Origin of the sequence: Roseobacter sp. OBYS 0001, assembly GCF_019654895.1 — a bacterium.
GTDB lineage: Bacteria > Pseudomonadota > Alphaproteobacteria > Rhodobacterales > Rhodobacteraceae > Roseobacter > Roseobacter litoralis.
The window spans coordinates 115,343-172,727 of the sequence record NZ_BPES01000001.1 but is presented as its reverse complement, the minus strand read 5'-3'; the positions used below and the strand labels follow the sequence as shown (position 1 = coordinate 172,727).

General features: G+C 58.3%; 53 protein-coding genes and 1 pseudogene (2 of these 54 cut by a window edge). 22 read left to right on the top strand and 32 right to left on the bottom strand.

Annotated elements, in window-relative coordinates:
- The 4 genes from K5Q35_RS00820 to K5Q35_RS00805 all read left to right on the top strand — a co-directional run.
- Window positions 1-525, top strand: the 3' portion of a protein-coding gene (locus K5Q35_RS00820) for a DUF484 family protein (protein ID WP_220798089.1). The gene continues 183 nt to the left of window position 1, outside the view; only the last 525 of its 708 coding nucleotides appear in the window; the start codon falls outside the window, past its left edge; it ends in the stop codon at window positions 523-525.
- A complete protein-coding gene (locus K5Q35_RS00815) occupies window positions 522-1,442 on the top strand; it encodes a tyrosine recombinase XerC (RefSeq protein WP_220798088.1) in 921 nt (306 codons plus the stop codon). The genes K5Q35_RS00820 and K5Q35_RS00815 overlap by 4 nt, the downstream gene beginning before the upstream one ends.
- Before the next feature lie 73 nt (window positions 1,443-1,515).
- Complete coding sequence (locus K5Q35_RS00810) at window positions 1,516-2,214, top strand: phosphatidylcholine/phosphatidylserine synthase (RefSeq protein WP_220798736.1); 699 nt, start codon at window positions 1,516-1,518, stop codon at window positions 2,212-2,214.
- 106 nt (window positions 2,215-2,320) lie between these two features.
- Window positions 2,321-3,091 (top strand): hypothetical protein, encoded by a 771-nt coding sequence (locus tag K5Q35_RS00805; protein ID WP_220798087.1) that lies wholly within the window; start codon window positions 2,321-2,323, stop codon window positions 3,089-3,091.
- 4 nt (window positions 3,092-3,095) lie between these two features.
- Here K5Q35_RS00805 and K5Q35_RS00800 read toward each other — a convergent pair.
- From K5Q35_RS00800 to K5Q35_RS00780, 5 genes and pseudogenes are all read right to left on the bottom strand, one after another.
- Window positions 3,096-3,551, bottom strand: a pseudogene (locus tag K5Q35_RS00800) (methylated-DNA--[protein]-cysteine S-methyltransferase).
- Between the two features lie 170 nt (window positions 3,552-3,721).
- Window positions 3,722-6,736 (bottom strand): isoleucine--tRNA ligase, encoded by a 3,015-nt coding sequence (ileS, locus tag K5Q35_RS00795; protein ID WP_220798086.1) that lies wholly within the window; start codon window positions 6,734-6,736, stop codon window positions 3,722-3,724.
- A 205-nt stretch (window positions 6,737-6,941) separates the two neighbouring features.
- Window positions 6,942-7,937 carry a YcjF family protein gene (locus K5Q35_RS00790; RefSeq protein WP_220798735.1) on the bottom strand — a complete coding sequence of 332 codons (996 nt, stop codon included), beginning with the start codon at window positions 7,935-7,937 and terminating at the stop codon, window positions 6,942-6,944.
- Window positions 7,937-8,422: a GNAT family N-acetyltransferase gene (locus tag K5Q35_RS00785; protein WP_220798085.1), complete on the bottom strand. Its 486-nt coding sequence runs from the start codon at window positions 8,420-8,422 to the stop codon at window positions 7,937-7,939. The genes K5Q35_RS00790 and K5Q35_RS00785 overlap by 1 nt, the downstream gene beginning before the upstream one ends.
- The gene (locus tag K5Q35_RS00780; protein ID WP_220798084.1) at window positions 8,419-9,834 is read right to left on the bottom strand and encodes a YcjX family protein; all 1,416 of its coding nucleotides are present in this window, start codon (window positions 9,832-9,834) and stop codon (window positions 8,419-8,421) included. Before K5Q35_RS00780 ends, K5Q35_RS00785 begins: the two co-directional genes overlap by 4 nt.
- 113 nt (window positions 9,835-9,947) lie before the next feature.
- Between K5Q35_RS00780 and truA the strand changes: the two genes are divergently transcribed.
- Window positions 9,948-10,718, top strand: coding sequence for a tRNA pseudouridine(38-40) synthase TruA (gene truA / locus K5Q35_RS00775; protein ID WP_220798083.1), 771 nt, complete (start codon window positions 9,948-9,950; stop codon window positions 10,716-10,718).
- Between the two features lie 8 nt (window positions 10,719-10,726).
- Here the strand turns inward: truA and K5Q35_RS00770 are convergent, their stop codons facing one another.
- From K5Q35_RS00770 to K5Q35_RS00755, 4 genes are all read right to left on the bottom strand, one after another.
- The gene (locus K5Q35_RS00770; protein ID WP_220798082.1) at window positions 10,727-11,248 is read right to left on the bottom strand and encodes a hypothetical protein; all 522 of its coding nucleotides are present in this window, start codon (window positions 11,246-11,248) and stop codon (window positions 10,727-10,729) included.
- Window positions 11,224-12,882 carry a hypothetical protein gene (locus tag K5Q35_RS00765; protein WP_220798081.1) on the bottom strand — a complete coding sequence of 553 codons (1,659 nt, stop codon included), beginning with the start codon at window positions 12,880-12,882 and terminating at the stop codon, window positions 11,224-11,226. The genes K5Q35_RS00770 and K5Q35_RS00765 overlap by 25 nt, the downstream gene beginning before the upstream one ends.
- On the bottom strand, window positions 12,879-13,859 hold the full coding sequence (locus tag K5Q35_RS00760) for a membrane dipeptidase (RefSeq protein ID WP_220798080.1): 981 nt from the start codon (window positions 13,857-13,859) through the stop codon (window positions 12,879-12,881). The genes K5Q35_RS00765 and K5Q35_RS00760 overlap by 4 nt, the downstream gene beginning before the upstream one ends.
- A 238-nt stretch (window positions 13,860-14,097) precedes the next feature.
- Window positions 14,098-15,333, bottom strand: a complete 1,236-nt coding sequence (locus K5Q35_RS00755; protein ID WP_220798734.1) for an acyl-CoA dehydrogenase family protein — start codon at window positions 15,331-15,333, stop codon at window positions 14,098-14,100.
- Window positions 15,334-15,431: 98 nt separating this feature from the next.
- Here K5Q35_RS00755 and K5Q35_RS00750 point away from each other — a divergent pair, with 98 nt between their 5' ends.
- The 4 genes from K5Q35_RS00750 (at window position 15,432) to K5Q35_RS00735 (ending at window position 19,471) form a co-directional block, all read left to right on the top strand.
- Window positions 15,432-16,451, top strand: a complete 1,020-nt coding sequence (locus tag K5Q35_RS00750) for a phosphotransferase family protein (RefSeq protein WP_220798079.1) — start codon at window positions 15,432-15,434, stop codon at window positions 16,449-16,451.
- An 83-nt stretch (window positions 16,452-16,534) separates the two neighbouring features.
- Window positions 16,535-17,728, top strand: a complete 1,194-nt coding sequence (locus K5Q35_RS00745) for an FAD-binding oxidoreductase (RefSeq protein ID WP_220798078.1) — start codon at window positions 16,535-16,537, stop codon at window positions 17,726-17,728.
- 16 nt (window positions 17,729-17,744) lie between these two features.
- The gene (locus K5Q35_RS00740; RefSeq protein ID WP_220798077.1) at window positions 17,745-18,581 is read left to right on the top strand and encodes an NAD(P)-dependent oxidoreductase; all 837 of its coding nucleotides are present in this window, start codon (window positions 17,745-17,747) and stop codon (window positions 18,579-18,581) included.
- A gap of 113 nt (window positions 18,582-18,694) precedes the next feature.
- The gene (locus K5Q35_RS00735) at window positions 18,695-19,471 is read left to right on the top strand and encodes an N-formylglutamate amidohydrolase (protein WP_259650424.1); all 777 of its coding nucleotides are present in this window, start codon (window positions 18,695-18,697) and stop codon (window positions 19,469-19,471) included.
- A gap of 78 nt (window positions 19,472-19,549) precedes the next feature.
- Here the strand turns inward: K5Q35_RS00735 and K5Q35_RS00730 are convergent, their stop codons facing one another.
- Window positions 19,550-20,914 carry an MATE family efflux transporter gene (locus K5Q35_RS00730; RefSeq protein ID WP_220798075.1) on the bottom strand — a complete coding sequence of 455 codons (1,365 nt, stop codon included), beginning with the start codon at window positions 20,912-20,914 and terminating at the stop codon, window positions 19,550-19,552.
- Between the two features lie 235 nt (window positions 20,915-21,149).
- Here K5Q35_RS00730 and K5Q35_RS00725 point away from each other — a divergent pair, with 235 nt between their 5' ends.
- The 3 genes from K5Q35_RS00725 to K5Q35_RS00715 all read left to right on the top strand — a co-directional run bounded on the left by K5Q35_RS00725 (window position 21,150) and on the right by K5Q35_RS00715 (window position 25,782).
- Window positions 21,150-22,433 (top strand): alpha/beta fold hydrolase, encoded by a 1,284-nt coding sequence (locus K5Q35_RS00725; protein WP_220798074.1) that lies wholly within the window; start codon window positions 21,150-21,152, stop codon window positions 22,431-22,433.
- 339 nt (window positions 22,434-22,772) lie between these two features.
- The gene (gene parE / locus K5Q35_RS00720) at window positions 22,773-24,731 is read left to right on the top strand and encodes a DNA topoisomerase IV subunit B (protein WP_220798073.1); all 1,959 of its coding nucleotides are present in this window, start codon (window positions 22,773-22,775) and stop codon (window positions 24,729-24,731) included.
- 253 nt (window positions 24,732-24,984) lie between these two features.
- Entirely contained in the window at window positions 24,985-25,782 is a 798-nt protein-coding gene (locus K5Q35_RS00715; protein ID WP_220798072.1) for a DUF1194 domain-containing protein, read from the top strand.
- A gap of 233 nt (window positions 25,783-26,015) precedes the next feature.
- Here K5Q35_RS00715 and K5Q35_RS00710 read toward each other — a convergent pair whose 3' ends face one another.
- Entirely contained in the window at window positions 26,016-26,411 is a 396-nt protein-coding gene (locus K5Q35_RS00710; protein ID WP_220798071.1) for a cytochrome c, read from the bottom strand.
- 200 nt (window positions 26,412-26,611) lie between these two features.
- Between K5Q35_RS00710 and K5Q35_RS00705 the strand changes: the two genes are divergently transcribed.
- On the top strand, window positions 26,612-27,238 hold the full coding sequence (locus tag K5Q35_RS00705; RefSeq protein ID WP_148264314.1) for a hypothetical protein: 627 nt from the start codon (window positions 26,612-26,614) through the stop codon (window positions 27,236-27,238).
- Here the strand turns inward: K5Q35_RS00705 and K5Q35_RS00700 are convergent, their stop codons facing one another.
- Window positions 27,239-27,643, bottom strand: coding sequence for a c-type cytochrome (locus K5Q35_RS00700; RefSeq protein ID WP_220798070.1), 405 nt, complete (start codon window positions 27,641-27,643; stop codon window positions 27,239-27,241).
- 110 nt (window positions 27,644-27,753) lie between these two features.
- On the opposite strand from K5Q35_RS00700, the gene K5Q35_RS00695 reads away from it, so the two are divergent.
- Window positions 27,754-28,188, top strand: coding sequence for a DMT family transporter (locus K5Q35_RS00695; RefSeq protein WP_013961138.1), 435 nt, complete (start codon window positions 27,754-27,756; stop codon window positions 28,186-28,188).
- Here the strand turns inward: K5Q35_RS00695 and K5Q35_RS00690 are convergent.
- The 5 genes from K5Q35_RS00690 to proS form a co-directional block, all read right to left on the bottom strand.
- Window positions 28,172-29,167, bottom strand: coding sequence for an Ldh family oxidoreductase (locus tag K5Q35_RS00690; RefSeq protein WP_220798069.1), 996 nt, complete (start codon window positions 29,165-29,167; stop codon window positions 28,172-28,174). The two genes, K5Q35_RS00695 and K5Q35_RS00690, sit on opposite strands and share 17 nt — an antisense overlap.
- A gap of 46 nt (window positions 29,168-29,213) precedes the next feature.
- Window positions 29,214-29,897, bottom strand: coding sequence for an ABC transporter ATP-binding protein (locus tag K5Q35_RS00685; RefSeq protein WP_220798068.1), 684 nt, complete (start codon window positions 29,895-29,897; stop codon window positions 29,214-29,216).
- Window positions 29,890-31,176: a lipoprotein-releasing ABC transporter permease subunit gene (locus K5Q35_RS00680; RefSeq protein WP_220798067.1), complete on the bottom strand. Its 1,287-nt coding sequence runs from the start codon at window positions 31,174-31,176 to the stop codon at window positions 29,890-29,892. The genes K5Q35_RS00685 and K5Q35_RS00680 overlap by 8 nt, the downstream gene beginning before the upstream one ends.
- 52 nt (window positions 31,177-31,228) lie before the next feature.
- Window positions 31,229-31,726 (bottom strand): DUF2937 family protein, encoded by a 498-nt coding sequence (locus K5Q35_RS00675; RefSeq protein WP_220798066.1) that lies wholly within the window; start codon window positions 31,724-31,726, stop codon window positions 31,229-31,231.
- 88 nt (window positions 31,727-31,814) lie between these two features.
- Entirely contained in the window at window positions 31,815-33,170 is a 1,356-nt protein-coding gene (gene proS / locus K5Q35_RS00670) for a proline--tRNA ligase (protein WP_220798065.1), read from the bottom strand.
- Between the two features lie 204 nt (window positions 33,171-33,374).
- Here proS and K5Q35_RS00665 point away from each other — a divergent pair, with 204 nt between their 5' ends.
- From K5Q35_RS00665 to ppx, 4 genes are all read left to right on the top strand, one after another.
- Window positions 33,375-34,442 (top strand): AI-2E family transporter, encoded by a 1,068-nt coding sequence (locus K5Q35_RS00665; RefSeq protein WP_013961132.1) that lies wholly within the window; start codon window positions 33,375-33,377, stop codon window positions 34,440-34,442.
- 1 nt (window position 34,443) lies between these two features.
- Window positions 34,444-35,127 carry a chromosomal replication initiator DnaA gene (locus K5Q35_RS00660; RefSeq protein ID WP_220798064.1) on the top strand — a complete coding sequence of 228 codons (684 nt, stop codon included), beginning with the start codon at window positions 34,444-34,446 and terminating at the stop codon, window positions 35,125-35,127.
- Between the two features lie 40 nt (window positions 35,128-35,167).
- A complete protein-coding gene (locus K5Q35_RS00655; RefSeq protein WP_013961130.1) occupies window positions 35,168-37,342 on the top strand; it encodes an RNA degradosome polyphosphate kinase in 2,175 nt (724 codons plus the stop codon).
- 106 nt (window positions 37,343-37,448) lie between these two features.
- Window positions 37,449-39,011 (top strand): exopolyphosphatase, encoded by a 1,563-nt coding sequence (gene ppx / locus K5Q35_RS00650; RefSeq protein ID WP_013961129.1) that lies wholly within the window; start codon window positions 37,449-37,451, stop codon window positions 39,009-39,011.
- Here ppx and K5Q35_RS00645 read toward each other — a convergent pair.
- The 6 genes from K5Q35_RS00645 to K5Q35_RS00620 form a co-directional block, all read right to left on the bottom strand.
- Complete coding sequence (locus tag K5Q35_RS00645; RefSeq protein WP_220798063.1) at window positions 39,008-39,337, bottom strand: hypothetical protein; 330 nt, start codon at window positions 39,335-39,337, stop codon at window positions 39,008-39,010. The genes ppx and K5Q35_RS00645 overlap by 4 nt on opposite strands.
- 109 nt (window positions 39,338-39,446) lie before the next feature.
- Window positions 39,447-40,127 (bottom strand): molecular chaperone DjiA, encoded by a 681-nt coding sequence (locus K5Q35_RS00640; protein ID WP_013961127.1) that lies wholly within the window; start codon window positions 40,125-40,127, stop codon window positions 39,447-39,449.
- 51 nt (window positions 40,128-40,178) lie between these two features.
- Window positions 40,179-40,655, bottom strand: coding sequence for a GNAT family N-acetyltransferase (locus K5Q35_RS00635; RefSeq protein ID WP_220798062.1), 477 nt, complete (start codon window positions 40,653-40,655; stop codon window positions 40,179-40,181).
- Window positions 40,652-41,269, bottom strand: coding sequence for a VOC family protein (locus K5Q35_RS00630; RefSeq protein ID WP_220798061.1), 618 nt, complete (start codon window positions 41,267-41,269; stop codon window positions 40,652-40,654). The genes K5Q35_RS00635 and K5Q35_RS00630 overlap by 4 nt, the downstream gene beginning before the upstream one ends.
- Window positions 41,266-43,395, bottom strand: coding sequence for a methylmalonyl-CoA mutase (scpA, locus tag K5Q35_RS00625; protein WP_220798060.1), 2,130 nt, complete (start codon window positions 43,393-43,395; stop codon window positions 41,266-41,268). The genes K5Q35_RS00630 and scpA overlap by 4 nt, the downstream gene beginning before the upstream one ends.
- The gene (locus K5Q35_RS00620; RefSeq protein ID WP_259650423.1) at window positions 43,358-44,347 is read right to left on the bottom strand and encodes a hypothetical protein; all 990 of its coding nucleotides are present in this window, start codon (window positions 44,345-44,347) and stop codon (window positions 43,358-43,360) included. Before K5Q35_RS00620 ends, scpA begins: the two co-directional genes overlap by 38 nt.
- Window positions 44,348-44,446: 99 nt before the next feature.
- Here K5Q35_RS00620 and K5Q35_RS00615 point away from each other — a divergent pair, with 99 nt between their 5' ends.
- Window positions 44,447-44,902 (top strand): DUF4174 domain-containing protein, encoded by a 456-nt coding sequence (locus tag K5Q35_RS00615; RefSeq protein ID WP_220798059.1) that lies wholly within the window; start codon window positions 44,447-44,449, stop codon window positions 44,900-44,902.
- A gap of 52 nt (window positions 44,903-44,954) precedes the next feature.
- Here K5Q35_RS00615 and K5Q35_RS00610 read toward each other — a convergent pair whose 3' ends face one another.
- From K5Q35_RS00610 to K5Q35_RS00590, 5 genes are all read right to left on the bottom strand, one after another.
- Window positions 44,955-47,000, bottom strand: coding sequence for an acetyl/propionyl/methylcrotonyl-CoA carboxylase subunit alpha (locus K5Q35_RS00610; RefSeq protein WP_220798058.1), 2,046 nt, complete (start codon window positions 46,998-47,000; stop codon window positions 44,955-44,957).
- Window positions 47,001-47,110: 110 nt separating this feature from the next.
- Window positions 47,111-47,317: a hypothetical protein gene (locus tag K5Q35_RS00605; protein WP_013961120.1), complete on the bottom strand. Its 207-nt coding sequence runs from the start codon at window positions 47,315-47,317 to the stop codon at window positions 47,111-47,113.
- Between the two features lie 313 nt (window positions 47,318-47,630).
- Window positions 47,631-47,978, bottom strand: a complete 348-nt coding sequence (locus K5Q35_RS00600; protein ID WP_013961119.1) for a hypothetical protein — start codon at window positions 47,976-47,978, stop codon at window positions 47,631-47,633.
- Window positions 47,979-48,057: 79 nt separating this feature from the next.
- Entirely contained in the window at window positions 48,058-48,450 is a 393-nt protein-coding gene (locus K5Q35_RS00595) for a DUF6497 family protein (RefSeq protein WP_220798057.1), read from the bottom strand.
- 108 nt (window positions 48,451-48,558) lie between these two features.
- Window positions 48,559-50,091 carry an acyl-CoA carboxylase subunit beta gene (locus K5Q35_RS00590; protein WP_013961117.1) on the bottom strand — a complete coding sequence of 511 codons (1,533 nt, stop codon included), beginning with the start codon at window positions 50,089-50,091 and terminating at the stop codon, window positions 48,559-48,561.
- A gap of 694 nt (window positions 50,092-50,785) precedes the next feature.
- On the opposite strand from K5Q35_RS00590, the gene K5Q35_RS00585 reads away from it, so the two are divergent.
- From K5Q35_RS00585 to K5Q35_RS00575, 3 genes are all read left to right on the top strand, one after another.
- Entirely contained in the window at window positions 50,786-51,007 is a 222-nt protein-coding gene (locus tag K5Q35_RS00585; RefSeq protein WP_013961116.1) for a hypothetical protein, read from the top strand.
- Window positions 51,008-51,288: 281 nt separating this feature from the next.
- Window positions 51,289-52,518 (top strand): multidrug effflux MFS transporter, encoded by a 1,230-nt coding sequence (locus K5Q35_RS00580; RefSeq protein ID WP_220798732.1) that lies wholly within the window; start codon window positions 51,289-51,291, stop codon window positions 52,516-52,518.
- A 111-nt stretch (window positions 52,519-52,629) separates the two neighbouring features.
- The gene (locus K5Q35_RS00575; RefSeq protein WP_220798056.1) at window positions 52,630-54,030 is read left to right on the top strand and encodes a short-chain fatty acyl-CoA regulator family protein; all 1,401 of its coding nucleotides are present in this window, start codon (window positions 52,630-52,632) and stop codon (window positions 54,028-54,030) included.
- A gap of 2 nt (window positions 54,031-54,032) precedes the next feature.
- Here K5Q35_RS00575 and K5Q35_RS00570 read toward each other — a convergent pair whose 3' ends face one another.
- The 4 genes from K5Q35_RS00570 to betB all read right to left on the bottom strand — a co-directional run.
- Window positions 54,033-54,677: a thermonuclease family protein gene (locus K5Q35_RS00570; RefSeq protein ID WP_220798055.1), complete on the bottom strand. Its 645-nt coding sequence runs from the start codon at window positions 54,675-54,677 to the stop codon at window positions 54,033-54,035.
- Between the two features lie 86 nt (window positions 54,678-54,763).
- Window positions 54,764-56,422 carry a choline dehydrogenase gene (betA, locus tag K5Q35_RS00565; RefSeq protein WP_220798054.1) on the bottom strand — a complete coding sequence of 553 codons (1,659 nt, stop codon included), beginning with the start codon at window positions 56,420-56,422 and terminating at the stop codon, window positions 54,764-54,766.
- Between the two features lie 10 nt (window positions 56,423-56,432).
- A complete protein-coding gene (locus K5Q35_RS00560; RefSeq protein ID WP_220798053.1) occupies window positions 56,433-56,678 on the bottom strand; it encodes a DUF6552 family protein in 246 nt (81 codons plus the stop codon).
- Window positions 56,678-57,385 carry the end of a betaine-aldehyde dehydrogenase gene (gene betB, locus K5Q35_RS00555; protein ID WP_220798052.1) on the bottom strand. Its footprint extends 750 nt past the window's final position, so 708 of the gene's 1,458 nt are visible here — the last part of the coding sequence; its start codon lies beyond the right edge, outside the window; it ends in the stop codon at window positions 56,678-56,680. The genes K5Q35_RS00560 and betB overlap by 1 nt, the downstream gene beginning before the upstream one ends.

Genomic DNA, 57,385 nt, shown 5'->3' with positions numbered 1-57,385 from the left:
TTGGAAGACACCCATCGTTCCGTGATCGCGGCGGCCTATGAAAACGTTGCGGGAACCAACCAGATACACCGCGCGATCCTGCGGATTCTCGAGGCCGACAGCCTGACGGACCTGCTTGCACATCTGCAAAGCGATGTTGCCGAAACGCTGCGGGTTGATGCGATCCGGCTGGTTCTGGAAAGCGATCAGAACGACGACCCCCTGTCCCCTATGGCCACTGAAAACGGCAAGATGCACAAGGCTCCGGGCTATATGGATGCCTATGTCACCCAAGGGCGCGGCGGCATTTCACGGCAGGTGACGTTGCGCCGCGTGGATCATGGCGATGCTGATGTTTTTGGACAGGACGCAGAGCAGATCCGCTCGGAGGCCTGTCTCAAACTTGATTTGGGCGCAGACAGACTGCCCGGTCTGCTGGTTCTGGGCTCAAAGGACGCCGAGATGTTCGGACCGCAGCAAGGCACGGATTTACTTGTGTTTTTCACGGGCGTGATGGAAAGGGTCCTGCGCCGCTGGATCACGTGAGCTTTATCAGCCCTGCCGCCACTGATGCGCTGCAAAGCTGGCTGGCGCATCAACGCGCGATCAAGGGTGCCGCGGAAAACACACTGATCGCCTATCAGGGCGATGTGATCGATTTTCTGTCCTTCATCACCGCACACAAGGGCGCACCGCAAGGTTTGGGCGCGCTGGCGGATATATCCGTAACCGACATGCGGGCATGGATGGCGCAGACGCGCGAGACCGGCGTCGCTGCGCGCTCGCTGGCGCGAAAACTCTCGGCGGTGAAGGCGTTTTACAAATGGCTGGCCCTGCGCGAGGGCTTTGAACCCACGGCGGTTTTATCCACGCGCGCACCCAAGTTTCAAAAGAAACTGCCCCGCCCGCTGGCCCCGGATGCGGCGCGAAATCTGATCGACGCCATCCAAATCCAGTCCCAGCACCCTTGGGTCTGCGCGCGCGACGTGGCGGTCGTGACCCTGTTGTGGGGCTGCGGGTTGCGTATTTCCGAAGCGCTCTCGCTCAGCTCAGCAGACGCGCCCCTGCCCGCCACGCTGCGCATTACCGGCAAAGGCGGCAAGGAACGTATTGTGCCCGTATTACCCGCCGCGCGCGACGCGGTGGACGCATATGTCAGGATGTGCCCACACCCGCAGACCGCTGAAGCCCCGCTGTTTCGGGCGGTGCGCGGCGGGCCCTTGCGCCCCGGTGCGATCCAAAAGGTCATGGCCGCTGCGCGGATGCAACTGGGTTTGCCCGCCACCGCGACACCGCATGCGATGCGCCACTCTTTTGCAACCCACCTGTTGAACGCCGGCGGTGATCTGCGCGCCATTCAGGAACTGTTGGGCCATGCCTCCCTGTCCACAACGCAAGCCTACACAGCCGTCGATACCGTGCGCCTGATGGAGGTTTATGACCGCACCCACCCCAAAGCATGATCTCTTTGCAATTGATCCGGCCAAGCGCGACATTTCTTTTGCATCCCAAGGCCGTATGGGTCAAAAAGCCTTCATGACTAATCGAATGGCTGCGCTTGCGGTCCACCTTCTGACCGCAACAGGCGCGGTATTTGCAATGCTGGCGATGCTGGCCGCCGTAGACGAAAAATGGGATCTGATGTTCCTGTGGCTTGTGGTCGCTTTTTTTGTCGATGGTATCGACGGACCGCTTGCCCGGAAATACCACGTCAAGGTCAACGCGCCGGAATTTGACGGTGTATTGCTCGACCTGATCATTGATTACCTGACCTATGTTTTCATTCCCGCCTTTGCGCTGTTCAAATCTGGGCTGATGGATGGCTGGACGGGTTGGGTCGCGATCATTGTCATCACCTTTACATCTGCGATGTATTTCGCTGATACGCGCATGAAAACCAAAGATAATTCCTTTTCCGGCTTCCCCGGTTGCTGGAATATGCTGGTGCTGGTTATCTTTGCGCTCGAGCCCAATTTCTGGGTAAGCCTGACCTTGGTGACGACACTTGCAATTGCGATGTTCCTGCCGCTCAAATTCGTGCATCCGGTGCGCACGAGGCGGTGGCGGTGGCTGACACTGCCCATTGCCCTGGCCTGGACCGGTTTTGCCGGCTGGGCCGCCTGGGTGGATTTCCACCCCGAAAGCTGGGCGCATTGGGGGCTGGTCGTGACCTCGGTCTATCTGCTTTTTGCCGGTGTCGCGCAGCAGATTTTTCCAGACAGCAAGACCACCTGACGAGGGCGGGCAGGCCTTGGGCTGGCGATCGATAAATATTTGATGGAAATGGCCATGTTCGTGTTAGGGTAGCGTGTATTCTTCTCATTGATGAAGGACATGCCCTGTGAAAACACTACTTTTCAAGCCTGTCGGCGCGCCGCCACGCGCAGGGCTACGCGCGTCACGAAGCGGTGACAGCGCGCGCACCACTAGAATGACAACCCTGCAAGCGCTGGCAAAGACAAGCAAAAGCACGGCGTACATCGACAGCCTGCAACAAAAAGCGGACCAGGTGCGGCCCGCCCAAAGCGTTCACAGTTTAGAGGCGGTTCAACGCATAGCCGCAGCCGGGCCCGTCGCACCCTCAGGCAGAACCGCATATCCTGCGCACCAGCCCGTTTTACAAAGGACAGTCGCTGACGCCGCGCAAGAGCTCTTTGACGCCGGTATAAAAATCATAAAGACCAAGGAATGGAAACGTAAGTTCTGGGAAACGCATGGCCTCACCAATGCAGATAAGGCCGCAGTCCAAACCGCGCTTGACGCGTTGAGGGTCGGTGCACCCGTTGCAGCAGCACCTGTCGCGCCGGACATGCGCGTCAATACAAACTGGCCGACCGAGGGCGGCATGAGCGAAGGCGATGGAGAGATTGTCGCAGGAGTGCTGCATTGCACAGAAGTCAAAAGCGACAAGTTCACCTGTTCAGACCCCAGCCATACCCCCAAGGGAAAAGTCTATCAAAAGGGTGGTACGTACTATGGCGCAGACAAGGATGGCCATGTTGGGTGGGGCTTTAAAGTCTGGGTAAAAAAGAAGGGTAACATGCTTGATTACAAGGGGAATATCACTTGGGATGGGACAGATTGGACGCATGATGCACGCGGCACCAAATAGCCGCTCAGATCAACAACCCCGCCGCTCCTTCGTGGCGCAACAGCGCCACTTTGGTCTCAACCCCGCCTGCGCCGGAAAACCCGGTGAGCCCTTTGGCCCCCATCACACGGTGGCAAGGTATGATGATCGGGATCGGATTTGCCCCGCAGGCCTGTCCGACCGCCTGCGCAGGCACGCCGAGCGCTTTGGCGATATCCCCGTAGGTGCAGGTATCGCCAAACGGAATGGCGTAAATGGCGTCACAAACCGCCTTTTGAAACGCGCTGCCCCCGATGCGCAAAGGCAGATCAAACTGCTGTCGCGTCCCGTGATCATATTCTGATATCTACAAGGAGGCGCGTTGCAAGAGCTCAGATGCGTCCTCGCGAACAGCATTGCCCCAGTTGACGGACACAAGTGCGCCGTCCTCTTCAGTCAGGATCAGGCGACCAAATTGCGTTTTCACCGTACATATCAACATGCGCCAAAGGTCGCGCATCATCCTTCTCGGAACAACCCGAAAGATGCGCCTTGAACCATGGGGGAATGGTGCGACAGACTTAAAACCATGCGTCGATACCGAAACCTGCCAGCGCCAGAGCGACGGGCGGTCGGAACGTCGGGGCGACCGCTACGGCCGCCCGTTGCACGTCAACTCATTGCACTATCGCAGCGCCCGCAAACATCTGCGTGGCTGTGACTGCCTACATCCGGCAGAATTTTCCAGCAGCGCGCACATTTTCCACCATCCGCCTTTTGGAACACAACCGCTACGCCGTCGGTTTCCGGCAAGCGAAAAGCCCCCTCTGGTGGCGTATCCCCCGTCAGAGTGATTTGCGACGTGATGCAGATGTCTTCAAAAGGCAGGCTTTCCAGCTCGGCGCGCGCGTCGGCGTCACTGATGTAGACGGTCGGGGCCGCTTCCAGCGATGCGCCGATCACCTTATTGGTGCGCTCGACTTCCAGCGCAGCCGTGACGACGCGGCGCGCACTGCGCACCCCGGACCATTTCGCGGCAAGGTCAGGATCCAGCCAATCACCCGGCGTGTCCGGGAAGTCCTGCAAGTGCACCGAACTGTCCTCATCCCCGAAGCGTTGCAGCCAGACCTCCTCCATGGTGAAGACAAGCACCGGTGCGAGCCATGTGGTCAGACGATGGAACAGGATATCCAGCACTGTCCGCGCCGCACGCCGTTGCAATGTGTCACCGTCGCAATACAGCGCATCCTTGCGGATATCGAAATAAAACGCCGACAAATCGACCGTCGCAAAGGTAAAGACCGCCTGAAAAACACCCTGAAAATCATAGGCCGCATACCCATCCCGGACAGTTTTATCCAGCTCAGCAAGACGGTGCAGCACCCAACGCTCCAACTCGGGCATATCTTCGGGGGCGGTGCGGTCATTTTCGCTGAAATCTGACAGAGATCCGAGCATATAGCGCATGGTATTGCGCAACCGCCGATAGCTGTCCGCCACGCCTTTCAGAATTTCCGGCCCGATACGCAGATCGACGGTATAATCCGCCTGTGCCACCCAAAGTCGCAGGATATCCGCACCGTATTGCTGGATGATCTTTTCTGGGGCCACCGTATTGCCCAGCGATTTGGACATCTTCATGCCTTTTTCGTCCAGCGTGAACCCATGCGTCAGCACCGCGCGATAAGGCGCGCGCCCCATCGTGCCGCAGGCCTGCAACATTGATGAATGGAACCAGCCGCGGTGCTGGTCGGTCCCTTCGAGGTAAAGATCGGCGAGACCATCCTCAGAGCCATCCGCGCGGTCGCGCAGCGTAAAGGCGTGAGTGGAGCCGGAATCGAACCACACATCCAGAATATCCATGACCTGATCGTAGTCATCCGGGTTCACGCTATCCCCGAGGAAGCGTTCCTTGGCCCCGTCTTTATACCACGCATCCGCGCCTTCCGCCTCGAAGGCTTCAAGGATGCGGGCGTTTACAGCGTCATTGCGCAGCAGGAAATCAGGGTCATCATGTTTGGCCCCCTTTTTCACAAAACAGGTCAGCGGTACGCCCCAGGCGCGCTGGCGTGACAGCACCCAATCGGGCCGTGCTTCGATCATGGAATAAAGCCGGTTGCGCCCGGTTTGCGGCGTCCAGGTGACGAGTTCGTCGATGGAGGTCAGCGCGCGCTTGCGGATCGTGTCGCCATATTGGTCGTTGCCATCACCCACCGTGCGGTCGATTGCAGCAAACCACTGGGGCCGGTTCAGACGGATCACCGGCGCCTTGGAACGCCACGAATGCGCGTCCGAGATCGTGATGCGTTTGGTGGCGATCAGGGCGCTGACCTCCTTGAGTTTTTCGATCACGGCTTTACTGGCCCCACCCGGCTTGCCATTCGGTTTGACGACCTGCTGACCTGCGAAAAACGGCAGATCAGCGCGGAACGAACTGTCATCCATGATATTATAGGTCATCGGCAGGTTATTCTTGACCCCGATGGCATAGTCGTCATCGCCGTGACTGGGGGCCGTATGCACAAAGCCCGTCCCAGTGTCGTCGGTGACATGATCGCCCGGCAACATCGGCACATCGAAATCCCATTCGCCTGCCGCGCCGTCGAGGCCGCGCAACGGGTGGACACAGACGATCGTATTTAACTCTTCAGGGGCAACATCACGAAGGCGGCGTACCATGCCGGATTCTCCAAGACGCGCTTGTTCAAAAATTTGCTCTGCCAAAGCATCAGCGACGATCAAACGCTCACCAATTGTTGCCCAGCATTCCTCGGGCCGTTCAGTCACTTCATAGACACCGTACGAAATCCGGGGTCCAAAACAGATCGCCCGGTTCTGTGGGATCGTCCACGGCGTTGTGGTCCAGATCAAAACCGATGCCGATTTCAGCAATTGTACGACTTCGCCCGCGAATTCGCCAACGCCACTGGGATGCCCTGCCATTACTTCCGGGATATTCGTCTTAACTTCTGCAACCGGAAACCGCACCCAGATCGCATCGGTCTGTCGGTCGTGGTACTCAACCTCGGCCTCGGCCAATGCGGTTTTCTCGACAGGCGACCACATCACGGGTTTGGAGCCTTGATAGAGCGTGCCGTTCATCAGGAACTTCTGGAATTCCTCGGCGATCACCCGTTCTGCGTGGAAGTCCATCGTCAGGTAGGGGTTTTCCCATTTACCCGTGATGCCGAGGCGTTTGAATTCCTCGCGTTGGATGCCCACCCAGCCTTCGGCAAACTTGCGGCATTCCTGACGGAAGTCGACGATATCCACGTCGTCCTTGTCGCGGCCCTTGGCGCGGTATTGCTCTTCGATCTTCCACTCGATGGGCAGACCGTGGCAATCCCAGCCGGGGATATAGCGCGCGTCATGGCCCATCATTTGCTGGCTGCGCACCACCATATCCTTGAGCGTCTTGTTCAGCGCGTGCCCGATGTGCAGATGGCCGTTGGCATAGGGCGGCCCGTCGTGCAGCGTAAAGGGCGTGCGCGTGGGTTTTCCTTTTTCGCCCGTCCCGGCGAGGGCTTTTTCGCGCAGCCGGTCGTAAATCCCGATCCGTTCCCAGCGGGCCAGCCATTCGGGTTCGCGCTTGGGCAGACCTGCGCGCATCGGAAAATCCGTCTTGGGCAGGTTCAGGGTGGTTTTATAGTCAGGGGCGGCTGTCGTGTCAGTCGTGTCGGCGCACATTGCGGGCGTCCTCTCGGATGGTCTTTGAAATGGGGTAAGCTGTCGGTGCGAAAAGCTCAAACACCTTGGCCCGGCGTCTCATATGATCAGAGCGCCGGGGATATAATTCGGACTATGATCGCAAAAAATCCAGTCATGCGCGCGTGTATAAGCCCGGCGTTGCGGCATCACAAGACCTCATGCAATGGACCTGCGCCTTGCGCCTTCAGGTTCTGCCAGATTTGAAAAGGCCACCGAGGCTGTTTGCGATGATATCGCGCACCTTCGGGCGTTTTTGCGTGGTGAAGGCCATGGGTCGGCATACTTCCATCGCCGCAACGCCCACGCGTGCGGTCAGTGCGCCGTTGACGAGACCCTCGCCAAACCGCCGCGACAGCTTGCCCACGATGGAGCCGCCGAGGATCGGCTCAAGCATATCGTCACCCACGGCAACCGCGCCCGTGGCCACCATATGCGTGAGCACAGCGCGGGTCAGCCGCCAGCTGCCCAGCGTCCCGGCGCGCCCGCCATAAACTTCGGCGATGCGACGAATCATGCGGATGTTGGCGGTCAATGCAGCGGCCACATCCGCCAAAGCCAGCGGCACCAGCGCAGTTACCGTGGCGACTTGCCTCGCAGCCACCTCAATTTCGCGCGCCGCCATCCGGTCCAGCGGGGCGAGCAGTTCGTTTTCACACAAGCCCAGTAAGCCAGCCGCATCCAGTTGATCGGGGGCCAGATCGGCGAACCGCCCGCGCGCCCAGCGGGTTTCCTCGCGGGTTTTATAAAGCGCAACCAGACGATCCGACACTTTGCGCGCCGCTGCCAGATCTGCCCCCAGCAAGGCGGCATCTGTGTCGCGGCGCAGGCTATCAACCTTTGCCAAACGGCTGAGCGCGGCCAGTTCACGCAAGACAATCAGCGCCAGCACCAAAAGAAAAGCGGCAAGCAGCGCCGTCACCGCCCAGCCCAGCACCGGATTGCGCATCACGAGGCCAGTGACAAAATCCCAAGCCGCAACCGAGACGATGGCGCCCATCAGCCCTGCGCCAAGGCCAAAAAACCACCGCGCAAGCCGTGACGGGCGACGCGCGGCCAGCACCGCAGCGCTTTGCATCGCCTGCCCCTGCGGGGGCGGTGTCAGATCGGGGACCGGCGGCGCTTCGGCGACGGATTTGGTTTCTTGCGCCTCAAGATCGATCAGCACAGGACCCTTGGCCATCAGCCCGTTTTCCTCGCGCCGCGCGCGGGTTTGAATTCGGGCGCTTTGCGTGTCCATTCAAAGCGAATGTCCGGCAGCCCGGCTTCATTCCCGCTCCCGTTCGTGCGATCCACGCTCACGAAACCGCGCAATTCATAGAAAACCGCGGCAACGCCATTCGCCTCATAGCTCCACAACCCGAGTTTATCGCATTCGCCCTTTGCATCCTCAAGCAGCGCGGTGCCAATGCCTTTGTCCTGCGCTTCGGGCAGGACATAAAGCGCATAAACCTCGCTCTCGTGGCGGGCGATGAAACCGACGACCTTGTTGTCTATTTTGGCGACCTTGACCCAACCGGCCTCAATCATGTCACCGGCATATTTGATTTCTTCGGCGGCGGAATGCACGCGCGGCAGCCACGGCATCAAATCATTTGACACCGACAGAATGTTTCCAACAGCACCGGCATCCAGCGACCGTGCGGGAGAAATAGTGAATTCGATCATAGCCTATCCCCTAAAAGGAATTGGGCCGCCTTATCAAGTCGGATATGCGGCGGACCATCGCCGGGGCGCAAACTCAACAGCGATGGTGCGAAATTCATCACACGGTAATCGTCATCCAGCCAGCTTTCAGCCCCCTCCCGCGCGGGGGTCAGCAATCTGGCCGGATCGCTCGGCAGATCACCGGGATAGAACGCCGCCTGTTTGCCGGTTTCAAGCAGTTGACCGCGCACCACATCTAGGTCCTGACCCGCGTGGGTGACGGTCTCTTCGGTGGTGGCGCGCAAAGAGGCAATCGCCAACGCTTGCGTCTGCGCCCCTGCAAACTGCGCCTTGTTACGCGCATCACGTACCAGCGCGTCAATGATCGCGGTGAGTTTATCGTGTTGCTTGTGGTGCAAGTGATCCGCCTTGGTTGCGGCGAAGAGTATTTTTTCCACCCGTTTGCCCGCAAATAACTGAGTCAGAAAGGCGTTGCGTCCGGGTCGGAAAGCGCCAAGGATATCGACCATGGCCCCGCGCATATCCTCAACCGCACGCGGTCCTTTATGGATCGCGCCCAAGGCATCGACCAGCACGACCTGACGATCGATCCGCGCAAAATGATCCCGGAAAAACGGGCGCACGACTGCGCGTTTATAGGCCTCAAAACGCCGTGCCATCTCGCGGCGCAGCGATCCGCGCGCATCTGTGCCATCACCTGTCAATGGGGCAAACGTCAGCACCGGCGACCCCTCCAGATCACCGGGCAGCAAAAAACGCCCCGGTGAGCAGTCGTAAAATCCCGCGACGCGCGCGGCATTGAGGTAGTCGGTAAAGCCCGCCGCCAGCGTCTTGGCCAGCGGTTCGTCCAGTTTTGCGTCCGCTGCGACCGCCGCGCTTTGTGCAAGATAGGCTTGCGCCTGTGGACGCTCAGCCGCGCGCGCCAGTGTTTCCTGCGACCATGTGGCGTAATCCTTGTCCAAGAGCGCCAGATCGAGCAGCCACTCACCGGGATAATCAATGATATCCAGATGGATCGTGCGCGGCCCCTGCAGCCCCGCCAAAAGCCCCGCGCGGCGCACCCGCAACGACAACCGCAACTCGGAAACCGCGCGTGTGCTGTCGGGCCAGCGCGGTTTGGGGCCGGTCAGATCGCTCAGATGCGCCTCGAAATCAAAGCGCGGCACCGTATCATCCGGCTGCGGTTGCAGGAATGCGGCCTCAATGCGCCCTTCAGCGGCGGCGGCCAGATGCGGCATCCGCCCCCGGTTCATCAGATTCGCAACTAAAGAGGTGATGAAAACCGTCTTGCCCGACCGGGCAAGACCCGTGACGCCGATCCGTATAACCGGTTCAAACAATGTCTCATTGACCGTGTTCTGTACCGTTTCAATCTGGCGCAGCACCGTGTCGGCGAGTGTTGATATAACCAAAACGTGTCTGCCTTTGAACTTCTCGATTGGCCCTACATAAGCGCGCATCCCCAGCCATGCCAGAGCAAGAAAGCCATTTGACGCTGGCGAGCGAGTTGGCTAGGCCCACGCCCATGCACAGATACGCCCTCAAAGTCGAATATCACGGCGCGCCCTTTGTCGGATGGCAGCGTCAGAAAGAACATTCCACCGTTCAGGGTGCGATTGAGCAGGCTTTGGGAAAAATCGCGCCGGGGCCCCATACGATTGCGGCTGCAGGGCGTACGGACGCAGGTGTGCATGCGATCGCGCAGGTGGCACATTGTGATCTGGTCCGCGACTGGGATCCGTTTCGTTTGTCAGAAGCGTTGAATTACCATCTCAAGCCCGCGCCCATCGCCATTACCGCCTGCACCGTTGTGGACGCCGACTGGCACGCAAGGTTCTCTGCGCGTCAACGTCAGTATCTGTTCCGCATCTTATGCCGCCGCGCCCCTGCAACGCATCAGAGGGGGCTGGTTTGGCAAGTCAAACAAAATCTGGATGTGGCGGCCATGCGGGAAGCGGCCGCGCTGCTGATCGGCCAGCATGACTTCACGACATTCCGCTCCACCATTTGTCAGGCAGAAAGCCCGGTCAAAACGCTTGATCGTCTTGATGTGAGCGAGGTCGAAACGCCCTACGGCCGTGAGATTCATTTCGACGTGCGCGCCAGATCCTTCCTGCACAATCAGGTCCGCAGTTTTGTCGGCACGCTGGAACGGGTTGGGGCCGGTTCGTCCACACCGCAGGATGTGGCAAGGGCGCTGGCCCTGCGGGATCGCGCCGCCTGCGGGCCGGTTTGCCCGCCCTATGGCCTGTATCTGGCACATGTGGTTTACGACCGCCCACCCTTTGAGGCGTAGCAATTGGTCTAATCGTTATCCGTCAGCCCTGCGCCGGCACCGGCACTGCGTGAGGCGGCACTTTCGGGTACAAAGGTGCGCGCCGCCAGATCGTTCATCTGCTTTAACAGCGTGTCGCACCCGCTGATCCGCAGCGGATGATTGCGCGGGCGGGGTTTTGCGAAATCCACGACCAGCCTAATCGCACCGTCCTGCGCGCATTCGGTGCGCGCCATGAAAGGCAATGCCGCCACATAGCTGTCCAGCAGGGTATCCTGTGTGACGCTGGCGACAACAGCGCACCCGTCGCTACGCGCGGTGCTCAAAGCTGCATCCAGCGCCAGAGGATAGTCCAGAATAGGCCCCGCTGGCAGGAAATCCAAAGCCTGCGCCAGCACATCCGGGGGCCGTGCAGCGGTCAGATGCACAGCCGCCGCCTGTCCAAAGCGTGCAGCCTGCAGCGGCGGTGCCCCTGCCCCGCGCGCGGCCTTGCTCGCCAGTGCCGTGATTTCAGTGGCCGACCAGTTCACGCAGCATAGACCGGCAACCACCAGTCATCCGCATTGTCCTGCAATTCATCGGCCAAAGGCGCACCCTGACACAGGGTGATCCGGGTCCAGCGGTCTGATTTCGGATCGAACTTGGACGCGCCAAAGAACGAAAGCTTGCAGCGCAGCATGTCAATCGGCAGGCAGGTTTGCGCGATCAGGTTGTCACGGATTTCGCCGTAAGGATACTGGGCCGCCGCCGCAACGCGCGATGCGGCCAGCGCATGATCCGGGTGATCAGCCAGAAAATCGGCCATGGGTTGCGCCGTTTCGGGCAAATCCTGATAGAGCGCCTTGATCCGCCGCCCGATGTCCAGCGGCGATTCCAGATCGGCCCCCGGCTCTTCGAAACGGTTGCCCAGACGCGGTTCCTGTTTTGCCGCACTCACATACCAGAACTGGTGACATTCTGGTTTGGCACCATAATCAGGCGCGAGCGCCCAAGACGCCGCCTCTTCGATCTGCGCCTTGACGGCATCCGTGTCAGGCAGCGGCAGAACCATCGCGCCAAAGGGGTCGGACATGCACTCGGCCAGCCCATCAATCACATCGCCAAAAGGTTCCAGCAACAATGCGACCACCAGTTCCTGCACATCCAACGACGCGGTTTCCGACCACGCGAGCAACGCTTCGATCGCGCCCATTTTGACCAGCGCGCCTTGGGCAAAGCGACCCTCGGCACGCGCCGCTGCCCAGTCGCGCGACAACCGGTCGATCCGGTCCTGATGTGCGGTATCGGGGACTTGCCATTCGCTCAGGTGCTGCGCGGCACGCAACGCCAGCGACTCCAGCCGCGCCGCTTGCCCCTTGGGCACCAGTTGGATCGCGCGCACCTGCGCCAGCGCCGTTTCACGCGCCAACATCCAATTGTTCAGCAAAACCGGGTGGTTGACCAGAAACGGCGCCATGCCAAGGCCCGTTGAATTCCCGATACCCAAATGGCGTTTGATGCGCCGATCCAGCGGAGCACCACCGACAAATTCCACAAGATCGTGGGTGAAATGCCGGATCAGCCAGACCGTCAGCATTTCGGCCATGAAAGGCCCGCCAAACCCCGGGCGCGCCTCAATACGCGCGCGGTCCGCGATCCCGAATTTACCGTTGCCATAGACGGCTGTGGTGCGCATCAGATACCCGGTTTGGCGCGCCAACGCTTCATCGGGTTGCTGCCCGGCTTTAAGCCGCTCAACCACATGGGCAAAGAGGCGCACGGATTTATTGGCCCGGCTCAACACCAGATCACGCTCCGTGAAGCGGGCAGCTTCCTGCTTGGGGGCGGAGGCGCAGATCCGCGCGATTTCATCCGCGTCAGGCACCCCGTCATAAAGCACATAGGCCGTGTCCCAGGCGGTCGCGATCACGCGATCCGTGCGCTGATCCGCAGGAAGATCGCTGGAGACGGCAACGAGCGCATAATCATGCCCGCCGAACCGCAGTGTATAGACCGCATGGCCAAACCCCCGCGTGTCAATCTGCCAGACGGGCCGCGTCACCTGCACGTTTTCAGCAGCAAGCGCGCGCATCAGGGTACGCAGAAAAGACAAGCGCGTGGGAAACATGGACCCCATCCGGGCCAGCCGCATGACCTTGTCCGGGCTGCGCAGCGGCGCTTGGGGCGGGTTTGGAAAATCCTTCATAGCGGCGCGAAACTCTCTTCGTAAAACCTCAGCCAGTTGCCGCCCATGATCCCGTCCACGTCAGCTTCGGACAGGGAGGTCTGCAACAGGCCTGCGCGGATGTTACCAAAATCGCGGTTGTCTTGGAACCATGTCGGCATCGGCGGAAAGCCTGCATTGCTGGCGGAACCTTCGCCGTAATCCATGACCTTGGACCACCGCCCCACCCGCATCCATTCCACAACGCTGTCGGGCTGGTCCTGACAAAGGTCCGTGCCGATACCCAGATGGGACGCGCCGTAGCGGCGGGCGGCCTCTTCGACCATCGCGCAAAAACCATCGAGCGTGCAGGCCGAGCCACCCTTGAGGTGGTGAGGATAGACCGAGAACCCCAACATCCCCCCCGCGCGCGTCAAGGCCTGCAGCACCTCGTCTTTCTTGTTGCGCAGCGCGGCGTGCCACCAATGCGGATTGGCATGGGTGATGGCGATGGGCCGGGTCGAGTGTTCGATCGCCTCCAGCGTCGAGCGGTCGGCGGAATGGGACATATCCACCACCATCCCTACGCGGTTCATCTCGCGCACCACCTGTTTGCCCATGCGCGTGAGGCCCGTGTCATCGTTTTCGTAACACCCCGTGGCGAGCAGGGATTGATTGTTGTAGGTCAGTTGCATGAATCGGATGCCAAGCTGATGGCAAATCTCAACCAGGCCGATGTCGTCCTCAATGGGGCTCGGGTTCTGGAACCCAAAAAATATCGCGGTGCGGTTTGTTTCCTGAGCGCGGCGCACGTCAGCAGCACAGGTGCCTTTAAAGATCAGATCAGGATGCGCCTCGAACCAGCGGTTCCACTGCTCAAGGTTCAGCACCATCTCACGAAAGCTCTCGTGATAGGCGATGGTGACATGCACCGCATCCACCCCACCCGCGCGCATCTGCGCAAATATCTCAGGCGAAAAATTGGCGTACTGCAGGTTGTCTATCAGCGGTGTTTTCATAAGCGCATCTTGCGAAATCCGGCGCAATACTCAATTCCAAAAGCGGCATGCGCCCGGTCGTTTAAGTCAGCATCAGACCCAAAGGCGCTGGAAATCCGGCAGTTTCGGCGCCCTTGACTTATTATTTATCGACATTACTGACCAATAAACGTCTTAAATATGCAGAATAACATACATTTTACGATATTTCGCCACATTTGCGGCCCCGCGCCCTGCATGGCATCGAAAACCAAATGTCTCAGATTTTTTGCTGCGTGTGTTTGCGCAATTCCGTGCGCGCAACCTGACGGCGGTGCACCGCATCCGGACCATCGGCGAAACGCAAGGCGCGCTGCCATGTCCAGGCCATGGCCAGCGGCGTGTCTTGACTGATCCCTTGCCCGCCATGCATCTGCATCGCCTCATCAATTACCTTGAGAGCCATGCGCGGGGCCACGACCTTGATCTGGCTGATCCACGGGGCGGCCGCGCGCGCATCGCCCTGATCCATCATCCACGCCGCCTTGAGGCACAACAGACGGGCCATCTCGATTTCCATCCGGCATTCCGCGATGATGTCGAAATTCGCCCCCAGCATCGCCAGCGGTTTGCCAAAGGCTTCCTTTTGCAGCGACCTTTTACACATCAACTCCAGCGCCGCTTCGGCCTGCCCAACCGAGCGCATGCAGTGATGAATACGCCCCGGCCCCAGACGCCCCTGCGCGATCTCAAAGCCACGACCTTCGCCCAGCAACAGGTTTTCGGCAGGCACGCGCACATCCGAAAAACGGATATGCATATGCCCATGCGGCGCATCATCATGGCCAAAGACCTTCATCGGGCGCAGGATTTCGATCCCCGGTGTCGCCGCATCCACCACGATCATCGAATGGCGCTGGTGTTTTGAGACCTCATCACCACCCGTGCGCACCATGACGATATAGACCTTGCAGCGCGGATCACCGGCACCGCTGGCCCAGTATTTTTCGCCATTGAGCACATAATCATCGCCGTGCCGCACACAGGACATGGCGATATTTGTCGCATCGGACGAGGCCACCTCCGGCTCCGTCATCAGATAGGCAGAGCGAATCTGCCCCTCAAGAAGTGGCGCCAGCCATTGTTCCTTCATCGCGGGCGTGCCGTAGCGTTCAAAGACTTCCATGTTGCCCGTGTCAGGTGCCGAGCAGTTGAACACCTCCGCCCCGAGGGGGGTTTTGCCCATCTCTTCGGCAAAATATGCATATTCCACGGTGCTGAGGCCGAACCCCTTTTCACTGTCGGTCAGCCAGAAATTCCACAACCCGGCGGCTTTCGCCTGCGCCTTGAGCCCTTCGAGGATTTCCGCCTGCCGGTCGGTATAGTGCCAGCGGTCCCCCTGCCCGATTTCGCCGTGGTATTCTTCTTCCAGCGGCATGACGACGTCCCGGATCATATCGGCGACACGCTGCAACAACGCGCGGTTCTCTTCGCGCATGCCGAAATTCATATCCATCACCGTCTCCTTCAGTCCGCCCATCGGGGCTTTCCCCCGCGGCACAGGTTTGCTTAGATCACCCGCGGTGTCCATAAGACAAATCAAAGGGGATGCGCATGCATAGCTATGATCACAAAACGCTGGAGGCCTATCTGGCCACCCATGTGCCGGGTTTCGGGTCGCTGGATGGCATCGAAAAATTCTCGGATGGGCAATCCAACCCGACCTACCGGCTCACCAGTGGGGACATGGAATTCGTGCTGCGCGCCAAACCCCCCGGTGTCCTGCTGAAATCCGCCCATGCGGTGGATCGCGAATTCCGCGTGATGCAGGCGCTGGCATCCACAGATGTGCCGGTGCCCCATGTGCTGCATCTGAGCGGTGAAGACACCCCGCTGGGCGCGCAGTTCATGGTGATGGAGATGGTCAGGGGGCGCATCTTTTGGGATCCGGCCCTGCCCGGCATGCCCCCATCCGAACGGGCCGCAATCTATGACGCCATGAACGAAACGCTCGCTGAATTGCACAGCGTTGTGCCCGACAGCATCGGGTTGGGCGATTACGGCAAGCCGGGCAATTACTTCGAACGGCAAGTGACCCGCTGGTCTGGTCAATACCAGCAAGCTGCGCGCGCACCACTTCCTGATGCGCTCTGGCTGATGGAGTGGCTGGGCGCGCATATGGCCCGCGATGATGGCGCGAGCAGTATCGTGCATGGCGATTACCGCATCGACAATATGATCTTTGCGCCCGACGCGCCGCGCGTTCTGGCCGTTTTGGATTGGGAGTTGTCCACCCTCGGCCACCCGCTGGCCGACCTTGCCTATCAGTGCATGCATTGGCGGCTGCCCCATGCCGGTCATTTTCGCGGCTTGGGGGGTGTGGATCGTGCCGCCCTTGGGTTGCCGGATGAGGCCGCCTATGTGGCCGCCTATTGCGCGCGGCGACGGATTTCGGTGCCGGACAACTGGACATTCTATCTGGTTTTTTCCTATTTCCGCCTGCTCGCGATCCTGCAAGGGGTGCGCCGCCGCGGGCTGGAGGGCAACGCCTCAAACCCCAAGGATACAGAGCGGCTGCGCGATGTGATTGTCCTTTTGGCCCGCGATGCGCGCCACCTTGCACAAACGGCATGACCCGCTTTGACCGGCTGAAGGCTTGACGCCATGGGCTGTCCTGTGATCCTGATTTCGCAACACCGAGACTTTCGAGGATAACGATGAACCCCAAACACGCCAGTTATGATGTTGTGATCGTCGGCGGCGGCATCTACGGCTCCAGCATTGCGTGGTGGCTGACGCAGATGGCCGGCTTTGACGGCCGCATCCTCGTGATTGAGAAAGACCCGACTTATGCGCAGGCCGCCACCAGCCTGACCAACAGCTGTATCCGGCAGCAGTTCTCAAACCCGACCAACATTGCGATCTCGCAATTTGGCGCAGAATTCATTCACAACTTTCAAAAATTTATGGGAGCGTCGGATGACGTACCCGCGCTTTCCTTGCAAAACTTCGGCTATCTCTATCTGGCCGACACAGCCGCGCAGGCCGACACATTGCGCGAAAGCCAGCAAGTACAGGCGCAGTTGGGCGCAGGGACCCAGCATATGCTGCGCGATGAGATCGCCGCCGCCTACCCATTTTACAACCTCGACGATATTCTTGCGGCCAACCATAATCGTATGAACGAGGGGTATTTTGACGGCGGCACCATGTTTGACTGCTTTCGGCGCATGGCGCGCAAGAACGGCGCGGAGTATCTGAGCGATGAGGTCGTCGCCATGACGCGCGTCGGCACCCGCGTGGAAAGTGTGACGCTGAAGTCCGGCGCGACGCTCTCCTGCGGGCTGGTGGTCAATGCATCGGGCACCCGTGCAGCCGCCACCGCGCGTATGGCAGGCCTCGACATCCCCGTGGAGGCGCGCCGCCGCTATACCTATATCTTTGATGCGGCAGAACCGCTTGACCGGGATCTGCCGCTGACGATCGACCCGTCCGGTGTGCATTTTCGCACCGATGGGCGGTATTACATGGCGGGCGGCGGACCGGATCAAGACCCCGCCGTCGATGTGGATGATTTCGACGCAGACCACAGTTTGTGGGAAGAGAAATTCTGGCCCATCATCGCCCATCGCATCCCGCAGTTTGAACGGATCAAACTGGTGAACATGTGGGTCGGCCATTACGATTATAATACGCTGGATCAGAACGCCATTCTCGGCCCGCACCCAGAAGTGAGCAACTTTGTGTTTGTGAACGGGTTCTCGGGTCACGGGTTGCAGCAGGCCCCGGCCATCGGGCGCGGCATCGCCGAATGGATCGCCTATGGCGCTTACCGCAGTCTTGATCTTGCCCCCTTTGGGGTCGAACGCGTCCTGCGGGGCGAGAAATTCTTGGAAAAAGCCGTGATCTAACGGCAAGGAGACGGATATGAAGAAACTGGTTTTAACGGGCGCCGCAGGTCGCCTTGGCTCTTATCTGCGTGAGCCTCTGACAGCGCTCTGTGACAGCTTGGTGAGCACGGATATCGTCGATGATATCGGCACGCTTTATGCAGGCGAAACCTATGTCAAAGCGGACCTTGCGCAGATGGACCAGATTGCGCCGGTGGTTGAGGGGGCCGATATGGTGTTGCATTTCGGGGCCATCGTGGATGAAAAACCGTTCGAGGAACTGTTGGGCCCGAATTTTGTCGGTTCCTATAATATCTGGGAGGCCGGGTACCAAGCCGGTGTGAAACGGATCGTCTATGCCTCGTCGATCCACGCGGTGGGCATGCATCTGAAATCTGATTTCATCGGCATTGACGCGGAACACCGCCCCGATACGTTTTACGGGCTGGCCAAGTGTTTTACCGAAGATCTGGGCCGGATGTATTGGGAGAAACGCGGGCTGGAATCCGTTCATCTGCGCATCCTCTCCTGCGCGCAGGTCAACAACACACGCGCCTTGGGGTCATGGCTGAGCTATCCCGACCTGATCCACCTCGTCACCCGCGCCATCGACACGCCATCGGTGGGCTTCGCCATTGTCTACGGCGTATCAAACAACGACCGCGCACCTGTTGATAACGCCAAGGCCAGCTTTCTGGGGTACCGCCCCACCGACAATGCCGAAGTCTATGCCGCCGAGGTTCTCGCACAGGCAGAACCTGTCGACACCACAGATCCCGGTCAGATGTGCCACGGCGGGCCGTTTGCCAAGGTCGATCTGGGGCAAAGCGGTATGGCTCAGATGAACATTGTGAACGACAGAAAGCAGACGTAACGCATGTAAGGTGCGTGCCCCGCGACGTCCCCCGTACGGGGCGTCAACCTTGCGCTAGAGAAACTGAATTACCAATCCATTTCACCGTTTGCCTGCCTTGGGAACATCACCACATGCCGTTAGAAATCATTCCGGGAAATGGTCCCTTGATCATTACGCTACCCTATACGGGTACGAACATGCGTCGTGAACTGGTGGATAGATTGTATGATAAAAGCCGCCATATCACCTCGAATGACCGATATCTGGACAGGCTTCTGGGCGGTCTGGCGAATGACGCGACGACCATACGGACGAACTTTCACCGCTTTGTCTCGGATGTGGACGCGGTATCAATGGCTTCAGAACTTCGCGCGCATAACGGATTGCTTGGCGTGGTCCCGCTCATCGATCACGATGGCACCGCAATCTGGTCAAGCCCACCGACCGTCGATGAAGCAAGGGTGTGGCGCGCCCTTTATTTTACACCCTATCACGCCGCACTCGCCACACAGATTGCACGGGTTCGCGCCAAATACGGCCATGCGATCGTCTTGAACTGCCGGGCAAGGCGCGCAGAGAGTATGACGGCAGCAGAGGTGCCGGACATCGAATTCTCAACCCATTTGGGCGCCTCCTGCGGTGTAAGCCTGTCTGCGGAACTGGCTGCACTGGTCAAAAGCGCCAGTGCCCATAGTGTGTTGGTGAGCGGGCAGTTGCGGACAGGCTGGACCACGCGCCAATATGGCAGGCCAAAGGCGAACACGCATGCATTTGATCTGGACGTGCATGAAAACTGTTACCTGACAAATGATGGCGAAGTCGGGCATTTCGACGCTGAAAAAGTGGGGCCCTTGCGCGATACATTACGCCACGTGATGCGGCATCTTGGTCAATGGACGCCCCACTGACGACAAATGCGAGGCCCTGACAACCCCAAAGGCATGATGTGTTGCACCACCAAAGGCGCGCCGCTGGCCCTACCGGGCTTATACCTGCGCAGCCTTCAGCGTGCGCAAAGTAACGCCCCAGAACCGTTGCGACAGCAAAATCGCGGCCACCGACAACCCGACAACCAAGCCAAGCCAGACGCCGATCCCTTCCATCCCCAAGACAAAACCGAACAGATACGAACACGGGATACCCACGCCCCAATAGCTGACGGCGGCATAAATCATCGGTATCTTGGTATCTTGTACACCGCGCAAAAGCCCAAGTGCTATCACCTGCGCGCCATCCACCAGTTGAAACAGGGCGGCCATCGCCAAAAGCCCCACGCCGATGGCCATGATCCCCGCACGCTGCGGGTCGTCTTCCTGCATGAACAGCGACAAAAGCATTTCGGGCGCGGCAAGGAAAATGATGATCGTGATGGCGGCAAAGCCAAGCGACATGAAAGTCACCATTTTGCCCCCGCGCCCCATCTGTACCGGGTCATTGCGCCCATGTGCATTGCCTGCACGGATTGTGGCCACATTGGACAAGCCCAGATGTACCATGAAGGTGATGGAGGCCAGTTGTAACGCAATCCCATGCGCCGCCAGCGGCACCGTGCCCAGCCAGCCCATCATCACGGCGGACCCCGCGAACAACCCCACCTCGGCCAGCGCTGTCAGACCGATGGGCCAGCCCAGCAGAAACACTTGCAGCAACATCTGCCAGTCGGCCTTCCACAGGCGCTGGAACAGGGCATGCTCCGGCAAGCTGACCCGCGCATAAATCACGACCCCGATCAGCGACACAGTTTGAGTGATGATGGATGCAACCGCCGCGCCCCTGATGCCTAGTTCTGGCGCGCCCCAGTTGCCGAAGATCAACGCGTAATTGGCAATGGCATTGATCACCGCCGCAAGGATCGTCACCCAAAGCACCACTTGTGTGCGTTCCAATGCCGCCAGATAGGACTTGATCACCATCACCAACAGGGCGGGCACGATGCCATAGGCTGCAATCTCAAGATACGCACCGGCATCTCTGGCGACACCGTCCCCCTGCCCGATCAGACGCAAAATCGGCTCGGACCAAATCATCAACGGCATCGCGAGTAGACCGAACCCAAAGCTGAGCCAAAGCCCCATCCGCGTGCTGCGACGCAACCCGATCTCGTCGTCCTTGGCCGCATATGACGCAACCATCGGCATAACGGCCCAGGCAAAACCCGAACCGAAAATGAACAACACGAAAAAATACGTGGATCCCAGCGTGACAGCCGCCAGTGCTTCGACCGAGTACCAGCCCAACATGACCGTGTCCGTCACGCCAATCGCAATCTGCGCCAGATGCCCGCCAACGAGCGGCAGTCCAAGGTTCAGGATGGCACGGGCGTGCTGAGGATATGTGGTAATCACTTGCATGTATTTTCCATACGCCCGCGTTGCTCCAAACAAAAGAGGCCAGCCGCCCGGATTGGGACAATTTCCGACACAACCGGCCCGTCGATGCGCTATCAATGACACATTTTTTGTCCGCTCAGGTACAATAGCGATCACAGTCCAGCATAAAAAACAGATCATAAGCGCTTGATTTTCTGAGTGAGTCTGTCAACTTGGCACTGCAGTCAATTACGGCGGCACCGACCGGAGCACTACAATGAAGACAACCACCAGGATCGCTGCGATTGCGAGCCTTGCTGCCGCGCCGGTGTTTTCCAACCCAATTGATCAGATAAGGCCCGACGCCCCCGAACTCGCCCCTTACGGCGTCCTGTCGATTGGCGTTCAGACACTGTCTGTGGTCAACCCCGATCAGATTGATGTCGTCTCGATCACAGACGACGACGTCCCGCTGTATGATCGTCCGATAACGCTCGAAATATGGTACCCGTCCAGCACGGCAGTGAAAGAACGCGGCACCTATTCGGCCACATTGCGGGATGGCGCGTCGGTCGTGACCCTCACGGGTCGTGCGCAGCGCGATGCACCACCGGCCACCTCGCAGCGGTATCCGCTTATCGTGATCAGCCACGGTTATCCCGGCAACAGATATCTGATGTCCCATCTGGGGGAAAACCTCGCCTCGAAAGGCTATGTCACAGTCGCCATTGACCACACCGACAGCACGTATAGCGATCAGGCTGCCATCGGTTCTACCTTGCTCAACAGGCCGCTCGATCAACGGTTTGTCATTGATTACCTCGCGCAGCTGGATACGCCGCTGGGCCGGATCATCGACACGAATGTGGTTGGTGTGATCGGGTATTCCATGGGCGGATACGGTGCGTTGGTCTTTGCCGGGGCCGGTGTCACGGAAGCTGCAACCGAATATAGCTGGGGTACGCCAAACGGGCTGCTGGCACGCCATCTTGCAGGGTCAGAAGAACATGAGGCGTTGATTGACCCACGCGTGCGTGCGACGATTGCGATCGGACCATGGGGCCGCAATGCAGGATTATGGGATGCCGGCAGCATGGCTGGCCTGCGGATACCGACATTGCTGATGGCAGGCAGTTCTGATGATGTCTCGGTCTATGAAGCCATCCGCACTATTTTTGACGAGGCCACCGGCATCGACCGTCATTTATTGACATTTGAATACGCCAATCACAACGCCGCCGCCCCCATACCTGCCCCGGTTGAGAGCTGGCAGCCGGTCGAAACCCTCGATTTTATTCCTTTCGAGCATTATGCCGATGCCGTCTGGGACACGGTGCGCATGAATAATGTGGCACAGCACTTTGCGACTGCGTTTTTTGATCTCCACCTGAAAAACGATGTTTCAAAGCAACCCTATCTCGCCCTCATTCCCAATGGTGCTGACGGCGTCATTGCACTGGATGAAAATGCAGAACCAACCGAAGATCATACGTTCTGGACTGGCTTTGCGCCGCGCACGACCAACGGCCTCAGGTTCGAAACGAAGTTGAAGGGTGAATAGCGCCACGCAGGCGAATTGACGTCCCGCCACCCTACGAAACAATGCAAAACGGTTTGGGCAGACGCCATGCCGGGACATCAGAAAAGCCAAACCGCAAGAAGGTTCACGACACTTCAATCGGAAGGCGGCATGTTTCGGCGATCAGACCACGGTTCTCACAGACACTCTTGGTCCTCGGTTAGGCAGCGCGGTTTCTGATATTTCAGACACTTAGTTCAGCAAGCGCAGCGCGTTGGCTCGTTTTTTGCGATCTATCGCCACGACCACTGCGACACGCTCTTTTCCCCAACCGTCGCCTCTGCCATACTCGACCGCAAACCAACAAAAAAGAGCAGCGGTATGAATGACCTCCTTTCCTCGGGGCACGAGCCTACAGATTATGACGCGTCTTCCATTGAAGTGCTCGAAGGGCTGGAACCCGTACGCAAACGCCCCGGCATGTACATCGGCGGCACGGATGAACGTGCGCTGCACCATCTGGTGGCCGAAGTGCTCGACAACTCCATGGATGAGGCTGTTGCTGGCCACGCCACCCGGATCGAGGTCGAGTTGCACGAAGATTATGCCGTCACCATACGCGATAATGGCCGGGGCATCCCCGTGGACCCGCATCCGAAATTTCCCGACAAATCCGCGCTTGAGGTCATCCTGTGTACCTTGCATGCGGGGGGTAAATTCTCTGGCAAGGCCTATGAGACCAGCGGCGGTTTACACGGCGTCGGCGCCTCGGTGGTCAATGCGCTCAGCGACAGCATGATTGTGCAGGTGGCGCGCAACAAACAACTGTTCGAGCAACGTTTTTCGCGCGGGTTGCCGCTTGGCCCCGTTGAGGAGCTTGGCCCGACACAAAACAGGCGCGGCACGACGGTGACTTTTCATGCGGATGCCGAGATTTTTGGCGCGCACCGCTTCAAACCTGCGCGGCTGTTCAATTCCATCCGCTCCAAGGCCTATCTCTTTTCAGGCGTAGAAATCCGTTGGAAATCTGCGATCTCGGACGGTGAAACCCCGCAGGAAGCGACGTTTCATTTTCCCGGCGGCCTGTCGGACTATCTGCGCGAAACTCTTGGGACTGCGACCACCTATGCCGACAATCCCTTTGCCGGAACCGTTGATTTCAAAGAGAAGTTCGGCGAGCCCGGCAAAGTCGAATGGGCCATCAACTGGACGCCCTCGCGCGACGGGTTCATCCAGTCCTATTGCAACACCGTCCCCACGCCCGAGGGGGGCACCCATGTCGCCGGGTTCTGGGCCGCGATCCTTAAGGGCATCAAAGCCTATGGTGAGTTGTCCAACACCAAAAAGGCCGCGCAGATCACGCGCGAGGATCTGACATCCGGCGGCTGTGCGCTGGTGTCCTGCTTCATTGCCGAACCCGCCTTTGTCGGGCAGACCAAGGACCGCCTGTCCACCGAGGCCGCCGCGAAAATGACCGAAGGGGCCGTGCGCGATCATTTCGACAACTGGCTGGCGGCGGATACGAAATCCGCTGGGGCCATCCTCGATTTTCTCGTGCTGCGCGCCGAAGAACGCCTGCGCCGCCGTCAGGAAAAGGAAACCGCGCGCAAATCCGCCACCAAGAAACTGCGCCTGCCCGGCAAGCTGACCGATTGCACCTCAAAGGATCGCATCGGCACGGAACTGTTCATCGTGGAAGGCGACAGCGCCGGTGGCTCAGGCAAAGGCGCGCGCGACCGCAAAACACAAGCGCTCTTGCCGCTCAAGGGCAAGATCCTGAACGTGCTGGGGGCCGCCTCGTCCAAACTGGGCACCAACGCCGAAATCTCGGACCTGTGCGAAGCGCTTGGCTGTGGCATGGGCACCAAATTCAACCTTGATGATCTGCGCTATGAGAAGATCATCATCATGACCGATGCCGATGTGGACGGCGCACATATCGCGGCATTGCTGATGACGTTTTTCTTTACGCAGATGCGCCCGATGATTGATGCAGGCCACCTCTATCTGGCCTGCCCGCCCTTGTTCCGGCTGACCCAAGGGGCAAAGCGTGTCTACTGCCTCACGGAGGAGGAAAAGAACGACTGGCTGGAAAAAGGTCTGGGCGGCAAGGGCAAAATCGACGTCTCGCGCTTCAAGGGCTTGGGCGAAATGGACGCCAAGGACCTCAAGGAAACCACCATGGACCCCACCACCCGCAAACTCATCCGCGTGTCAATCGACGAAGACATTCCGGGCGAGACGGGTGATCTGGTGGAGCGTTTGATGGGGAAGAAACCCGAACTGCGCTTCCAGTACATTCAGGAAAACGCGAAGTTTGTGGAGGAGTTGGATGTTTGATTCTGCTAGTCATGATTGAGTAATATCGCCGACAATTCCATCATTGCGCGAAAATACTCAATCAATTAACTATTTGTTAATAAATAGCTTAACAGTCCCCAGAATCTACTCTACGAAATAGATGTCGGGGGATGCTGCTTGGGAAATACGCTTGGGAAATACGCTTGGAAACTGAAATTCCTTGCGCATGTCTCTCACGTCAAATCGCCCGCCAAAAATCTATTCTATAGTTTTCAGAAGGGTGAACGTTAAAATGAACAATATTAACAAATCAATTGCAGCGGCCGTGATCGCGGTCGCTGGTATGGGCAGTGCTTCGCATGCCGCAACCGTCGACACTGTCTTGTCGCTTGTCATCGATGTTTCCGGCAGCATAAGTCCCGGGGAATACAATTTACAAATGGACGGCTATGCCAACGCCTTCCGTAATGGATCCGTTCAAACTGGTATTCTGGACATGTCCAACATTGGCGATACCGGCAGCATTGCGGTAAATGTCGTACAATTCGGCACCTCTGCGGTTGAGGCCCTAGGCTTCAGAATTCTTGATTCGTTTGCTGCAATCGATGCATTCGCCAATGAGTTGGATAATCTGGGCCGGAACAATGGTTCTGGCAGCAGTACCAACATCGCAGACGGCATCAGCCTTGGCACCAGCACAATCACAAGCTGGCTGGGCACCGCCGGGAATGCAGCGGCCCGTGCCGTCATCGACGTATCGGGCGATGGGACACAAAACGTAAACGGCTTCAGTGTTACCGGTGCGCGGGACGCGGCATGCAATGGCGGTATTGATGCAGTCAACGGGGTCACAATTGGCAGCTCATCGAGTCTGCCTACTTACTTTGCCGATAACGTGCAGTGTGGCACAGATAGCTTCACGCTTGCCGCCATCGACTTCAATACGTTTGAGAATGTCGTTACGACCAAGCTGAGAGCTGAAATCACTGGTGTTAACCCAGTACCGGTACCTGCTTCGGCTCTGCTGTTGCTGACTGGTATTGGTGGCGTTGCCGCGCTTAAGCGTCGCAAGAAAAAATCAGCCTCATGAACTGTCGCTTTTGAAAAATCCACCGTCCCTTTGTTGGGACGGTGATCTAACCACGAGAGCTACTTTTTGGTTATGTGTGACACCGAAGTGATCGATAACAGAGCACACTTGAGCTACTGGGCAGTATTGCTATTCAGGAAATCACGGTTGGCGTCGTGTAGTGGATGACATAGACTAAGTACGTCTTTCTTTCACCATTAGCATGAAATAAAAACTGTCTTAGAACCGCCTTGTTATTCCTGCAAACCCTGCAAAAACGCCACCAAATCCACCACGGCGGGGGACGTCAGGATCGGCTGGCCGCTTTCGGTCCTGAGCGAGAGATCATCGCCCACGAAGAAGTCACCATAGATCGGCATGGGAGAGCCGTGGCTGACCAGCGGGTCGCGCCCGTCGATGCGCATCACGACGCGCGTCATCGGGAAAACGCCGTCGTTGCGCGCGGACAGCGCCGTCAGATCAGGCGGTTGCAGCACCAGCACCGGGGCCATCGGGCCATTCCCGCGGGCGTCGGCGCCGTGACAGGTCGCACAGTGGCGTGCGTAGATTTCAGCACCGGTTTCGACGTCCTGCGCAGCCGCAGCCCCTGCGCAAATCGACATTGCCACACCAAGAATCAGGTTCTTCATCGCTCCCTCCTCATCACTTTCGATCCGAGTGTAGCATCAGACCCAACAAGGGGCCGTGATCTCGATCAAGGATATTGCCAAACGCACTGATGGATGTGACCCAAAGATGCCTTGATCTGCGCGCGCATATTGGGCACTGCTGGGCCATGCGATTGATGTTACTTCTTTGTTTGACCCTTCTGACGGCCTGTGGGCGTCCGATGACCGATACGGAAAAGGCGTTTGCACAAACGCTGCACGGCGATACGCTTGATACCTCACAAGTGCGCATTGTCGATGGCGCGCCCACGCGGGCGGTCACGTTTACGCGCACGCCGCGTCCCCGCACGACGTGCCGACAACGTATTTTGCCGCCTGCAACCACAGAGACAGTCACATCAAAGCCCGCAGCCATAGCGATCTACAATCACATCCTGTTTGATCGCGACTGGTATCTGGAGGACTACCTGCCGGACTACCCCGACCAGATCGGATTGATCGCCGCGATGCTGTTTGCCCATGAACTTACCCATGCCTGGCAATGGCAAAACCGCGCTGAAACCGGCTATTCCCCGTGGGCGGCGGCATTTGAGCATCGCGGCGCAAGCGATCCCTATCTTTTTGACATTGATGCAAGCCCGGCGTTCAACGATTTCGGATATGAGCAACAGGGCGCCATTGTTGAAGAATTTGTCTGTTGCCGCGCATTGGACCCAACGGCACCCCGTACCGCCCGGTTGCATGCGCTATTGTCTCAGGTCATGCCCGTCGCACCCCTGCCAACGGGGCGACCTTACGCGGTGGGCCTGCCTTGGGAAGGCGTCGAACTGCGCGGGATTTGCCAGTGATCAGGGCAATTGCGAGGCTTCAAGATAGGCCAGCAAGGCCGCTTGCGGTGCGGGAACACGGGCGCGGCCCGCTTCGGTTTTAATGCGCTTGCTGTCTTGCGAGGTCAGATGTGCAAAGGGGCGCATCAAGCGACCCGGTTGAGAACCCGCCGCATAGTCATCCAGCAGTGCCAGGACCTTGCCGCGGGGGAAATTGCCGCCTGACCGCACCGCCAGCGTTGTCAAATCCGGCGGAACCTTGTTGAGACCGACAACCCCAATCCCGCCCCCGCCGCGCAGATCACCACCATGACAGATCGCGCAGTTTTCGCTGTACAAAACCGCCCCACGGCTGACACGGTCATCGGGGCCACAGGCGGCCAGAAAGACACAAGCTGCCATTATCAGGCTGGTGAAACGGGGCATCGCATACTCCATCGAAAAACGCGTTGCCCCTATCCTAGCCTAATTGTCTTGCTGATCTGGTAACGGCCCTGCATTCTCTTGCCAGTACAGCACCGAAGAGGATACAGCCCATGGCCCAACACGCGTTCACTATGGTTTTGGCGGGCATCGGCATCCCAATTCTGGCCGCACTCAATGCAGCCCTCGGCGCCAAGATCGGCTCCCCCGCCGCTGCGGCGACTGTTTTATTCACCGTGGCTTTCATCAGTTGCGCCTGCGTGGTTCTGGTCACCGGACCGGAGGCATTCCTGCGCCTTGGCGGCACCCCAAAACATCTGTTTTTTGCGGGCGTGCTGATTGCGTTCTATGTCCTGAGCATCACCTATATCGCGCCCAGTTTCGGTATTGGAAACGCGGTATTCTTCGTCCTGCTCGGCCAATTGATCAGCGCTGCGGTCATAGATCATTTCGGTTTGTTTGGCGCGCGGATCAGCCCGATCAATCCGACACGCGCCTTAGGCATCGCAGTCATGGCAGCCGGCGTCTTTATCACTCAGAAGGTGTAGGACCCTGCGCCAATTCCAGCAATCTGTCCCAGACCTGATCAACCACTTCGACTTTCTGCATGATCTGGCGTGATTGTCCGGGCATACGAGCGCCTTCATCTTTGGTTGCTGCCTGCGACAATGCCGCAAGCCGCTCCGCAAAGGCCTCACCGCTTTGTGGGTCAATAAGGATATAGAACTGCCCCAGATCATGGGGCGGTCCCTGCGGCGCCTTGAGGGGTTTGACGCTGGCCGACAGGACCGAGCCTGTCATCCCCGCCGCGAGGATCTCAGCCATCAGACCAAAGCCCCAGCCCTTATGCTCCCCGACTGATACCAGCGAGCCTTCCAAGGCGGCTTGCGGATCGGTGGTTGGCTGCCCCTGTGCGTCCAGCGCCCAGCCCAGCGGAATCTGCTGGCCCAAGGCCTTGGCCATCGTGATCTTGCCCAAGGCCACGGTGGTGGTTGATTGATCAAACTGCATGGCAACGCCGCCAGCCCCATCAGGCACGGAAAACGCAATCGGGTTGGTGCCGATGACCCGCGTTTTACCACCGGGTGCCGCAACGATGGGCGAAGCGTTGGTGAACCCGATTCCGATACATCCCGACTGTGCAATCTGTTCGGTGAAATAGCCCAGTGAGGTGCATGTATGCGCATGTCCCACGGCAAGCGTTGCGGTCCCCAGCGTCTTGGCCGCATCCAGCGCAGGCACCAGACCATGGGCAAAAGCAGGCTGGGCAAATCCATAATTGGCATTCACGTGAATGGCCGCGGGACGAGGCGTGGTCACTTCGGGCACGGCCCGACCATCGACCCGGCCCGTTTCCAGCTGCAAACAGTAGCTTTCAACATAGTACAAACCACAGATCTTATTGCCATACCCCTCGGCCACGCGGACAGCGCGGGCAACTTCAGCGGCTACAAACGGGGCTGCGCCATAGGCAGTGAGCGCCTGTTTCGTCAGTGCTTCGATGTCATCCAATGTGTGTAAAGGCATCTTCTGTCCCTTTTCTTCGCCCAAAAGCCCACGCCGGGCCATGTCATCATGCCTCAGAAAGCTGCCCTGCATCCAACCGGATTTGGCGATCCATGCGCGCGGCCAATGCAAGGTTATGCGTGGCAATCAACGCTGACAAACCTGTGTCGCGCACAAGCTGCATCAAAGCACCAAACACCTGATCCGAGGTGCCCGGATCCAGATTGCCCGTCGGCTCATCCGCGAGTAGTAATTTGGGCGCATTCGCCAGTGCACGACAAAAGGCGACGCGCTGCTGCTCTCCGCCCGACAGGGCGCCGGGGCGGTGTGTTGCCCGCGGCGCGATACCCACCGCAGACAGCAAAGCGGCCGCGCGCTCGGCAGCGGTGGCTTTGGAGATGCCATTGGCGAGTTGCGGCAGGATAATGTTTTCAGCCGCATTGAATTCAGGCAACAGGTGGTGAAACTGGTAGATAAATCCGACATCATTGCGGCGTATCGCCGTGCGCCGCGCATCACTTAGGCCGCTCATCTCTTCGCCATCAATCAGAACCTGGCCCGCATCCGCCACATCCAGCAGGCCAGCAATGTGCAGCAAAGTGGATTTACCCGCCCCCGAGGGCGCCACCAAGGCGACGACCTCTCCTGCGGCGATGCTCAGGTCGATCCCGCGCAGGACAGTGACGCTGTTTGCCTGCCCCGCATTGTACGACTTCGTGATGCCGCGCATCTCAAGGATCGGGTCACTCATAGCGCAAGGCCTCAACCGGGTTCATTCGTGCAGCGCGCCGCGCAGGAAAAATGGTCACCACGAAAGACAGGCTTAATGAAAGCGCCACGGCTGACAGCACATCCCTGAGGTGCAGTTCGGCAGGCAGCGCATAGATGCCCCGAATGGACGGATCCCAGACACCGCCGCCCATGGCAACATTCACAAAAGAGAAAATCGGATCAATATAGATGGCAAACAGCGATCCCAGAATGACACCGGCCGCGGTACCAATGATCCCGGTAAAAGCGCCACAAATAAAGAAGACCCGCAGGATCGACCCCTCGCTCAGCCCCATTGTGCGCAGAATGCCGATGTCACGACCCTTGTTCTTGACCAGCATGATCAGGCCGGACACGATATTCATAGCAGCGATCAGCACCAGGATCGACAGGATGATAAACATCACGTTGTCCTCGACCTCCAACGCGCGCAGAAAGCCGCCGGACGCGTCCTGCCAAGTCCAGATTTGCCCGCGCTCACCGGCGGCTTTCAACAGATCCATCCGCACGGTCTCAAGACGTTCCGGTTCCTGAACCATCACTTCGATTTCGTCCGCTACCCCTTCACGGTTAAAGAAAGTTTGCGCATCAGAAAAAGGAAGATAGGCGCGCGTTCGGTCGATGTCATAACGCCCGGCGGTAAAGATATACGTCACCTCATAGGCGTTCACGCGCGGCGATGTGCCGAATGCGGTTTTCACCCCATCCGGCGATATCAGACGGATGCGATCCCCGATACCGACACCCAATTCGCGCGCCACCCCAGAGCCGAGGGCGATCCCCTCATCAAACCGCGCGATATCACCACGCGATGTGGCCGGGTCCGCAATGCGCGGCAGCGACCGCAGGTTTTCAGGGGCCACACCAAACACCTCGACCCCGGCATTGCGCCCTTGATGTGCCGCCATCACCTGCCCGCGGATCAAGGGTGCGACGCGCGTGACGCCCGGCACCGCTGCGGCCTGTGCAGCAATCGCATCAAAGTCTGCCATCGTGCGATCCATCTGTCCGTTTTCCGTCACGGACCCCAACGCATAAATCGTCACATGGGCATTGGCCCCCAGAATCGTGTCCACAAATTCAGCCCTGAAACCAGAGCGCACAGAGAGCGTGGCGATCAGCGCAAAGACCGCAAGCGTGATACCAATCAGACTGATCCACGTCATGACGCTCACGCCGCCTTCGCTGCGGCGGGCGCGCAAATAACGCCATGCAATCATCCATTCAAAACCCGCAAAAGGCGGAGGTGTTCTGGCCATTCATTGTCCTCGGGTGAACCTGCGCGCAACCTGCGACTTCGCACGTCGCGGGTCAAGCCGACAATGTTTTGGTGCGACGTCGGGATCGCAGCAAACCCGCGATCAAAGCCGTTGCCATGCCACCTGCAATCCCACCAAACCCTGCGAACATTGCACTGTCAGCTGACAATGGCAGCGCGGGTTCGAAAGCATCCCAGGCGCCTTGCGCGACTTCCGGGTCCGTCAGATGCGCAAAATGATAAGCGCGCATGAAAGGTCCCTGCCCCTCGAGAATATCAAGATCGGCGCGCAACCCCTCATAGCGCAGGAATGCCTGTTGCATATCCGCGCGGCGCGCCTGCACAAAAGCGGAGCCGGTCATTTGCGCCAAGGCTTCGTCGCGACTGAGCCCCAGTGAGGCCGCAGATGCATCGAAATCCAGTATCACTTGCTCCAATGCGTCCACCGCCCCGCCAAGGCGCTGCAGATACTGTTGTGAAAACGCTGGAAACTGCGCAGCGCCCAACGCGCCTGCGACACTTGCTGCCAGAATGAAACTGCGAAGGATCATCGCCTTCTCCTGCTCACCCCCCGATGGCATGTCCCTAGGCCTAGCAGAAACAGCGCGCCGCTCAAAGCCCCGCGCCGCGCGTCCTTGCTTACAGGTTGCCAGTCACGTGGTGTGTCGCGTAGATGCTTGCGATTTTTTCGACGGCCTGTTCTGGCGGCATCTCGACACTCTCGCCGGATTTGCGACTGGTCAGCTCGACAACACCGTTTTTCAACCCACGCGGCCCGACCGTAATGCGCCATGGCAACCCGATCAGATCCATGGTCGCGAATTTGCCACCTGCGCGTTCCTTGCGATCATCATAAAGCGGATCAAGCCCGAGCGCACGCAATGACGCATAAAGCGCATCACAGGCTGCATCAGCCTCCATATCGCCCTGTTTCAGGTTCACAATACCGCAGTGAAACGGCGTCACGCCTTCGGGCCAGATGATGCCCTTGTCGTCATGGCTGGCCTCGATGATCGCGCCGACAAGGCGGCTGACCCCGATCCCGTGGCTGCCCATATGCACAGCCGTTGGTTTACCATCGGGGCCTTGCACCTTAGCGCCCATCGCATCGGAATACTTGGTGCCAAAATAAAATATCTGTCCGACCTCGATGCCGCGCGCTTTGCGCTGACGCTCAGCTGGGATCGCATCGAAAAGGGCCTGATCATGTGTTTCGTCCGTGCGCGCATAAAGGTTGGTGAATTCCTCCATCACCCCCTGACACTGCGCAACGCTGTCGTAATCAATATCGCGGTCCCCAAAGGTCAGATCAGTGACGGCGCTGTCATAGAACACCTCGGATTCGCCGGTATCCGCCAAGACGAGGAATTCATGCGTGTCATCGCCACCAATCGGGCCGGAGTCCGCACGCATCGGAATAGCCTGCAAGCCCATCCGCTCATAGGTACGCAGGTAGCTGACCAGATGGCGGTTATAAGCGTGCAGCGCGTCCTCTTTCGTCAGATCGAAGTTATAGCCGTCCTTCATAAAGAACTCGCGCCCCCGCATCACGCCAAAGCGCGGGCGCATCTCGTCGCGGAATTTCCACTGGATGTGATAGAGCGTCAGCGGCAAGTCCTTGTAGCTGCTCACATGGCTGCGGAAAATGTCGGTGATCATTTCCTCGTTGGTCGGCCCAAAGAGCATATCGCGGTCCTGCCGATCCCTGATCCGCAGCATTTCAGGCCCATAGGCATCATACCGCCCACTCTCGCGCCACAGATCAGCAGATTGCATCGTGGGCATCAGCATCGGCACGTGGCCTGCGCGGATTTGTTCCTCATGCACGATATTCTCCAGCTTGCGCAGCACTTTGAAACCAAGCGGCAGCCACGAATAAATCCCCGCTGCGTTTTGCTTGATCATCCCTGCGCGCAACATCAGGCGGTGGCTGACAATCTGCGCCTCTGCCGGGTTTTCGCGCAGCACGGGCATAAAATATCGGGTCAGGCGCATGGGGTGTCCTCTTTCGGTCTTCGGGTTGCCTTTGATTAGGCCAAAGCCGCGTGGCTCGCAATCGCCAAACCGCTTTCGCGGACCTACACTACAAACTGGCGGCGGTGTCTCTAAAACGGGCAATAGGTTTTTGCAGCGCTACCCTTGTATCGCAACCTGCGATAAGCAATGTGGCAGCACGACACTAAATGGAGAGAGAGAAACATGGCCCTGCCCATCCGGGATCAACTGAAATATTGGGGAATTGCCACCGCAGTGCTGCTGGTTGCGCTGATGTTTTTGGGTGATGTTCTTTTGCCCTTTGTTCTTGGTGGTGCGATTGCCTATTTTCTGGATCCAGTGGCGGATCGCCTCGAACGCCTAGGCCTGAGCCGCGTGGCAGCGACGGCGATCATAACCCTGTGCGGCATGATGGTTTTCTTTATTGTCGCCCTTCTCGTGATCCCCGCGCTTGTCGAGCAGGCCGTAAAGCTGGTCAATGTCGCGCCAGAATACGCCCGCAATATCACAGCCTTTCTGACCGAACGCTTCCCGACGCTGCTGGATGAAGACTCCGCGATGCAGCGCTCTTTGCATTCCTTGGGCGAGACCATCCAGAGCCGGGGTGCCGAGCTTCTGGAAACGGCGCTATCGTCTGCGGCGTCCTTGCTGAACGTCCTTATCCTGTTGGTGATCGTGCCCGTCGTCGCGGTATATCTGCTGCTGGACTGGGACAACATGACCGCAAAGATCGACAGCCTGCTGCCCCGTGATCATGCCCCGACCATCCGCCAACTTGCGTCCCAGATTGATCAGGTACTGGCGTCATTTATCCGCGGAATGGGCACCGTTTGCCTGATCCTCGGCACATATTACGCGATTGCCTTGATGCTTGCGGGGCTGCAATTCGGGCTTGTCGTCGGGTTCATCGCCGGGCTGGTTACCTTCATCCCCTACCTCGGGGCATTGATCGGCGGGGCATTGGCCATCGGGCTTGCGCTGTTTCAGTTCTGGGGCGACTGGGTCTCTGTGGGCATTATCGCCGGTATCTTTGCCTTGGGTCAGGTGCTCGAGGGCAATGTGATCACGCCCAAGCTTGTCGGCAACTCCGTGGGCCTGCACCCGGTGTGGCTGCTGCTGGCGTTGTCCGTTTTTGGCGCGCTCTTTGGATTTGTGGGCATGCTTGTGGCGGTACCTGTTGCGGCGGCTCTAGGCGTCGTGGCGCGGTTTGGCGTCGCAAAATACACAAGCTCACTGCTGTATCGCGGCATGTCGGACAAGGATCAAGACTGACGTGCCTGAACAGCTGGGCTTTGATCTGCCAGGCATCACAGCGCTGGGACGTGCGGATTTTCTTGTAGCACCCTCGAACGCCGTCGCCGTGGCCCTCATAGAAGGCTGGCAAGACTGGCCCGGGCGCAAGCTCGTGCTCAGCGGCCCCGCAGGGTCGGGAAAGACACATCTTGCGCATGTGTGGGCGGCACTGAGTGGCGCGGAAATCTGCGAGGCGCAAACCCTTGCAGCACAGGATATCCCCGAACTGGCAAGACGGTCTGTCGCCATCGAGGACGTCCCTGCCATTGCCGGGAACACAGAGGCAGAGACAGCATTGTTTCACTTGCACAACCTTGCGCTGGCCGAGGGCAATGCACTGCTCTTTACCGGTGAGGCAGCGCCGGGCGCATGGCACTTGGAACTCCCGGATCTGAAAAGCCGGATAGACGGGACACAGGCGGCATCCCTGCATCTGCCCGACGATGCCCTGTTGTCGGCCGTTCTTGCAAAGCTTTTCGCGGACCGCCAGTTAATGCCAAAACCTGACCTGATTGCCTATCTTATCTTGCGCATCGACCGGTCGTTTGCAGCCGCACGCAGGATCGTTGCGGCCCTCGATGCGGCGTCGCTGGCGCAAAAGCGCCCGCTCTCACGGCAACTTGCGGCGGCAGTGCTGGACAAAGAGGATCAGCTTGCGCGATAAACGTCATTCAGCCGACACATGCTTATTGTAAAAGGTCAAAATGACACAAGCAGACTTTCTCAGCGCAGATTTTCCCGAACCGGTCGCACTTCCCAATGTGGATGCCAGCGGGCCGGAGCGGTTTTTCAATCGGGAGCTGAGCTGGCTGGGCTTTAACTGGCGCGTGTTGGAAGAAGCCGAGAACCCGCGCGTACCCCTGCTGGAACGGTTGCGGTTCTTGTCCATCTCGGCAACCAACCTCGATGAGTTCTACACCGTGCGGGTTGCGGGCCTGCGCGAATTGGCCATGGCTGGAAACACAACACCTGCGGCCGACGGGCTGACCCCGGCTGAGCAGTTGGTTCTGATCAACAATGACGCGCGCACGCTGATGGAAACGCAGCAACGCGTGCTTGTTGCGCTGCTTGCCGATATGGAAGCCGAAAACATCTCCGTGCTCAGACGGGATGATCTGACTGCTGCAGACAAGAAATACCTCGAAGAGGTTTTCCTGACGCAGGTTTTTGCCGTCCTGTCCCCGCTCGCGATTGATCCCGCGCACCCTTTCCCATTCATTCCAAACACCGGATATGCCCTCGCCCTGCAGCTTGAGCGCAGCCGTGACAAGCGCCCGTTGCAGGCCCTGCTGCCAATCCCGGCGCAGATTGAACGCTTTGTCGCCTTGCCTGCGCCCGAAGGGAGCCATCGTTTCCTCCCCCTCGAAGAACTGCTGGTCATGAATATCTCGCAGCTTTTTCCCGGATATAAACTGAAAGCGCATTTCGAATTCCGCGTCCTGCGCGATAGTGATCTGGAGGTTGAGGACGAAGCCGAAGACCTCGTGCGCGAATTCGAGGTCGCCCTCAAACGGCGGCGGCGCGGCGAAGTTGTGCGCCTGACCCATTCGCCGGGCGCGCCGCCCAAGCTGAAATCCGTGATCATGGAAGAACTTGACGTTGATCTGGACGAGGTGATCCAGCTTGATGGGATGGTGGGCATGGCCGACCTCGCCGAATTGGTGCTGGATGCACGCCCCGACCTGCTGTGGCCCAATTTCACCCCACGTATCCCTGAAAGGGTCACGGACCACGACGGCGACATGCTATCCGCGATCCGCAACAAAGACATGCTGTTGCACCACCCTTATGAGACGTTCGATATGGTGGTGCGCTTTTTGCAGCAGGCCGCGCGCGACCCGAAAGTCGTCGCAATCAAACAGACGCTTTATCGCACATCGCGTGACAGCCCGATTGTCGAAGCACTTTGCGAAGCGGCAGAAGGCGGGAAATCGGTCACAGCGCTGGTTGAGTTGAAAGCCCGGTTTGACGAGGCTGCCAATATCCGCCAGTCCCGTCGCCTCGAACGCGCCGGCGCACATGTCGTATACGGGTTTCTTGACCTGAAAACCCACGCGAAAATCTCAACAATCGTGCGGCGTGAAGGCAATCAACTGGTGACCTATACGCACTATGGGACCGGCAATTATCACCCTATTACAGCGCGCATTTATACGGACCTATCGTTCTTCACCTGCGACGCGCGGCTGGGGCGCGACGCCACCAAGGTCTTCAATTACCTGTCTGGATATGCGCAGCCTGAAAGCCTCGACAACCTTGCCATTTCGCCGATAACCCTGAAACCGCGCCTGCTGGAACTGATTGCCGCCGAAGCGGATCACGCCAGCAGTGGCCGCCCCGCTGCCATCTGGGCAAAGATGAACTCCATCATCGACAGCGAAGTGATCGACGCTCTTTATGCAGCCAGCGCTGCCGGGGTCAAAATCAGTCTGGTGGTCCGGGGCATCTGCGGTTTGCGCCCCGGTGTGCAGGGGTTAAGCGAAAACATCCGTGTCAAATCCATCGTCGGGCGATTTCTCGAACACTCCCGCATTGTCTGTTTTGGCAATGGCGCGGGCCTGCCTCACAAGAAAGCGCGGGTATTCATTTCATCGGCGGATTGGATGGGGCGTAACCTGAACCGGCGCGTCGAGACGCTGGTCGAAATTGAAAACCCGACGGTCAAAGCGCAGATCGTCAGCCAGATTATGGCGGCCAATCTGGCCGATGTCGCACAAAGCTGGGTGATGCGGCCCGATGGCGTTTTTGAACGCCCGCCGATACAGGAAGGAACATTCGCCTTTAACTGTCACCGCTTCTTTATGGAAAACCCGTCTCTTTCAGGGCGCGGGTCTGCCGGTGCCTCGGACGTTCCCAAGCTGACACATACCGAGGACTGACGGCCATCCACAACAAAACGCGAAGCGCGCGAAAATAACCGCCTGATCCGCATTGACGGCTGCGACGTTTTTGAACAGTCTGCCCGCGAACAACTTTTGCAGGTCTATGACCGAAACCAATCCGAAACCTGAAGCCCCGGATGCCAGCCATCCCGATGCCGGTCTGTTTGGACAGCCGCTTTTTCGTGATCCGGGTGCGCGGGCATTGTCGCGTGTCGGGGTTGTCGATGTGGGCTCAAACTCGGTGCGGCTCGTGGTTTTTGATGGGGCTGCGCGCAGTCCGGCATATTTCTACAATGAAAAAATCATGTGTGCGCTTGGCGCAGGTCTGTCAGAGTCCGGTATCTTGAACCCGCAGGGGCGCTTGCGCGCGCTCAATGCACTGCGCCGTTTTCAGCATCTGGCACAGGGCATGGGATTACCCAATCTGACCGTCGTCGCCACAGCCGCCGTCAGGGATGCAAGTGACGGACGGGATTTTTGTGCCGAAGTTCAGCGCGAGACCGGGCTGCGCATCTGGGTCATCGATGGAAAAGAAGAGGCGCGGCTGTCTGCCCAAGGCGTTTTGCTGGGCTGGCCGGGCTCTTACGGGCTGGTTTGCGATATTGGCGGCTCGTCTCTGGAGCTGGCCGAAATCTCGGATGGGCGCGTGGGTCGCCGTGTCACATCCTCCCTTGGGCCGCTGAAATTGCGTGAAATAAAAGGCGGCAAGAAAGGTCGCCAGACACATATCAGAGAAACCATGACGGCCTTGCAAGAGGCAATGGGCGCGCAACGTGACAGGCTTTTTCTGGTTGGCGGATCATGGCGCGCCATCGCGCGGATCGATATGCACCGGCGGAGCTATCCGTTGCACGTGCTGCATGAGTACCGCATGACCGCGCGATCCGTCAGCGCAACCATCAAGTTTATCGAAGAAAGCAACCTCGATGAGTTGCGCAGCGCTTGCGGTATCTCTTCTGCGCGGATGAGCCTCGTGCCGCTGGCGACCGAGGTGCTCAGCCGGCTTGTGAAAACCTTCCGGCCCAAGGATATTGCGGTTTCGAGCTATGGCATTCGCGAGGGCATGCTCTATGAACAAATGCCCCAGCGTCTGCGCGATCGCGACCCATTGATCGAATCCTGCCGGTTTGCAGAAGCAAAAGACGCCCGCATGCCGGGTTTCGGTAAATCCCTCTATGCCTTCATCCACCCGTTGTTCAAATCTGTCCCCGCCTCCCGGCGCAGGCTGATCAAAGCGGCTTGCCTGCTGCATGATGTCAGTTGGCGCGCGCACCCCGATTATCGGGCCGAAACCTGTTTTGACAACGCAACACGCGCCAATCTCGGCGGTCTGAAGCATTCCGAACGGGTGTTTCTGGGCCTCGCGCTGCTGCATCGCTACTCAAACAAACGCGAAGGGACGCGTTTTGCCGAGCTTTATGATTTGATTGACGACGCCGAACGACGTCAGGCCGAGATACTTGGCAAGGCCATGCGCTTTGGTGCCATGCTCTGGATGACGCAAGACGCTAAGCGGGGCACGTTACGTTGGTTTCCAAAGAAAAAACACCTGCAACTGAGCCTCACACCTGACATGATCCCTCTGTTCGGAGAGGTCGCAGAGGCGCGGCTCATGTCCCTCGCCGCCTCGCTTGAGGCCAGCCTCGAGGTGAAAAAACTGCGCTAAAGCTCGATCTGTGGGACGGGCTCCGTTTGCTCGGGGATCGGGCTGCCTTCTGGTTTGCGGCGAATGATGATGTCGCCGTTTTCCAGCATTTCCGGTGGCCCATAGACGGACCAGTCTTTGACCTCTTCCATCAGACCCATCATCGCGGGGCCCATTTCTTCCATGAAGCTGCGCATTTCCTCCCATGCGGGCTGCATCTCTTGCAGCAACCCTTCGAGAAACTGCTGCGCGCCTCGTTCCATCAGGGACGATCCATCCCCTTCCTGCGCCACAGCCGAATGACCAGCCACCGACAAAACAAAAAGAGCTGCGAATATCTTTTTCATGGCGCAACAATAGCAAGCCGCCCGCGATTCTGACAGCTCAGATCACTCCGGCGACATACGATTGCGCAGAGGCGGCGCCACCCTACGGAACCTTAATCATATAAGCACATCAGCCGTTTTCCGCACGTATATCGTCCCATGCTTTATTGATGTCAGACATGCGTTTTTGCGCAAGTTGCAACGCTTCTTCGGGCACACCACGCGCGATCATGGCATCTGGGTGATTTTCGCGCACAAGGCGCCGGAACACCTGGCGTATTTCCTCGATCGGCGTGTCCGGTGTGACGCCCAGAACGGTGTAGGGGTCCTGTGGCGCATCGGGCGCAAATCTCATTCGCAGCGTACTGAATTCAGATTTCGGTATGCCAAAAATGCTGGTCACCTTTTCCAGAAACGCGTTCTCGTTGGGATGATAAAAGCCATCCGCCATTGCGATATGAAACAACCCCTCGAGAAGATCGCGCAGTGTTTCCGGCTGCCCGCTGAACATGGTGCCGATGCGCTGTGCATATTCTTCGAAGCCCGCCGCATCCTGACGTGCAAGGTTGAACACCTTGGCCGCCCCGGCCTCATCCTGCGCAGCGATACGAAAAACTTCGCGAAATGCCGTCACTTCATCGCGGGTTACCCGCCCGTCCGCCTTGGCCATCTTGGCCCCCAAGGCAATCACCGCAATCGTAAAGGCCACTGACCGCTCAGGCGGGCTGCGCAGCCGGTCAAAAACGGCCGACAGCCCTTCGCCAGCTGTTAGGGCGGAAAGCGCGTCAGTAATGCGGGACCAAATAGACATGGGCAGACCATAGCCCCTGCGGTGCGGACTGTCAGGCCATCAACGCAGCTATCAGAGGTTTTTCTGCATCAGAATGAGGTCTAGCCAGTGCCCCTGTTTGTGCCCAACTCCGGGAAGATGCCCAACCTTCATGTACTCCAGCCTTTCATGAAATCTGATCGCCGCTGGATTGTGACTGCTGATCGCGCCAATCATGACCTTTTTACCAGCCGCGTGGGCAGCGGTTTCAGCCTGCGCCATGAGCGCGCGCCCGATACCAAACCCATGCGCCTTTGGATCAATGATGATGGTATGTTCGACCGTGGCTGCATAGCCCGGCCCGGGTCGAAACGGGCCGAAGGTCACGAAACCTGCAAAAACACCCTTGTTTTCCGCGACATAAAACTGCGAAGGCTGCGCGGTAATCCGGGTTTCAAGCTCTGCCCGCGTCTTTGTCGTGGTGGTGAAAGTCGCCAATGTGTCTTGGATCATCCAATTCCACAAGGCGACAATGGCTGAACTGTCCTCCGGTGACGCGGGCCTGATCATGACCCGAGTGTACGCAACCCGTGCGGTGTGTCAAATTCTGCATGCATGCCCACAGGGCCGGTTTCGATCACGATACGGTCGTCCTGCATATGCCCCCTCAACGCAGCATTCAGACCGTCCGCCTGTGGATGCGTGATCGTCAAACGGCGCAGTGTGATGCCACTGGGCCGCAGCCGTTCCGCCGGATGCGGCGCGGATTGCCATTCGATCAAAGCCGGGCCGCAATTATCAAAGGGCAGGATACCGTCTTGCGGCACCGCCATCTGCCAGCGCAAATCACCCCGTTTCAAAGCGACCGGCGTTCCGAACCCCGCCGGCAGCTTTTCCAGCGTATTGCGCAGGTCATCCGTCCGACATATCCAGTTTGTCAGACGCGGCGCGCCCTTGAAGCGGTCCAGATCAAACCACCTTGGTCGATCTGGCTGTGGCGCATGCGGGTTGATGGCAATCGCCTCAAGATAAAGCCCGTCTTCAAGGCCGAGCAATGCGTTATGCGTGAAAAACACATCATGCGCGCCCCCGTCTTGAAGGGTCACGCCAAGCGCGTCTTCGACGTAAGCGCGCGCCGCCTCCAGCGTTTCACCAGCGATGGCAATGTGGTCAAAAGTGATCAATGGCGCGCCTGTGCTATCAGTTTGAGAATGTCCTGCGCAGCTTTGGGGATGTTCGTACCGGGGCCGAAAATGGCCTTGACCCCCGCATCATAGAGGTACTGGTAATCCTGTTGCGGGATCACACCCCCGCAGATCACCAGAATATCCTCCGCACCCGCTTCTTTCAGGGCGCTCACCAATTGCGGTGCCAGTGTCTTGTGGCCCGCCGCCTGGCTGCTGATCCCGATCACATGCACATCGTTGTCAACAGCGTCCTGCGCCGCCTCGGCAGGCGTCTGAAAGAGCGGTCCAACGTCCACATCAAAGCCGATGTCGGCGAAAGCGGTCGCGATCACCTTGGCCCCGCGGTCATGCCCGTCCTGACCCATTTTCACGACCAGCATACGGGGCCTGCGCCCTTCGGTTTCGGCAAAGGCCTCGACCGATTTCTGGATGGCGGCAAAGCCTTCGTCCCCCTCATAGGCCGCGCCATAGACACCAGCGAGGGTTTTTACTTCGGCTCTGTGACGGCCAAATATCTTTTCCATCGCCATGCTGATCTCTCCTACTGTCGCGCGGGCGCGGGCGGCTTCAACTGCGGCTTCCAAAAGGTTGCCACCTTCCGCAGCGCGGCGGCTCAACTCTTCGAGGGTGGCGTCACAGGCGGCGCTGTCCCGCGCCTCTCTCACCTTTTCCAACCGCGCAATCTGGCTTTGACGCACAGCGGCGTTGTCGATGTCCAGAATATCGATCAGGTCCTCTTTGTCGCGGCGGTATTTGTTGACCCCGACAATCACTTCGGTGCCCCGGTCAATGTTGGCCTGACGGGTGGCGGCGGCCTCTTCGATGCGCAATTTGGGCATGCCGCTGGCCACGGCCTTAGTCATGCCGCCCATTTCCTCAACCTCTTCGATCAACTGCCACGCCGCCTCGGCCAGATCATGGGTCAGCTTTTCGACATAGTAGGACCCGGCCAAGGGATCGACCACATTGGTCACACCCGTTTCTTCCTGCAAAATCAACTGGGTGTTACGGGCAATGCGGCTTGAGTTTTCGGTAGGCAGCGCGATCGCTTCATCCAGTGCATTGGTATGCAGGGATTGTGTCCCACCCAAGACCGCGCTCATCGCTTCATAGGCGGTGCGGATCACGTTATTATAGGGGTCTTGTTCCTGCAGGCTCACGCCGGAGGTCTGGCAATGAGTGCGCAACATCGAGGATTTGGGGTTTTTCGGTTCGAACTCCTCCATAATCCGCGACCAGAGCAAGCGCGCGGCGCGCAGCTTGGCCGCTTCCATAAAAAAGTTCATGCCAATGGCGAAAAAGAAACTGAGCCGTCCGGCGAATTTGTCCACATCCATGCCCCGCTCAATCGCGGCGCGGACGTATTCACGCCCATCGGCTAGGGTAAAGGCAAGTTCCTGCACGAGGTTCGCCCCCGCCTCCTGCATGTGATAGCCGGAGATGGAGATCGAGTTGAATTTCGGCATCTCGGCAGAGGTATATTCGATGATATCCGCGATGATCCGCATCGAAGGTTCGGGCGGATAGACATAGGTGTTGCGCACCATGAATTCCTTGAGGATGTCGTTCTGGATCGTCCCCGAAAGCACCGCGCGATCATGTCCCTGCTCTTCACCAGCGACGATAAAGTTCGCAAGGATCGGGATTACCGCACCATTCATCGTCATGGAAACGGACACTTTATCAAGCGGGATGCCGTCAAAGAGGATTTTCATATCCTCAATGCTGTCGATCGCCACGCCCGCCTTGCCCACGTCGCCCTCAACACGTTCGTGGTCGCTGTCATAACCGCGATGCGTCGCCAGATCAAAGGCCACCGAAACACCCTGCTGCCCATTGGCCAGCGCCTGACGGTAAAACGCGTTGGATTCTTCTGCCGTGGAGAATCCTGCATACTGCCGGATGGTCCAGGGACGTCCCGCATACATCGTCGCCTTTACGCCCCTTGTATAAGGTGCGGCGCCGGGCGTTGAGCCAAGGTGTTTGACGTCAGCCAGGTCTTCTTCGGTATAGATCGGCTGGACGTCGATCCCTTCAAGCGTGCGCCACGTCAGGTCGTCAATCGGGCGGCCGCGCAATTCAGCTTCAGCCAGGGCGCGCCAGTTGTCTTTTGTCGAGCTCATCTTGTTGTCCTTTGTTTTGTGTCAACCGCGGCAGGGTTGACCCTGCTCTTTCCGGATGACGATCCTCTATCAGCGTGGCGCGGCCGTCAGCGCCCGCCGTCAACCACATCATATCATCGGCATAGACTTCCCGCAGGGCCGCATGCTCTTCATTTGTAAATGGGTTCCAGCGTCCCATGCCAAAGGGCAAGTCCGCCGAAGCGGCACCGCGATCATTCAACACCCGCCGCAGATCAGGCAGGGTCGGCATGCGGTTCAACCATGACCGCTCTGTATCGAAAGGCGCATCCAAACCAGCCCCCCGCGCCAAGACCGCATCGGGTCGCCCGATGAATTTCTCAAAAGGCAAAACGGCGATCTTCGTCTGCGGCAGGGCATCCGAAATATCAGTTATCACATCACGCCAGCCGCGCGTTGCATGCGCGATTTGTGCCAAAGCGTCACGCTCAGGCACCTCCAGCCCTTGGGAAATACCATGCGCGAGCGCCGAACACCAATATAGTTCGAGACTGCGAATGCTCACCAAAACGGTGGATATTTCGATGTCCAACGCAGCAGCAAGCCGCTTCAGACCAACGCCCGCTGCCGGATAAAGACTTCGCTTTTCAACATTCTGCGCCAGCGTTCCGAGCATGTCGGCATCGCTGAGCAGCATGGATTGCATGCCCTTTTGGCGGGCTTGATCCATCTGGCTTTGCACAGAAACCGAAACCTGCGCCTTCATATCTCCCATCGCAAGCCCCTGCGTGGACGAGCCGTCTTTGGCCCTGACCGGTTCGTAACATGCGATTTGGCGCGCCGACAGTTCCCCAACATGGCGGCGCAGATAGTCCTGAAAACTTGCAGTGCCGGTGCGATGCGCCCCGATATGCAGAATGATGTCCATAGCGCAATTGACCCGCTGAGCATAGGCCGCCCCTGTCGGCCGGGGTATTGGGGTACCTGTTTGCATTACACCAAATCCGTTGCTGCAGTTTTAATGCCAAATTTGCACGACAACACCATCGCATCTTGAAAAAACCGGCCTATATTAGCTGCAACAGGAGACACAATGAAAACACTATTACCCTTTGTTTTAGCAGCCCTTTTTACCTCTCCCCTGAGTGCCGAGAATGGCGAGGTACCTGCGAGCGAACAACTGTTCTTTTCCATGGATGAAGTGGATTTGAAACAATTCAAGTGGAAAAAAAGACCAGTGGTCGTTTTTGCAGATTCGGATCTGGACCCTGCCTTCGTCGAACAAATGAAGCTTTTGCGCGAAAGGCCCGACGAATTAATGGCGCGCGACGTCGTCGTGATCACCGATACCAACCCCGAACCGCTGTCAGACCTGCGGCGCAAACTGCGCCCGCGTAATTTCATGCTGGTCCTGATCAACAAAGAGGGCACGGTCAACGTGCGCAAACCTTTCCCCTTGGATGTGCGTGAAGTCAGCCGCAGCATTGACAAGATGCCCATCCGCCAACGCGAAATCCGCGAGGAAAAAGCGCGCGCCGCCGAAGGGTAGCGCGCGGCACCTTTCCTGAAAATCTGCGGCGACGGACACTTAGGCATCGCGTTTATTCGAACTCCATGATCACATCATCCACCGCAAGACTGTCACCTGCGTCGGCATTCACCTTGGTCACGGTGCCTTTGCGTTCCGCACGCAGGATGTTCTCCATCTTCATCGCCTCGATTGTGCACAGCGCCTGACCTTCCTGCACCTCGTCCCCGACGGCAACGTCCAGTTTGACCATCAGACCCGGCATCGGGCAGAGCAGCATTTTCGATGTATCCGGCGGCAGTTTCTCAGGCATCTTGCGCGCCAGTTCCGCCTGTCGCGGCGTGCGAATATGAACCTTGATATCCGCGCCGCGGGTGCGGATGCGAAAGCCCCCCGATACCTTGCCAACCTTCAGGATTAACGGCGCATCTGCGACCGTCATCTCGGCCAATTGATCCCCCGGTGTCCATTGACCCGACACGCGCAGGCTTTCACCATCCTCGAACAACACCGTCGCACCGTCCTGATCCGCGTCAATCTTGAGGTCAAACGAATGGCCCTGAAGATGCGCATTCCAGTCGCTGCCGACCTTGCGTTCGTGGTTGTCCATGCGGCCAGACACCCGCGCGCGGCGGATTTCAGCCACCCGGTGCATCGCGGCGCAAGCCGCTGCAATGCGGCGCAACTCAGCCTCAGGCAAGTCGACCCCTTCAAACCCGTCCGGGTACTCTTCGGCGATAAAGGCCGTGGTCATTTCCCCCGACACGAATTTGGGATGATCCATGACCGCCGACAGGAACGGCAGGTTATGCCCGATGCCTTCAACCTCGAAACTGTCCAGCGCAACGCGCATCTTCTCAATGGCTTCTGCCCGCGTCGGCGCCCAAGTGCATAGTTTGGCGATCATCGGGTCGTAATACATGCTGATCTCGCCGCCCTCATAGACGCCTGTGTCATTGCGCACGGCCATCTCGCCCGCCGGGGCATCCCCCTGCCATGTTTTCTGCTCAAGCAAAGGCCCTGCCGCGATTTCCGCCGGCGGACGATAGCGCGTCAGCCGCCCGATGGACGGCAAAAATCCGCGATAGGGGTCTTCGGCATAAAGCCGGTTTTCAATCGCCCAGCCGGTCAGCGTGACATCGTCCTGCGTGATCGACAGCTTTTCACCATTGGCCACACGGATCATCTGTTCGACCAGATCAACACCGGTGATCAATTCGGTCACTGGATGCTCCACCTGCAACCGCGTGTTCATTTCGAGGAAATAGAAATTCTTGTCCCCATCCACAATGAACTCAACCGTGCCCGCCGAGGCATATCCGACCGCCTGCGCCAGAGCGACGGCCTGCTCACCCATGGCCTTGCGGGTGGCCTCGTCCAGAAACGGGCTTGGGGCTTCTTCGACGACTTTCTGGTTGCGGCGCTGGATCGAACATTCCCGCTCGCCCAGATAGATGCCGTTACCATGGGTGTCGCAGAGCACCTGAATTTCGATGTGCCGCGGCTGTGTGACGAATTTTTCGATAAAAATGCGGTCATCGCCAAAGGAGTTCGCCGCCTCATTTTTTGAGGATTGAAATCCCTCGCGCGCTTCATCGTCATTCCAGGCGATCCGCATGCCTTTGCCGCCGCCACCTGCGGACGCCTTGATCATCACCGGGTATCCAACCTGATTGGATATCTTAACCGCATCCTCTGCGTCTTCAATCAGGCCCATATAACCCGGCACGGTGCTCACTCCGGCCTCCTGCGCGATCTTCTTTGATGTGATCTTGTCGCCCATCTTTTCGATCGCACCTACGGGCGGCCCGACAAAAGCAACGCCCGCCGCCTCAAGCGCCTGCGCAAATTTGGCGTTCTCGGACAAAAAGCCATAGCCCGGATGAACCGCCTGAGCGCCGCTCGCCTTGACCGCTTCCATGACTTTGTCGATCACGATGTAGGACTGGTTTGCAGGCGGCGGCCCGATATGCACCGCTTCATCCGCCATCTGGACATGCAACGCCTGCCGGTCCGCGTCGGAATAGATCGCTACAGTGGTTATTCCCATCTTCCGCGCAGTCTTGATGACACGACAGGCAATTTCTCCGCGGTTGGCAATCAGGATCTTATTGAACATGTGAAGTCTTTCTGTAGCAGGACGAATATTTCTGGATGACGCCAAGACACGACAAAGGACCGCGCAAGCGGGGCTCGCGCGGTTTCTGCGTCGGAACTTGGGTGTGGGTTTTAGTTACACTGACCGGGGCTGAGCTGGCAGAAAAGCACGTTTGCGCCCGCTCCAAGCGCCGCCCCCTTGGCAAGACCGTTGTTTGTGATGACCGCTGCACCGGCGCCGATGGCAGCCCCCCCGACGGCCTGTTCACCGATTGAATCGCCGCAGGCCGCAAGACTGAAACCTGCCGCCATGACAAACGCAATTGCTTTGATCTGCATTCTCGAATTCCTCTGAGATTGTTTTTTTGTTCTTTGGGTGGGACAGATGTGTTTTTCCACTGCCTCACTGACACAATACCACAGATGCGCAACGTACTCAAAAAGACGGGCAACGAAGGCAAAAAAGCGCCGCGTTGCCCGTCAGGGGAAGGGGTACGAATAGTGTACACAGGTGCCGTACGGGGATATGCGCAAACACCTGCCCTCCTATCGATACACGCCTCGGTTGAAAAATAAAGCTGAAATTCCGAAAAAATTGGCGCGCAGGCCAAGACCCGCCGCTCCGGGACGTGTTCAGGCGAGATCATGCCGATCATTGCTCGAATGCCTCCGGGAAAGATGAACGTGCCACGTTTTCGTCGATGACCAACATGGATTCGTAGCTCGCAGGATCAAACGGATCAGTCGCGGCAATCACCTCTCGCCCAAAAAGCCAGGACAGCCGACCCGCATCGAGATTCCCACGCTCGAAAGGTTCCGCGCCAAAATGCAACCACAGCGCTTTGAAAAACGCCGCATCAGCACGACGGTCCGCCGGTTTCCGGTCATGAAACCGTTCACGACGGGACAATGGCGTCACGCCGCGAGGGTTAAATCTGCGCAACGTGAAGTGATAATCCGTTCCCGGAAGTCGACCTGGAAACCCTTTGTGTTTCAGCATATTACGCCACTTACATTATGTGTCACGTCACGTTTCGCATAGGGCGTTTCTAAACGCCTGAGCCGCTGGCACCGCTCCATCACCACAAATCCTTCCACGCACAGGCACCATCAACCACGCGAAACGCTTCAACGTATTGAGTAGCTTGCGCATCCGACTCGCCAAACTCTAACGGCCGGTTCATCATCGCGATCGAAATCACATCTGTATCCAGCGCAAACTGCTGCATGTAAGGCAGCGCCACCGTATTGCACAAATGCTCAAAGTCACCCTCCACCTGCGCAAATGACAGATCGAATTCGTTTCGACCGATGCCCGGCGCCAGGAACCGAAAGCGCAGCCAGGCTTCTTCACCCACCTGATCGATCAGTACTTCAAACAGATCAATGACCTGACCAGAGGGCACGTCCTGCACGGATGCGTTTTGGTGAACCACTCCGCCCACACCTGATAACATCACCGCAACAGACATTTCCGCCCCGTCATCGCCATCCAGCCATCGACCTGAACGCCGCGGGAAGACGGCGATACATGTTCCAGCACTTCAGGAAAATTATGAAAAATCATAATTCACAACACCTTACAGGGGTATATTGTCGTGTTTTTTCCACGGCATTTGCACCGACTTGTTTCGCAATGACGCAAAGGCACGAGCGACACGCTTTCGGGTGCTGCGCGGCTGGATCACCTCATCCACAAACCCCCGCTCAGAGGCGACAAAGGGATTGGCAAAACGCTCTTCGTAGTCAGACGTATGTTGCGCGATTTTCTCAGCGTCGCCCAAATCGGCACGGTGAATAATCTCAGTGGCCCCTTTTGCCCCCATCACCGCGATTTCAGCGGTTGGCCAGGCGTAGTTGAAATCTGCGCGCAGATGCTTGGATGACATCACCACATAGGCACCGCCATAGGCTTTGCGCGTGATGACTGTCACCATCGGAACCGTTGCTTCACCATACGCGTAAAGCAGCTTGGCACCATGCTTGATCACACCAGCATATTCTTGACTGGTGCCGGGCAAAAAGCCGGGCACATCAATCAACGTGAGCAACGGGATTTCGAAAGCGTCGCAAAAGCGCACGAAGCGCGCCGCTTTGCGTGAGCTGTCAATATCCAGACAGCCCGCCAGAACAAGCGGCTGGTTTGCAACAACACCTACCGTGCGACCCTCAAGACGAATGAAACCCGTGATGATGTTTTTTGCAAACTCTTCCTGAATTTCGTAAAAATCGCCCTCGTCCGCCAATTTATGGATCAGCTCTTTCATGTCATAGGGCGTGTTCGGATTGTCGGGAACAAGCGTGTCAAGCGAGGGTTCAATCCGGTCCGGGTCATCAAAGAAGGGCCGCACCGGGGGTTTTTCGCGGTTGTTCAGAGGCAAAAAGTCGACCAAGCGACGCACTTCTGCCAGCGCTTCGACGTCGTTCTCAAACGCGGCATCTGCGACAGATGATTTGCGGGTATGCGTCGTTGCCCCGCCTAGCTCTTCTGCGGAGACATGTTCATTCGTGACCGTCTTGACCACATCAGGCCCCGTCACGAACATATATGAGCTGTCTTTCACCATAAAGATGAAGTCCGTCATCGCCGGGGAATACACCGCGCCGCCTGCGCAGGGCCCCATGATCAGGCTGATCTGCGGAACAACGCCTGACGCCATGATGTTGCGCTGGAAAACCTCTCCATACCCTGCAAGGGAATCGACGCCTTCCTGAATACGCGCACCGCCGGAATCATTGATACCGATTACCGGGGCCCCATTCTGCATCGCCATATCCATGATCTTGCAGATCTTTTTCGAATGCGTTTCCGACACAGACCCGCCAAGAACGGTGAAATCCTGACTAAAGACATAGACGACCCGTCCGTTGATCGTTCCCCATCCTGTGACAACACCATCGCCTGCAGGCTTTTGATCCTGCATGTTGAAATCGGTACAGCGGTGCGTGACAAACATGTCAAATTCTTCAAAGCTGCCCTCGTCCAGCAAAAGATCCACACGTTCGCGTGCAGTTAGTTTACCGCGGCCATGCTGTGCATCGATCCGATTTTGCCCGCCACCCAATCGGGCAGCTGCCCGCCGGTCTTCGAGTTGCTCAAGGATGTCTTTCATTTTGGACCCCATTTTTGGTTTTCGAACTTCTACCGAAATGAGGATCAGAATCGAAGGATAAAACGGCAAATTTGCAAATTTTATTCACGATGCACATTGCAAACTGCAAACTTGCGAAGCCGCGTGTCTCGTAGAACGCGTTTACGGGTCCGTATGAGGTCGCCTTTTGCTCGAGCAATTTGTTCATTTCAGAACAATGCCAGTGACCGTTGGAATTGTACCACCATTTGTTTCTCAAATACTTAAGAAAACCACACCCTGCGCGACCCCTTGTTCTGACGGGAGCTTACGGCACAACTGTTCAGGCTGACGGTCCTAAACTTCGCAGCGCAAATATTTTGGGCTTGGCATTGTTTGCGCTGAACGGGGACCTGCGTTTTGCTCGGTACGTGCAATGTATATAACGCTGCGCTTCTCAGACGCGCCAGTGATCAGATCGGGTCAGCCTCAAAAGACGGCGAGGCAATCACTTTTATAAAAACTGCTTTTTGAATTGTGTTGAGTGGCGGCACCATCTGTCTCAAGCGCCCGGCCGGTCGGCACACGTTGTCGATGATCGGTCATCGCGACTTCGCTCAGTGGTCGCTCCATCTCAGCCAACTAGGACGAGAGCCTTGCCACGATCCACGCGGCAATGGAGTAAGGGATTGCGCTCTTTGTTACGACTGATCTCTATGGCTTTGGCCACAACGAGATGCTTTTTCCCGGTGCTCCAAAAGGCGAACGCGACAGTGCTTTCGTGCAGGTACAGTTCGGTGGCTTGAGTGACCCGGCAGGTGGGTTTGCCGGTGCGATTTATCGCCCTGCATCGATTTTGAACGCCTTGACCCAGTGCTTGCGCCGCCTCAGCAGCCACTACATCGACCTCTGCCACCCGACGGTCACGTCGGTGAAGGTCATCCAGACTGTGTTTTGACCGCACAGATCCCCGTCGCGTCAGAGAAAAGCGGCGCTTACCAGAGATAAACCGGTGACGTCTTTCGCAAGTGTGCGGCCCGAGCGGACACCATGACGCCGGATGCACAAAGCCGTGTGCGACCACAATCGGATCACGAGTTTCAGGGGCCAAGCAACCGATAAGGGGAACCTACGAATTCGGCAGCCGAAAAGCCGCCACATCCGGCAGTGCCACATCGGGGGCGGCAGATGTCGGGACTGTCAATGGACAAGCCGCGACCGCTGACCTACAAAACCGCTATGACCCAATTGCCCGTCGTCCGTTTCTTTGATCGGACCACACCTCCGCACATTTCGACGCTGATCCTGCTGGCAGGCATGTCTGCTATTGTCATGAACATGTTCCTGCCGAGTTTGCCGCGCATGACGGCGCATTTTGACACGGATTACGGGATCATGCAGCTTTCTGTTGCGCTCTATCTCGGCATCAGCGGGGTATTGCAGCTGTTTCTGGGGCCGGTGTCTGACAAATTCGGACGCAGGCCTGTTATTCTGGTGGGTCTGGGTGGCTTTCTGCTCGCCACGCTGGGCTGTATCTATGCACCCAACGTCGAAGTGTTCCTGTTCTTTCGTATGTGTCAGGCGGTAGTCGCTGTGGCGATGGTGCTCAGCCGTGCGGCTGTGCGCGATATGTTCGAACAGGATCAGGCGGCCTCCATGATCGGCTATGTCACGATGGGGATGGCGGTGGTGCCCATGGTCAGCCCGATGTTTGGCGGAATCCTCGACCAGATGTTCGGATGGGAGGCCAACTTCTGGGCCCTGTTCGTCCTCGGCGCGCTCATGCTCTGGGTCGCATGGGCGGATATGGGCGAAACGGCCGTCAAAAGCGGCAAGACCCTGACCGCACAATTCGCCGAATACCCCGAACTCCTCACCTCTCCGAGGTTCTGGGGCTATTCGCTGGCGGCGGGTTTTTGTTCTGGTGCGTTTTTCGCCTATCTGGGCGGCGGACCTTTCGTGGGGTCCGTGGTGTTTGGTATGACGCCTTTCTGGGTTGGCATTTTCTTTGGCGCGCCCGCAATCGGGTATTTCTTTGGTAATATGTTCACCGGAATGTTCGCGCAACGCGTCGGGATCAACACGCTTATTTTGATTGGTGCCTTGATCAATGCCCTCGGCGTGGCACTGTCTTTGCTCATCTTCCTTGTGGGCGCGGGAAGCCCGATGAGCTTTTTCGGCCTCATGACATTCGTGGGATTGGGCAACGGCCTTGTGATCCCCAATGCGACCGCTGGCATGTTGTCGGTGCGCCCGCATCTGGCAGGAACTGCGTCAGGGCTTGGCGGGGCCATCATGATTGGCGGCGGTGCCGCATTAAGCGCGCTGGCAGGTGCGACATTGAACGAAAGCACCGGTGCTTTTCCACTGCTTTACATCATGCTTGCGACGGCCCTCGCAGCCGTTGTCTCAATTCTGGCAGTTTATGCACGCGAACGCCGTCTGATCCGCCAAAACAGCCCTTTTTGAAGCGATGGTTAGGCAAGCGTTAACCATGATAGCGCACCTTGCGTCAGCAGGTTTGCAAAGTTAGCCTTTGCCGACTCGACCCACTTGCAAATACGTCGGAAAGAGCGCTTCATGGCCACACAAAAACTATACGCGGGGGCCAAGCTGCGTGAGCTGCGCACCCGTATCGGCCATACACAAAAGGACTTTGCCGCCAAGCTGGGCGTGTCCCTGCCCTATCTCAACCAGATGGAAAACAACAACCGCCCTGTGTCGACAACGGTTGTGCTCGCCTTGGCGCAGGAGTTTGGTCTGGATGTCACAGAACTCAGCGAGGGCGACAGCGAACGGCTGGTCAGCGACATGCGCGAAGCGCTGGCCGACCCGGTTTTTGCTGAAACTCTGCCGCCCCTCGCGGATCTGCGGCTTGCAGCATCCAACGCGCCGACCTTTGCGCATGCCTTTCTGAAATTGCATCGCAACTATCGACAGATGCAGGAACGACTGGCTTCGCTGGACGAGGCATTAGGGCGTGAAGATGCGAGGGCCACACCGAGCCCTTGGGAAGAGGTGCGCGACTTCTTTCATTATTGTGACAATTACATCGACGCTGTGGATCGCGCGGCTGAGCATTTTGCCACGAAACAGGGCAGCCATCGCAACATCCGTGTCGCAGCCGTCGCCACCCTCGGCAACAGCGATGTAACGGTAGAGTTTGCAGAAACGGATCGGCTCCGACTATACGATGAGGCTGCGAAAAAGCTGACCCTGTCGCGCAGGGCACCCGCTGAAAGCCAGACGTTTCAACTGCTGTTGCAGGTCGCATTGATCAAACAGGATGCCCTGCTTGAGGCGACGCTGGACCTTGCCAGATTTCACACCGCAGAAGCACGGGCCATCGCCAAGATCGGTCTTGCCAATTATTTCGCGGGTGCTGCCCTGATGCCCTATACGAAATTTCAACAGGTTGCCGCAGAATGCAGGCATGACCTTGAAGTCCTCGCGGGTCATTTTGGCGCGTCGATTGAGCAAGTGGCGCATCGGCTCTCAACGCTGCAACGCCCGGGATCAAAAGGTATCCCGTTCTTTTTCGTGCGGGTGGATCAGGCGGGCACGATCACGAAACGCCACTCGGCCACGCGGCTGCAATTCGCTCGGTTTGGCGGCGCTTGCCCCTTGTGGAATGTGCACCGTGCCTTTGAATTGCCCGGTCGGTTTTTGCGCCAGTTGGCGGAAACACCAGACGGGGTACGCTACATCAGCCTTGCCCGTGATGTGACAAAACCCGGCGGGCGGTTCGGTGCGCCCGTGCGGCGCTATGCCATTGCGTTGGGATGCGAAATCCGCCACGCGCGCGATCTGGTCTATGCGGACGGCATGGATTTAACGACGGATCACGCCTTTGAACCGATCGGTATTTCCTGCCGGATTTGCGAGCGGACCACCTGCCATCAACGCGCCGTACCGCCGCTGGAACGACAGCTTAGGGTGGATCCGAACCTGCGGGATGTTCTGCCCTACAGCATTGAATAGCCCTAGCGTCGCGCTGCACGCCAACCCGCGGCGCGCGCCTCAGCTGCCGAACAGAACCACCGTTCGCCTTTTTGAGTGCGAATACGGGTCCGGTCGTAATGATGCTGACCCGGCACATGATAAATGCGCGTTCCGTTGGACGAGATGTTGCCCTTGATCCGGCACGCACCATCAGGCGCCGCTTGAGCGCGCGCGCGTGATTTGCGAAACTCTGCCGGGGACTGAAGGCGGCTGGCGTGTAGCCCAATGGAACGTGCCGCCGCTTTGCGTTCGACGGCGACATAGGCGTCAGAATACCGCCGATACGAGAATGCCAGCCCATCAGTCACGAGGTTTGCCGCGATGTCTTGCCCATCGACCTGACAGCGTGCCACCATCCGACCATAGCGGTCGGTATCCAATGACACGCAGCTGGCCGTTTTTCCGGCAAAACGTGCCGCGACGGTTTGGCTGACCCAAGCACCGCAGCGCCAGATATCGCCGCGCGCTGTCGTGCAGGTCTGATCGGTTTCGGGCGCGTCTATTCCGTGTAACCTTACCCGCGTACCGCCCACGTCCAGCGTGTCACCATCGATCACACGAATAACGCCCACGGTACCCGCCACCGCACACGACACACCCGTGCAAACTGCAACCGCAGTCAGCATGCTCAAAATCCACCTCACCATAAGGGGAAGATGTGTATCCTGAGCGGTCAGAACAAGATTTCACCTTAACCAAGGTTAACCAAACCTTAGCGCTGTGCGTGTTGCCAGTCCGGATGCATCCACACCCGATCATTGCCGCGCGCCAATGCGTCCTTGCCCAGCAGGTGATCCGACACTTTTTCGCCGACCATGATAGAGGGCGCGTTCAGGTTGCCGTTGGTGATCCGGGGGAAAATGCTGCTGTCCGCGACGCGTAACCCCTCGACACCGATCACACGGGCCTGCGGGTCCACAACAGCATGCGCATCATCGGCGCGCCCCATCCGGCATGTTCCGCAAGGATGATAAGCGCTTTCCACATGTTCCGAGATGAAGTCATTCAAGGCGTCATCGGACTGCACGGCGGCACCCGGCTGGATCTCATGTTTGACAAAGGGCTTGAACGCGTCCTGCGCGAAAATCTCGCGGGTCAGGCGGATGCAGCGTCTGAAATCTGCCCAGTCATCCTCATGAGACATGTAGTTAAAGGCTATTTTCGGTGCGTCAGCCGGATCAGCCGAGGCCAGCGTGACAGACCCCCGCGATTTTGACCGCATCGGCCCCACATGGGCCTGAAACCCGTGACCTTCGGCGGCGACTTTACCGTCATAGCGCACGGCGATTGGCAGGAAATGATATTGCACATCGGGATAGGGCACACCCGCCTGAGAGCGGATAAATGCCGCGCTCTCGAATTGGTTGGACGATCCCATGCCGGTCTTTGTAAACAGCCATTGCGCGCCGATCCTGGCTTTGGAAAACAGGTTCCAATATCGATAGAGCGTGATGGGCTGTTTCGAGGCCATCTGCAGGTAGAGTTCCAGGTGGTCCTGCAGATTCTGCCCCACGCCGGGGCGATCTGCGATCACCTCAACCCCATGCTCCGCCAAATGCGCAGCGGGACCGATACCCGACAGCATCAGCAATTTGGGCGAATTGATGGACGAAGACGCAAGCACGACCTCACGCGACGCGCGGATGACCTTGGTCGTGCCACCCTGCAGGATTTCGACGCCACGCGCCCGGCGCCCTTCGAATATCACCCGCTGCGCGAGGCCATTCACCAGTGTACAGTTGTCGCGCTTCAAGGCGGGCCGCAGATAGGCGTTTGCCGCAGACCAGCGCCGCCCGCCCCAGACCGTTTGGTCCATCGGCCCGAAACCCTCCTGCTTGTGACCGTTGTAGTCGTCGGTCGCCTGATAGCCTGCCTCGACCCCGGCCTGCACAAAGGCTTTGAAGAGCGGGTTTTGCCTTGACCCCCGGCTGACATGCAGCGGCCCATCGGTGCCGCGCCACGCAGGGTCCCCCCCGTGGCCGCCATCGTGCCAATGCTCCATCCGTTTGTAATAGGGCAGCACATCCGCATAGGACCAGCCCTCCGCGCCCTGCTCTGCCCAATGGTCAAAATCCATTGCATGACCGCGGACATAGACCATACCGTTGATACTGGATGAGCCGCCGATCACCTTGCCGCGCGGGCAAGCGAGCCTGCGCCCGCCCAAATGCGGCTCAGGTTCCGAGGTATAGCCCCAATCATAGCGTTTCATATTCATCGGATAGGAAAGTGCTGCGGGCATCTGGATGAGCGGCCCGGCGTCTGTCCCCCCATGTTCAATGACAATGACGGATGCCCCTGCCTCTGACAGGCGGTATGCCATCGCGCAGCCTGCGCTGCCCGCCCCCACAATAACGAAATCTGCTTGCATCACGTGATCCTCAGGCGTTCAGATAGCCGATGAACAATGAAAGAAACGCGCCGATATGGACGACCATGATCGCCCTGTCTTTCCACATCACGCCAACGGCCAGCCACAGCAGAATGCCGATGAAGAACGCGAAAACGTTCCATGGCACGATGTTGAGCCCGGTCAGCCCATAGCCGATGAGTTGCACAATTGTGGCGATCCACTTGACGATATCGACAGCTTGGTAGCCGTCTGTTTTTTCGGGTGTGTTGGTCATCAGAAAGGGGCCTCCAAGTCGCCCATGCGGACGTAAACCGATTTGATCTGGCTATAGTGTTCGATGGCCGCTTTGGAATTTTCGCGCCCCACGCCAGACGCTTTCGAGCCCCCAAATGGGGCCTCAACCGGCGCGTCATTATATGTGTTGATATAGCAGGTGCCTGCTTGGAACCCGGCTGCGATGCGATGCGCACGGGTCAGATCGCAAGTGAATACCCCGGCAGCAAGGCCAAATTCGGTGTCATTGGCGCGGGCGAGCACATCTGCCTCGTCATCGAAATCGAGCACCGCCATGACGGGGCCAAAGATTTCCTGCCGCGCGATGATCATGTCATCATGCACATCCGCAAAAACGGTGGGTTGCACATAAAACCCCTCGCGGTCCATCCGCGCGCCGCCAAAGACAAGGCGCGCGCCCTCCGCCTGCCCTTTCGCAATGTAATCCAGCACTATGGACATTTGCCGCTCTGAGACCATCGGTCCAAAGCTGGTTTGCGGGTCCATCGGATCGCCGATGACTGCTGTCGCCAACCGCTCTGACAGGCGCTTGAGGAAGGTGTGTTTGATGGCCTTATGCACGAAAACGCGCGTTCCGTTGGAACAGACCTGCCCCGACGAATAGAAATTCCCAAGGATCGCACCGCTGACCGCGTTTTCCAGATCAGCATCGTCAAATATGATCAGCGGGGATTTACCGCCAAGCTC

Bases quoted from the DNA above. Each gene is read 5' to 3' on its own strand.
- K5Q35_RS00810 (WP_220798736.1), top strand. From the start codon at position 1,516: ATGACTAATCGAATGGCTGCGCTTGCGGTCCACCTTCTGACCGCAACA.
- ileS (WP_220798086.1), bottom strand. From the start codon at position 6,736: ATGTGCGCCGACACGACTGACACGACAGCCGCCCCTGACTATAAAACC.
- K5Q35_RS00790 (WP_220798735.1), bottom strand. From the start codon at position 7,937: ATGGCCAAGGGTCCTGTGCTGATCGATCTTGAGGCGCAAGAAACCAAA.
- K5Q35_RS00785 (WP_220798085.1), bottom strand. From the start codon at position 8,422: ATGATCGAATTCACTATTTCTCCCGCACGGTCGCTGGATGCCGGTGCT.
- truA (WP_220798083.1), top strand. From the start codon at position 9,948: ATGCACAGATACGCCCTCAAAGTCGAATATCACGGCGCGCCCTTTGTC.
- K5Q35_RS00765 (WP_220798081.1), bottom strand. From the start codon at position 12,882: ATGAAGGATTTTCCAAACCCGCCCCAAGCGCCGCTGCGCAGCCCGGAC.
- K5Q35_RS00760 (WP_220798080.1), bottom strand. From the start codon at position 13,859: ATGAAAACACCGCTGATAGACAACCTGCAGTACGCCAATTTTTCGCCT.
- K5Q35_RS00755 (WP_220798734.1), bottom strand. From the start codon at position 15,333: ATGGATATGAATTTCGGCATGCGCGAAGAGAACCGCGCGTTGTTGCAG.
- K5Q35_RS00750 (WP_220798079.1), top strand. From the start codon at position 15,432: ATGCATAGCTATGATCACAAAACGCTGGAGGCCTATCTGGCCACCCAT.
- K5Q35_RS00745 (WP_220798078.1), top strand. From the start codon at position 16,535: ATGAACCCCAAACACGCCAGTTATGATGTTGTGATCGTCGGCGGCGGC.
- K5Q35_RS00740 (WP_220798077.1), top strand. From the start codon at position 17,745: ATGAAGAAACTGGTTTTAACGGGCGCCGCAGGTCGCCTTGGCTCTTAT.
- K5Q35_RS00735 (WP_259650424.1), top strand. From the start codon at position 18,695: ATGCCGTTAGAAATCATTCCGGGAAATGGTCCCTTGATCATTACGCTA.
- K5Q35_RS00730 (WP_220798075.1), bottom strand. From the start codon at position 20,914: ATGCAAGTGATTACCACATATCCTCAGCACGCCCGTGCCATCCTGAAC.
- K5Q35_RS00725 (WP_220798074.1), top strand. From the start codon at position 21,150: ATGAAGACAACCACCAGGATCGCTGCGATTGCGAGCCTTGCTGCCGCG.
- parE (WP_220798073.1), top strand. From the start codon at position 22,773: ATGAATGACCTCCTTTCCTCGGGGCACGAGCCTACAGATTATGACGCG.
- K5Q35_RS00715 (WP_220798072.1), top strand. From the start codon at position 24,985: ATGAACAATATTAACAAATCAATTGCAGCGGCCGTGATCGCGGTCGCT.
- K5Q35_RS00710 (WP_220798071.1), bottom strand. From the start codon at position 26,411: ATGAAGAACCTGATTCTTGGTGTGGCAATGTCGATTTGCGCAGGGGCT.
- K5Q35_RS00705 (WP_148264314.1), top strand. From the start codon at position 26,612: ATGACCGATACGGAAAAGGCGTTTGCACAAACGCTGCACGGCGATACG.
- K5Q35_RS00700 (WP_220798070.1), bottom strand. From the start codon at position 27,643: ATGCCCCGTTTCACCAGCCTGATAATGGCAGCTTGTGTCTTTCTGGCC.
- K5Q35_RS00695 (WP_013961138.1), top strand. From the start codon at position 27,754: ATGGCCCAACACGCGTTCACTATGGTTTTGGCGGGCATCGGCATCCCA.
- K5Q35_RS00690 (WP_220798069.1), bottom strand. From the start codon at position 29,167: ATGCCTTTACACACATTGGATGACATCGAAGCACTGACGAAACAGGCG.
- K5Q35_RS00685 (WP_220798068.1), bottom strand. From the start codon at position 29,897: ATGAGTGACCCGATCCTTGAGATGCGCGGCATCACGAAGTCGTACAAT.
- K5Q35_RS00680 (WP_220798067.1), bottom strand. From the start codon at position 31,176: ATGGCCAGAACACCTCCGCCTTTTGCGGGTTTTGAATGGATGATTGCA.
- K5Q35_RS00675 (WP_220798066.1), bottom strand. From the start codon at position 31,726: ATGATCCTTCGCAGTTTCATTCTGGCAGCAAGTGTCGCAGGCGCGTTG.
- proS (WP_220798065.1), bottom strand. From the start codon at position 33,170: ATGCGCCTGACCCGATATTTTATGCCCGTGCTGCGCGAAAACCCGGCA.
- K5Q35_RS00665 (WP_013961132.1), top strand. From the start codon at position 33,375: ATGGCCCTGCCCATCCGGGATCAACTGAAATATTGGGGAATTGCCACC.
- K5Q35_RS00655 (WP_013961130.1), top strand. From the start codon at position 35,168: ATGACACAAGCAGACTTTCTCAGCGCAGATTTTCCCGAACCGGTCGCA.
- ppx (WP_013961129.1), top strand. From the start codon at position 37,449: ATGACCGAAACCAATCCGAAACCTGAAGCCCCGGATGCCAGCCATCCC.
- K5Q35_RS00645 (WP_220798063.1), bottom strand. From the start codon at position 39,337: ATGAAAAAGATATTCGCAGCTCTTTTTGTTTTGTCGGTGGCTGGTCAT.
- K5Q35_RS00640 (WP_013961127.1), bottom strand. From the start codon at position 40,127: ATGTCTATTTGGTCCCGCATTACTGACGCGCTTTCCGCCCTAACAGCT.
- K5Q35_RS00635 (WP_220798062.1), bottom strand. From the start codon at position 40,655: ATGATCAGGCCCGCGTCACCGGAGGACAGTTCAGCCATTGTCGCCTTG.
- scpA (WP_220798060.1), bottom strand. From the start codon at position 43,395: ATGAGCTCGACAAAAGACAACTGGCGCGCCCTGGCTGAAGCTGAATTG.
- K5Q35_RS00620 (WP_259650423.1), bottom strand. From the start codon at position 44,347: ATGCAAACAGGTACCCCAATACCCCGGCCGACAGGGGCGGCCTATGCT.
- K5Q35_RS00615 (WP_220798059.1), top strand. From the start codon at position 44,447: ATGAAAACACTATTACCCTTTGTTTTAGCAGCCCTTTTTACCTCTCCC.
- K5Q35_RS00610 (WP_220798058.1), bottom strand. From the start codon at position 47,000: ATGTTCAATAAGATCCTGATTGCCAACCGCGGAGAAATTGCCTGTCGT.
- K5Q35_RS00605 (WP_013961120.1), bottom strand. From the start codon at position 47,317: ATGCAGATCAAAGCAATTGCGTTTGTCATGGCGGCAGGTTTCAGTCTT.
- K5Q35_RS00600 (WP_013961119.1), bottom strand. From the start codon at position 47,978: ATGCTGAAACACAAAGGGTTTCCAGGTCGACTTCCGGGAACGGATTAT.
- K5Q35_RS00595 (WP_220798057.1), bottom strand. From the start codon at position 48,450: ATGTCTGTTGCGGTGATGTTATCAGGTGTGGGCGGAGTGGTTCACCAA.
- K5Q35_RS00590 (WP_013961117.1), bottom strand. From the start codon at position 50,091: ATGAAAGACATCCTTGAGCAACTCGAAGACCGGCGGGCAGCTGCCCGA.
- K5Q35_RS00585 (WP_013961116.1), top strand. From the start codon at position 50,786: ATGCTTTTTCCCGGTGCTCCAAAAGGCGAACGCGACAGTGCTTTCGTG.
- K5Q35_RS00580 (WP_220798732.1), top strand. From the start codon at position 51,289: ATGACCCAATTGCCCGTCGTCCGTTTCTTTGATCGGACCACACCTCCG.
- K5Q35_RS00575 (WP_220798056.1), top strand. From the start codon at position 52,630: ATGGCCACACAAAAACTATACGCGGGGGCCAAGCTGCGTGAGCTGCGC.
- K5Q35_RS00570 (WP_220798055.1), bottom strand. From the start codon at position 54,677: ATGCTGACTGCGGTTGCAGTTTGCACGGGTGTGTCGTGTGCGGTGGCG.
- betA (WP_220798054.1), bottom strand. From the start codon at position 56,422: ATGCAAGCAGATTTCGTTATTGTGGGGGCGGGCAGCGCAGGCTGCGCG.
- K5Q35_RS00560 (WP_220798053.1), bottom strand. From the start codon at position 56,678: ATGACCAACACACCCGAAAAAACAGACGGCTACCAAGCTGTCGATATC.